The organism is Rhodococcus sp. 06-156-4, assembly GCF_002259345.1.
Lineage (GTDB): Bacteria > Actinomycetota > Actinomycetes > Mycobacteriales > Mycobacteriaceae > Rhodococcoides > Rhodococcoides fascians_E.
Genome location: NZ_NPGB01000018.1, coordinates 1 through 57,671 on the forward strand (window position 1 = coordinate 1; position 57,671 = coordinate 57,671).

Consider the following 57,671-nt stretch of genomic DNA (forward strand, 5'->3'; position numbering starts at 1 on the left):
GCTCGACAATCTGTCGGTCACGGGGAACACGTTGGTCGAGCAGCGTCCGGCGGTGGATACGTTGATCTCGTCGTTGACGGCGACGAGTGCGTCGACGGCAGATTTTCTGCAGGCCAACGCGGACAATCTGATTCGGATCTCGGCGGATTCGCGGGAGGCGCTGGAGTTGTTGGCGCAGTATTCACCGTCGTTCGGGTGCACGTTCGCCAATTTCGTGCCGGTGGTGCAACGCGCGCAGGACGTCATCGGCGTCGGCGACGAGTACCGCGGCATCAACGTGGACATGCCACTCATCAATCCACGTGGACGGTACCTGCCTAATCAGGACGAGCCGCGCTTCTTCGACGACCGTGGACCGACATGCCACGCTCCGGCGGACGCTGCTGCCGGTGAGTTCTTCCCGCAGTACCCGGGCGGATCGGTCAACGACGGTTCCTACCAGGTGCCGTCGAGGAACCCCGGACCGCAGGATGTTCCGGAACTGCCTGCGCCGCAGTACTCGCCGCTGCCGGGCATCGTCGAGCAGACGCCGGTGTCCTACGCGGGCTCGGATTTCGAACGTGACACGCTCGCCGTGATCTACGGCGGGGCAACGGGAACCGCTCCGCAGGACGTTCCTTCCTGGGTCACATCCGCGACAGCGCCCGCACTCCGAGGTGCCGAGGTCCGGATGACGGCAACCGGAAACTCACCGCGGTGACACCTCACCCCGCTCGGTGGGGTCGGGTCCGGCCGAGGACTTCCACGCGCGCGAACTGCTGGCGTCGACCATCGGCACGACCCGCGTCGTGATCGCCGAGTTGTACATGTCGGCAGCCTGACGCGGATTGGCGTGGCCGGTACCCGGCATGCGGACCACGCGAAGGTTTCCGTCGGGCCCTCCCGATCGCTCGAACAGAATGCGTTGGGAATAGTCGACGTCGACCACGGTGTCCGCAGCCCCGTCCCGCGGACGCAAGAACACGATCGCCGGAGCGGTCTTGCCGTCGACTTCGTCCGACAACGCGTCGAGGTTGTCCAGAGCACCGGAGGCGACAATTGTCTTGAACTGCGATTCGATGAAACCGTTGCTGGCCGCCGACGGATTCAACACCTTGTCGCGCATCACTTCGTCGAACGCCGAAGCAGCCTCCTCCCACTCGATATGCGGGAGCCACGACGACTGCGTGTCCACGAACCTGTCCTGTCGCGCAGCCATCTCGACGATCGTCCGTAGCGATCGGCTCTCACGCGCCCCCGGCAACCATCCGATCCACCGCAGCAAGTCCTCGCCCGCGTCTCGACTGGCCTCTCGGACAGCGTGCAGGTCGACCGGTGTGCAATCGAGCACGACACCCCCCACGGTCTTGTCGGAGTCCTCGTACAGATGCTGCGCAGCCTCGAGTGCGACGACTCCACCCATGCTGTGTCCGACGAGAACGATGTTGCTCACTCCTACAGCAGTTGCGCGTCTGTCGATGAGGTCGCTGATCACCCGCGTGTCGAGGCCACGATTGTCGTACCGAACGGACCAGACCCGGCCGAGGTCCGCCAACGCAGGCAGAGTCGCCGCCGTGGGCGCCGCATCGAGATTACCCAAGCCGACCAGGTCCACGACAGCCGTCGTGGCGTCCGCGGGATCACGTGGCCCGTAGATCTCGTCGATGCTCGGGCGGGTGTCGGCGAGGCGCCGTTGCTCCGGCGCGACATCGACACGCCAGTACACACCGAACAGGACGAGCAATGGAATCGACGCGAGCGACACGCGAAGCAGGCACCGACGCGTTCTCCCCAGTACTCGCCAATCGCGTCCCCATCGAGTCTCGATCAACCGCGCCTTCCGGCGCTCGTCGTCCCAGTCCACGGGAAGAATCTCCGGTTCGTTTCTCGACCGACGCCCCCACGTCGAGTCCTGATCAGATACATCGTCCACCGTACGCGCCGATGTCCCGACCGCACCCGGACCAAGAACGCGGTCGACTCGATATCCGGTGCGCTGCAGAGTGATTCGGCTGTCCACGCGGTGTGCTGCTACGACGGAATCCTAGCGAGGCAGGAACGGATCCCTTGCAGGGTCGACCCCGACGGGCGCTCGATGAACGAACCATTCGGTACCGAGCGCTTCCCGACGAGTCGCAACGTCCATGTTCGCGAACTGCGACGCACCACCACCGCGTTCGATCTCGGAACGGTGTTGGCTGAACGCCGACCACTTGGTGTCGAACCAGGCACTGACGTCGATCGCCAGGTCGACGTCACTGTCGGCAATGCCGGGGACTCCTGGTCCGGGGGCCGGGGCCGCCGTCCCGAACAGGGTCTGCCACTTCGACTCGATGGCGGTTCGAGGAAAAGTCGCGAAGCACAGATGGGCCGGACGCCACGGCTCGCCGGCCTCGGGAAACAGCTGCTCGTAACCGGACGCTTCGAACGCAGCCAGTGTCACCCTGTGCGCGTGAACATGATCCGGATGTCCGTAAGACCCGAATCCGTCGTAGGTGACCACGATGTCGGGCCGAAACGATCGTATGTGCGCAACGAGTTTGCCGACCGCCTCGTCGAACGGCGCAGCACAGAAGAGGACACCGCCTGACAGGGCGTTGTCGGTGTAGCCGAGCAGGCGAGGTTCACCAGCACCCAGAACCTCGAGAGAACGGCGCAGTTCCTCGACACGTTCCTCGCCGTCACGCCACGTACACGTCACCACGGCTGTGCGTGCACCCGCCGCAGCGCTTCGCGCCAGAATCCCGCCGGTGAACAGTGCCTCGTCGTCGGGATGAGCGTGAACGCACAGGACACTGGGAACGCTGGGCACACCCAAGAATATCCCCACCCGTCCGGTGCGCGTCCCCGACCGAGAATGTCGGCCGACAGATCACAACACCGCGAACCGCCGCTTGTGCACGGTCCAGTCCGCAGGGCATTCCGCATGCGTCGATGCGCACGTTCGCACACGAGAAACGCCAGCACACAGGTGGGACAGCACGCCTACGCCCGTCATATAGTGAACGAATGGCATTCCAGATACTTCTGTCGAAGGCACTGACCACCGTCGTCACGGGAGCAGTCGGCGTCGCGGCGTACAACGGCGCAAGAACCCTGATCGCGAAAGCACCCATCAGGGGAGCGGCTGTGACCGCAACCGAGTGGGGCCTTCGCGGTGTGCGCAAGGCCGAGGAGGGTGCCGAATCGGCACGTCTGCAGGTATCGGACGTCGTCGCCGAGGCCAAGGAACGACTCGGGGAAGAAGTTCCGCCGCCCGCTGTCGGCGAGACCGGTCACGGACACAGCCACTGACCGTGGCGACCGAATCCGACGTCATCGACTTCGCCCCGAACCGGGCGGGCAACGGCACATCGGCAGCAACGTCGTCGGCTGACATTCGTGTGCTGTCCGACGCGGCAGGACGAATAAGATTCGACGTTCCCTGGCTCCGTTCGAGCCCGGGCCGGGCAGTGGCAATCGAGAACGCCCTCGACAAAGTGGTCGGTGTCCGTGCAGCGCATGCGTATCCGCGTACCGGCTCCGTCGTGGTGTGGGTGTCTCGTACTCGGGTCGACCGCGATGCCGTTATCGCCGCGGTCCAGGAGGGCAAGTCGACGGCTCGGTCCGCCGTGCCGGACCGCACTCCACGGTCCGCCGACATCGCCAGCGCCGAAGTTCTCCGCATGGCCGTCGGCGGCGCCGCGCTGGTTCTGCTGGGCATCCGTCGCTACGGACTCGGACGTCCGCCGATTCTGGGTCCCACCAGTCGGCTCGTGGCCACGGGAGCCACCGTCTTCACCGGATACCCGTTCCTGAAGGGTGCCCTCCGGTCGATCACGGGGAACAAGGGCGCAGGCACCGACGCTCTGGTGTCGGCCGCGACCGTAGCCAGCTTGGTTCTGCGCGAGAACGTCGTCGCACTGACCGTCCTCTGGTTGCTCAACATCGGTGAGTATCTGCAGGAGTTGACCCTTCGGCGGACCCGACGCGCCATTGCCGACCTCCTCGGCGGGACTCAGGACACCGCATGGATACGGTTGGCCGACGGCAGTGAGATCTCCGTCGACACCGAGTCCTTGACCGTCGGCGACGAGGTCGTCGTGTACGACCACGTTGCATCCCCGGTCGACGGCATCGTCGTCGACGGTGAATCCATCGTCGATCAATCGGCCATCACCGGAGAAACGCTGCCCGTGTCCGTCGTTCCGGGCGCACGTATTCACGCCGGGTCGGTCGTGGTACGCGGACGCCTCGTCGTACGCGCCACTGCCGTCGGCAAGGACACCGCAATCGGCCGCATCATCTCGCGGGTGGAAGAAGCTCAGGAAGATCGAGCACCGATTCAAACCGTCGGCGAGAACTTCTCGCGGCGCTTCGTGCCGACGTCCTTCCTGCTCTCGGCTCTCACACTGATCGTCACACGGGATGTGCGGCGCGCCATGACAATGCTGCTCGTTGCGTGTCCCTGTGCAGTCGGTCTGTCCACACCCACCGCTATCAGTGCGGCCATCGGAAACGGTGCCCGCCGCGGCATCCTCATCAAGGGCGGGTCGCACCTCGAACTTGCCGGCCGCGTCGATGCTGTCGTGTTCGACAAGACCGGCACGCTCACAGTCGGCCGACCGGTGGTGACCAATGTAGTTGCCTTCGCCGACGATTGGCTCCCGGAACAGGTCCTGGCGTACGCCGCGAGCTCCGAGATCCACTCACGACATCCTCTGGCCGAAGCCGTCATTCGCTCCACCGAAGAGCGTCACATCGAAATTCCTCCACACGAAGAATGCGAGGTGCTCGTCGGACTGGGAATGAGGACATGGGCCGACGGACGGACCTTGCTTCTCGGAAGTCCGTCCCTGCTCAGGAGCGAGAACGTCGAGGTGTCCGAAGACGCCGCATCGTGGGTGAAGAAACTGCAGCGCCAAGCCGAAACGCCGCTTCTGCTTGCGGTCGACGGCACCCTCGTCGGGCTCATCAGTCTGCGCGACGAAGTCCGCCCCGAAGCGCTGAACGTGCTGGCTCGGCTGCGTGCAGACGGCGTCGAACGCATCATCATGCTGACCGGCGACCACCAGGACACCGCGGCTGCAGTCGCTGCGGAACTCGGTATCACCGAGTGGCGAGCAGAGGTCATGCCGGAGGACAAACTGACGGTCGTTCACGATCTTCAGCAGCAAGGTCACATCGTGGCAATGGTGGGAGACGGGACCAACGATGCGCCTGCACTGGCGGCCGCCGACATCGGCATCGCGATGGGTCTCGCCGGAACCGACGTTGCCGTGGAAACCGCCGATGTTGCACTGGCCAGCGACGATCTGAATCGCCTCCTGGACGTTCGTGACCTCGGTGGACACGCAGTCGACGTGATCCAGCAGAACTACGGCATGTCCATCGCGGTGAACGCGGTCGGATTGCTCGTCAGTGCTGCCGGCGGATTGTCGCCGGTCCTGGCTGCGATACTGCACAACGCATCGTCCGTCGCCGTCGTGGCCAACAGCTCCAGGCTGATCACCTACCGAATGGATCCACCGGGTCGACGGGCCGGGTAGCGCGCCCGGCCACCTGAACCTCACCGGCTGCCCGAACTGAGACCATCAGGGTGTCCGACCCTCGCGCAGCGTGCGTTGTGCGAGGGTGCGGAGCGCCCCGGTGATCGACGAATCACCCAGACGGCACGTCGTGTCGTCCACCGACACAGTCCATTCGAACGCGTCCCGACGCCTCGACGCGCTCCCGGATCGGTCTTCGGTGGACGTGAGCATCGGCCGTGCCTGTTCGACGAGTTCCTGCCACTCGCGCACCGATGCGTCGTCGTCCAGCACATCGGTGTCGATCTGTGCTCGGCGAGTGAGGCCGGCCACGCCACCTACACGAACGACTTCGATGAACATGCCACCGTCCTCACGTCTCAGACTCGACGCGTGGACGACTCCGCCGGTTCCTGCGCGTCCACGACCACTCCCACGGTAGCCCAACCTGCGGCAACGGCCCGGTGAACATCTGACTCGGCGCCGTAACGCGTGACTGCCGCAGACACCGTGGCTGCTGCGAAACCTTCGAAATCGACGGTCGACGGCAACGACGAATCGGTGGCGACGTCGAACCACACCTGCCCCGCCCTGTCCCACGCCGGTCCGCCGAGCGCCCTGGCTGCAGACGCGAATGCGCGGTTGGGGATGGATGAGTTGATGTGGACACCTCCGTTGTCCGCCGTGGTCTCGACGTACCCGTCCATGTCCTTCGGTTGAGGGTCTCGCCCGAGGATGTCGTCGTCGTAGGCCGTGCCAGGGTCGATCATCGACCGAAGCGCCCGTCCCTCGACCGCAGGGAGAAACAGACCCTCTCCCACGAGCCACGATGCAGTCTTCGCGTCCTGCTTCGACGAATACTGTTCCACGAGAACGCCGAACACGTCCGACAGAGACTCGTTGAGCGCGCCCGCTTGGCCGAAGTACTCGAGCGCGGAAGTGTACTGAGTGAAACCGTGCGTCAGTTCATGGGCGATGACGCTGAGCGAGGCAGTGAACCGGCCGAACACTTCACCGTCCCCGTCTCCGAACACCATTCGCTCGCCATCCCAGAACGCGTTGTCGTAGTCGCGGTCGAAATGCACGGTGGCGGAGAGGGGGAGGCCCTTTCCGTCGAGACTCTCGTAGCCGTACACCTCCCGAAAGAAGGCGAACGTGGTGCCGAGGCCGTCGTAGGCCTCGTCGACCGAGACGTCCCCGGAGGCGGGCTCACCCTCGGACCTGACGATGCGGCCGGGTAGCGCGTCACGGTTCTGCGCATCGTGGATCGACCGAACCGGACCCTCGGCAGCTGCGGCCGAGGAGGCGCGAACGGTGGACCGCAGGGGAGAACGTCCACGCGCGAGCTGACGGTCGATGGCGAGGGTGCGTGCCGCGCTCGACGACGCATGGTCTGCCACCACTCCCTGGCCGCGGCCGGACGACGCGCTCTCCGCGATCCGCTCCAGCAGGAACGGAGGTACGACCGTTCGCAGCTGCGAGGACGGGAAAGTGCCTGAGCCGGAGACGTTTCGGTTGAAGGGTGAACCGGAACCGGATTCCGAGGACGAGTTGGATTCGATTGCCACACGAGCACCTTCCAGTCGAGTTCCGTAGACACTAGACGACGGCTACGACATCGTGTGGTCGCGCGATCCGACGGTCGGGTTAGAGTCGAGGCCGACATCGAAGTGATCGCCGACACAGGTGAGCATCCAGGACTCGGGGGCAACAGTGGTGAACGGAACCGCCAAATCGACACGCACCGCCGATGCGATAGTCGTCGGGGGTGGACTGGCGGGCCTTGTTGCCGCAGCCGAATTGGTCGACAAGGGAAAACGGGTGATCCTGGTCGATCAGGAAAACGAAGCCAACCTGGGTGGGCAGGCATTCTGGTCGTTCGGCGGCCTCTTCTTCGTCGACAGCCCCGAGCAGCGGAGACTGGGAATCAAGGACTCCTACGACCTCGCTCTCCAGGACTGGATGGGTACTGCGGGTTTCGACAGAGAAGAGGATCTGTGGCCGCGACGGTGGGCGCAGGCGTACGTGGAGTTCGCCGCGGGCGAGAAGCGTAGCTGGCTACGACAGCGAGGGCTGAAGATATTCCCTCTCGTCGGCTGGGCCGAACGAGGTGGTTACGGGCCGGACGGTCACGGCAACTCCGTGCCGAGATTCCACATCACCTGGGGGACCGGTCCCGCTCTCGTCGACATGTTCGCCGCCACGGTGCGCGACGGCGCCGACCGCGGGTTGGTCGACTTCGCGTTCCGTCACCGCGTCGACGAGATTCTCGTGAGCGACGGTGTGGCGACCGGAGTCCGAGGATCGGTGTTGGAGCCGTCGGACGTCGCTCGAGGCGTTCCGTCGTCCCGCCTCGCCGTCGGCGAGTTCGAGTTCACTGCCGGGGCAGTCGTCGTGACGTCGGGCGGAATCGGCGCGAACTGGGATCTAATCAAGAAGAACTGGCCCGCACGCCTCGGCACACCCCCGCAGCACATGCTGACGGGCGTTCCCGCGCACGTGGACGGTCGGATGCTCGAGATCAGCCGTCGAGCGGGAGCCAGCCTCATCAACTCCGACCGGATGTGGCACTACACCGAAGGCATCACCAACTACGACTCGGTGTGGCCGAACCACGGAATCAGGATTCTGCCCGGGCCGTCGTCGCTGTGGCTCGACGCGACCGGCAAGCAGCTCCCCGCGCCGCTCTTTCCCGGGTTCGACACGCTCGGCACCCTCGAACACATCGTCCGTACCGGATACGACTACTCGTGGTTCGTGCTCGATCAGAAGATCATCGAGAAGGAGTTCGGGCTTTCGGGCCAGGAGCAGAATCCCGACCTGACGGGCCGCAGCGTGCGCAAGCTGCTCGAGCGCATTCGGCCCGGTGCGCCCGGTCCCGTGGAAGCGTTCAAGCGTCGAGGAGAGGACTTCGTGGTCGCGGACTCGGTGCGTGAGCTGGTCGCGGGCATGAACAAGATCGGATCGGTCGATCTGGACGCCGACGCCGTCGAGGCCACACTGATCGCCCGAGACAGAGAAATGGTCAACGGGTTCAGCAAGGACCTGTCGGTGTCGGTCATTCATGCCGCACGCAAGTACAAGGGCGACAGAGTCGCCCGCATAGCCAGCCCGCACCGACTCCTCGATCCGGCGTCGGGCCCGTTGATCGCGGTCAAGCTGCACCTGCTCACGAGGAAAACCCTCGGTGGACTCGAAACCGACCTCGATTCACGGGTGTTGCGCACCGACGGAACGCCGTTCGACGGATTGTTCGCGGCCGGCGAGGTCGCCGGCTTCGGCGGCGGCGGAGTGCACGGCTACCGGTCGCTGGAAGGCACGTTCCTCGGCGGCTGCATCTTCTCGGGCCGTGCGGCCGGACGCGCCGCTGCACGATGACGCCGACCGTCCGCCCGCCCCGCGGCAGGACTGGAAGAACGGAGTTTCCGGCATCGAGTCCGGCGGTAGGGTAGTCACACTGGACAGCGGACGCGGTGGCAGCGGATCACCGTGGACAACAGCAGCGACGTCAGGAGAATCGATGCCGGATTTCAACGATCAGGTCGTTGCGGAGTTCCGTGCCAACCACGGTAAGGTCGGCGGCCCCTTCGAGGGGGCGCCGCTGCTGTTGTTGCACACCGTCGGCGCGAAATCCGGTGCGGACAGGCTCAGCCCGCTCATGTACCTTCCCGACGGTGATCGGTACGTCATCTTCGCTTCGAAGGCAGGGGCGGACACCAACCCGGCGTGGTACCACAACCTTCTCGCCAACCCCGCCGCACGAATCGAAGTGGGAGACGACACGATCGACGTCGTCGCCCGGGAGATCGAAGGCGACGAACGAGACGCCCTCTACCGGAAGCAGGCGGAGCTGTACTCGGGATTCGCCGACTACGAGAAGAAGACCACGCGCGTCATACCGGTGGTTGCGCTTTCGGCATCGTGATCGCACGTTCACCTGCACACGCGGTCGACAGCGGGAACGGAAGTAACCGGTGAGCACCGACAACGAGGGCGGAGTCCTGAGCGACCGCGTGCTCACGCTCCCCAACGCCCTGAGCGTGATCCGGCTGTTGCTGATTCCGCTGTTCCTTTATCTTCTGTTGGGTCCGCAATCCGACGGATGGGCTCTCGCCGTGCTGTTGGCCAGCGGTGCCACCGACTGGCTCGACGGCAAACTAGCCCGTGTTCTGGACCAATCGTCACGGCTCGGCGCGATGCTCGACCCGCTCGTCGACCGTCTCTCGGTCGTCACGGCCCTGGCTGCCTTCGTCGTGCGCGGGATCATTCCGTGGTGGGTCGCGGTGATCCTCGTCGGCCGGGATCTTGTGCTCGCGGGCACCATGTTCATCTATCGCCGGCGAGGTCTGCCGCCACCCGAGGTGATCTATCTGGGCAAAGCCGCCACCTTCGTCATCATGATCACGCTTCCGGTGCTGCTCGCGTCGACGGGTGAGTCCCCAGTCGCGGATCTGCTGTGGCCCGTCGGCACGGCGTTGCTCGTCTGGGGGACCGCGCTGTACGTGTGGACCGGCGGTCTGTACCTGTACAAAGCATCCTTGGTCGCACGGCACACCGCACCGCCCTCGCGTGAGGAAACACGAAGTGCGTGAACCGGTTTCTCGAAACCCAGTTCCGTCGCTGCTTCGCTCGTTGATGTCCGAGCATCTCGACCCCGGCTACGCCGCAGCATCGGCGTCCAGGCGGGGGACGCCACGCGGCGGCAAGGACATCGCGATGCTGGTGCTCGGCGCCGTGCTGGTCGGGTGCGTGTTCGGCATCGCACTGTCCCAGGTCTTCGACACCTCGGGTGGCGAGTCCCGGCAGGACACCCTTCACCGCGTCCGAGACGCAGAATCGCGAGCCGCAGAACTCGATTCGACACGACAGGACCTCAGCGCTCAGGTCGACCGCGCGCGCGACGACGCACTCAGGAACGACGATCGCGGCACAGCACTTCTCACGGATCTGCGCGCGCTCGAAGTAGCCGCAGGCGCCGACAGTGCGACCGGACCGGGAATCGTGGTGACCGTAGCCGAGCCGCCCGCACCGTCGGACTTGTCCGACGTGTCGGTTCCTGTCCGAGGCTCATCTGATTCGGCCGTGCTGGACCGAGACCTCCAGACAGTGGTGAATTCGCTGTGGGTCAGCGGCGCCGAGGCGATCGCGGTCGACGACGTCAGGGTCGGTCCGGGAGTCACGATCCGCCAAGCCGGAGGCGCAATGCTCGTGGACAACCGGCCGGTGTTCTCTCCCTACACCGTGACCGCGATCGGATCGCCGACGCGCCTGGAAGCGCAGTTCTCGGTCAGTGACGCTTACCTGCGCATGGCAGGGCTTGCGCAGCTCTATCGAATCGGCTTCGCGACGGAGGCCTCGGACTCTCTGAGCGTGCCACCCGCGGCCGTACGCGCAGTCACCACAGCAGGACAGGACGAAGGACGTTGAGCGAACACCAGCATCACGCGGCGGCCGACCGTACGGTCGACGGGAACGATCGGAGACCGTCGGGCCGAGGATCCGGACTTCTCGTGTTGGCGGGCGTCGCGATGATCGTGGGCATCGTCATCGGATCGGTATCCGGACCGGAGGTCCCCGTCGGCGTCGCACCCTACCTTCCGATCGCGGTCGTTGCGGCACTCGATGCGGTGTTCGGCGGTGTACGTGCGTTTCTCGACGGCATCTTCGACGCCAAGGTCTTCGTCGTGTCCTTCGTGTTCAACGTCCTCGTCGCGGGACTGATCGTCTGGCTCGGTGACCAGTTGGGCGTGGGCACTCAACTGTCGACTGCCATCGTCGTCGTCCTGGGCATCAGGATCTTCGGCAACGCCGCAGCTCTCCGTCGACGACTGTTCGGTGCGTGAGCGAGCGAATGAACACACGGTCCGCACAGCCTTCCGACGGCCGGCACAGATTCCGACGGAAGGGCTCGTCCCGCGCGTTCGGCGCCCTCGCTGTTCTGTTGATGGCTGTTCTGGGATTCGGCATCGTGGTGCAGGTCAGGGAAACAGGCAGCGGTGATGCACTCGATGCTGCCCGACCGGCGGACCTCCTGGTCGTCCTCGACAACGTCGGGAGGCGAGAGGCCGCGCTGCGCAGCGAGATCGCCGAGTTGCAGACCACTCTGTCTGCGCTTCGGCAGTCAGACGGTGGATCGGGCGCTGCCCTCGCCGAGGCGCAGGACCGGCTTGCGTCGTTGTCCATTCAGGTCGGCACCGTTGCCGCCGCCGGGCCGGGCGTCACCGTCACCGTGACAGATCCGGACAAGGGGGTCGGATCCGACGTCCTGCTCGACGCGCTGCAGGAACTGCGGGCCGCGGGAGCGGAAGCCGTGCAGCTCTCCGGTGGCGGACAGCCGCCCATCCGCATCGGAGTCGACTCGTGGATCGCAGGAAAGCCGGGTGATGTGATCGTCGACGGCCGACCCACGTCCGCGCCGTTCGTGTTCTCCGCCATCGGCGACCCGGCGACACTGGCCGCAGCGCTCGACATTCCCGGTGGCGTCGTGGACACGGTGTCTCGCTTCGGCGGACAGTGCGGCATAGCTCAGTCTCAGCAGGTGACTGTCTCCGCCTTGCGGGATCTGCGGTCACCTCAATACTCTCAGCCCGGAAACCAGCCGGGAAACTAGTGTGGACGTCGGTGCACGAGCACCTGCCCTCCTCGAAAGGACAGCCGAACAGTGACCGACACCGAGCCCTCGGGCGACTTGCACTACACCCCCGAACACGAATGGGTTCAGCGGATCAGCCCCACCGCCGTACGGATCGGAATCACCGATTACGCGCAGGAACAGCTCGGTGACGTGGTGTTCGTTCAGCTGCCGTCGATCGGGGACGAGGTGACGGCCGGAACGTCGCTCGGAGAGGTCGAATCGACCAAGAGTGTGTCCGACGTGTTCTCGCCCCTCACCGCGAAAGTCATTGCCGTGAACGCAGATCTGGACACGTCCCCGGAGAAGGTGAATTCGGGTCCGTACTCGGACGGGTGGCTCGTGGAGCTCGAGACGGAGACATCGGAGGCTTTGGACGCGTCGCTGTCTCAGATGCTCGATGCCGCCGGATATGCTGGAATTACGGCTGAGTAACCGCACGCGAACGCAGCGTGAGCAACCGTATGCACCCGCACGGGCGGGCAAGGTACGGTTTGTGTAGCTGCACGCGTGGTTGCCGTGGCGAGTCCGCTGCGCCGTGGGGGCCTGTAGACCCTTCCGGGGCAACCGTGGGTTGCCAATCGGGTGAGGCGACGTAGGTCCGCAAGAAGTACAGAACGTGCAAGTTGGTTACTGCGTAACTCGGGTGCAATCGACCCGGGCGATCGGACTGAGAAGGAGAAACGGTGAGCGAGAACGACAACGACGGCATCTACGGAGAGTCGCCGGCGGAAACCACTTCGGTTTTTCGTGCAGACTTCCTCCAGGAGCTGGACAACTCGGCGACCAGCCAGAGCTCCGAGGCTCCGGTGTCGGGCGTGGAAGGCTTGCCGGTCGGTTCGGCTCTTCTCGTCGTCAAGCGTGGACCCAATGCCGGGTCGAGGTTCCTGCTCGATCAGCCGACGACGTCGGCCGGACGCCACCCCGACAGCGACATCTTCCTCGACGACGTCACCGTGTCTCGTCGCCACGCCGAGTTCCGCCAGGAAGAGGACTCCTTCCAGGTCGTCGACGTCGGCAGCCTGAACGGCACCTACGTCAACCGCGAGCCTGTCGATTCGGCAGTCCTCGCCAACGGTGACGAGGTCCAGATCGGCAAGTTCCGTCTCGTGTTCCTCACCGGCCCACGTGCGGGTGCCGATGCACCTGCAGGCGATTCGTCGGCAGGTGCAGGCAGCCAGTGACCGCCGTCGGGCAGCAGTCTCCCGGGGGGATGTCGATAGGCTCCGTCCTGGATCGACTTCGGCCCGACTTCCCCGATGTCACGATCTCCAAGATCAGGTTTCTCGAGGCCGAGGGCCTGATTTCTCCGGAGCGCACGCCATCGGGATACCGGCGCTTCTCTGTTGCGGACTGCGAGCGTCTTCGGTACGTACTCACCGCACAACGAGATCAGTACCTGCCGCTCAAGGTGATCAAGGAGCAGCTGGAGGCGATCGACAGCGGAGTGGCACGCGTCGAGAGCGCTGAGCCCGCACCGCGCAAGCCGCGAACCCTGTCGATCGCTCCGGGCGAAGTGTCTCCCGAGGAGTTCCTCGTCGACCGGGAAGTACGTGTGTCCAAGGTGGACCTGCTCGAGCGGGCGGGAATCGACGACACTTTTCTGACGGAGTTACTGCGCGCAGGGCTCGTGGTTCCCGGCCAGGCCGGGTTCTACGACGAGGGCGCCGTGATTCTGGCTCGAACAGCACACGCGATGTCGCGCTTCGGCCTGGAGGTGCGGCATCTGCGTGCGTTCAAGCTGGCAGCCGACCGCGAGGCGGGACTGGTTGCTCAGATCGCAGGTCCCGTCGCCAAGGGGCGGGATGCCGGTGCACGTGATCGCGCGGAAGAAATGATCCGCGAATTGGCTGCGCTGTCGTTGACTCTGCACACCTGCCTGGTCAAAGCAGCGGTGCGCGGCGCGCTGGACAAATGACCTGACGCAGAACCGTTGGTGGCGCCGCATGGTCATCGATTCCAATAGAATCGGCTGTAGTCGGGTCGAGACACAGCCGGGGCCGAATCTTCAAGCGCATGTGGGAGGCAATCGCCATGAGTGAAATGCGTGTAGTCGGTATTCGCGTGGAGCAGCCGCAGAACCAACCTGTGCTTCTGCTCCGTGAGTCCGACGGTGAGCGTTACCTGCCCATCTGGATCGGGCAGACCGAGGCCGCGGCGATCGCGCTGGAACAGCAGGGGGTTCAGCCTGCTCGTCCATTGACGCACGATCTGATCAAGGAGCTGATCGGTGCCCTGGGGCATCGCCTGAAGGAAGTGCGAATCGTCGATCTGCAAGAGGGGACCTTCTACGCGGATCTCGTGTTCGACAAGGACATCCGTGTGTCGGCACGTCCGTCGGATTCGGTCGCGATCGCCCTCCGAGTCGGCGTGCCGATCATCGCCGAGGAACCGGTTCTGGCGGAAGCCGGTCTGCTCATGCCGGACGAGCGCGAGGACGAGGTGGAGAAGTTCAAGGAATTCCTCGAGTCCGTCTCGCCCGACGACTTCAAAGCTACGGACGGCTGACAGCCTCGACTTGATAACGGAAGAGTCTCAACCTCAACTTTAGGTTCAGGTTCACGGCGCGTTGCGTTGACCTTGCCTCGGCGGACCCATAGCGTTCCCGTCGTGAGGTAAGCAGTCCTCGATCGTGTGTCGCTCGTCCCTACCTGGGCGTAGTCTGGCTTACGAACGCGGAGTGGAACTTCACGCGAGAACACCGCCGGGACCCGTCCCGGTCGGCCTGGGCCAACCGGGACGTACGCAGTGTCGAGACATCCGAAGAGGGAGCAGTCAGTGGGAGATCAGCCGCAGGATCGCCTCGTGCGAGATCAGCCGCAGGATCGTCAGGTGTCGGAGTCCGCTGTGTCGGAAACGGTTGCGCCGCAGGTCCCCGCCACCCCCGACGGGTCCGTGAACACCACCCCTTCCGAACCGACTCGACCGGAGCCGTCAAGCGCGCCCGCCCGCGAGTTCCAACCAGGGCTGTTTCCGGACGATTCGGTACCGGACGAGCTGGTCGGATACCGAGTGCCGAGCGCATGCCAGATAGCGGGCATCACCTACCGCCAACTGGATTACTGGGCACGCACCGGATTGGTCGTACCCTCGATCCGGAGTGCTGCGGGATCGGGCAGCCAACGCCTGTACTCCTTCAAGGACATGCTGGTCCTGAAGATCGTCAAGCGCCTGCTCGACACCGGAATTTCTCTTCAGAACATCCGAGTCGCGGTCGACCACCTGCGTCAACGCGGTGTGGGCGACCTGGCCAACATCACCCTGTTCTCCGACGGCACCACCGTCTACGAATGCACGTCCGCCGAAGAGGTCGTCGACCTCCTACAAGGCGGTCAGGGAGTATTCGGCATCGCAGTCAACGGCGCGATGCGTGAACTGACCGGCCTGATAGCCGACTTCCCTGCAGAACGAGCCGACGGCGGCGAATCCGAGCCCAGTCCCGAAGACGAATTGGCGTCACGCCGCAAGAGTCGCGCAAATCGAAAGACCGGCTAGGATCGAGACCGTCGCGCTCGCGCGGGAGAGTTCCGGGGCAGCCAGTTCCGGACGCCGAAGGAGCAATACCTCCCCGTCAATCTCTCAGGCACACGGACCGTGTGAGCTTGGACGTCTCTGGAAAGTGGTGGGATCACCCACCCGCCCAAGGGGAAAGCACCTCCGAGCATCGCGTGCGCGGAGCGCGAATCTCTCAGGCGCTCGCCCCGGGTGAGCATGCGACAGAGGGGGAGGATCGGCCGCGCAGTTCGCGTGGTCACTCCACCCGTCAGCATGCATCCACCGGAGCGTCTCATGACCGAACAGAGTTCTCGCCCGTCGTTTTCCGATCGACATATCGGACCGGACGGTGCGGCACTGTCCCGAATACTCGACGTCGTCGCCGGCGGATCGCTCGACGAACTCGCAGAACGCGCGGTGCCTGCCTCGATTCTCGATGGGTCCGTCGACGGCATTGCCGACGGCCTCGCCGGACTCCCACTTCCACTCGGCGAACACGAAGCGCTGGCCGAACTCGCGGCCCTCGCCGCACGGAACGTGGTCGCCACGTCGATGATAGGTCTCGGCTATTACGACACCCTGACACCGCCGGTCCTGACTCGGAACATCCTCGAGAACCCCGCGTGGTACACGGCGTACACCCCGTATCAACCGGAGATCAGCCAAGGCAGGCTCGAGGCGCTCCTCAACTTCCAGACGATGGTGTCCGACCTGACCGGAATGGACGTGGCCGGTGCGTCGATGCTCGACGAGGCCACGGCCGCCGCCGAGGCCATGACGCTGCTCAGGCGCGCCAATCGGGGCTCGACGTCCCCGCGGTTCGTGGTGGACGACGACGTCTTCCCGCAGACCTGGGCAGTCCTCGAGACGCGCGCGGAGCCCCTCGGTATCGAGCTCGTGCGGCACGACGTCACCGGCGGACTTCCCGACGGAGAGTTCTTCGGCGTCCTCGTTCAGCTCCCGGGCGCATCCGGGGCCGTCGTCGACCACTCCGCCATGATCGACGACGCACACACCCGTGGTGCCCTGGTGGCCGTCGGAGCCGATTTGTTGGCGCTCACCCTGCTCACGTCCCCGGGCGACATGGGAGCGGACGCATGTTTCGGCACCACCCAACGATTCGGTGTCCCGATGGGATTCGGTGGACCGCACGCCGGTTACCTCGCCGTACGGAACGGCCACGCACGTCAGCTTCCGGGACGGCTCGTCGGCGTGTCGGTGGATGCCGACGGCAACCTCGCGTACCGACTGGCGTTGCAGACCCGTGAACAGCACATTCGACGCGAGAAGGCGACCAGCAACATCTGCACCGCGCAGGTCCTGCTCGCGATCGTGGCCGCCATGTACGCCGCGTATCACGGAAGTTCGGGACTCCGCGACATCGCTCGCCGAGTCAACGCCCACGCGGTCGCGCTGGCCGACGGGCTCGCAGCGTCGAACATCTCCGTCGAATCCACCTCGTTCTTCGACACGATCACCGCGCTCGTGCCGGGTCGAGCTCGGAGCGTCGTCGAGGCAGCGCAACGCTCCGGTATCAACCTGCGCACGGTCGACGACGACCGTGTCTCGATCGCATGCGACGAAGCGACCACCACCGACATCGTCGAGCAGGTACTCGCCGCGTTCGACGCCGGGCCGAGCGCGGAGTCCGCACGGTCGTCGTTGCCCGACTCGCTGATTCGAACGTCCGAATTCCTCACCCACCCTGCGTTCACCCGGCACCGAACCGAGACGTCGATGCTTCGATACCTGCGGATGCTGGCGGACAAGGACATCGCCCTCGACCGCAGCATGATTCCACTCGGGTCGTGCACGATGAAGCTCAACGCGACAGCCGAGATGCAATCCATCACCTGGCCCGGATTCGCCCGGCTGCATCCGTTCGCACCCGACAGCGACACCGAAGGAATCCGCGCCGTCATAGCGGACGTCGAGAAGTGGCTGGTCGACATCACCGGCTACGACGCGGTGAGCCTGCAACCGAATGCGGGAAGTCAGGGCGAATACGCCGGCCTTCACGCGATTCGTGACTATCACCTCGGCCGCGGTGATAGTCACCGCGATATCTGCCTCATCCCGTCGAGTGCGCACGGCACCAACGCGGCATCGGCGGTCATGGCAGGTATGAAGGTCGTCGTCGTCACGTGCCGCGCCAACGGCGACGTGGATGTCGACGACCTGCGCGCCAAGATCGGCGAGCACGCGGATTCCCTCGCCGCGATCATGATCACCTACCCGTCGACTCACGGCGTGTACGAGCACGACATTGACGAGATATGCGCTGCTGTGCACGACGCGGGAGGTCAGGTGTACGTCGACGGCGCGAACCTGAACGCACTCGTCGGACTCGCACGTCCCGGGAGGTTCGGCGGCGACGTCAGCCACCTCAACCTGCACAAGACCTTCTGCATCCCGCACGGCGGAGGAGGACCGGGAGTCGGTCCGGTCGCCGTGCGATCGCATCTCGCACCGTATCTGCCGGGGCACCCGCTCCGACCGGAACTGGGCAGCGGAGCGACGATCTCGGCCGCGCCGTTCGGAAGCGCGTCCATTCTGTCGATCACGTGGGCGTACGTGCGGATGATGGGCGCCGAGGGTCTACGACGCGCCACCCTCACCGCGATCGCGTCGGCCAACTACATCGCCCGACGCCTCGACGAGTACTTCCCCGTTCTGTACACGGGAGAGAACGGGATGGTTGCGCACGAGTGCATTCTCGATCTCCGCGGGCTGACGAAGGCGACGGGCGTGACCGTGGACGACGTAGCGAAAAGGCTGGCCGACTACGGATTCCACGCTCCGACCATGAGCTTTCCCGTGGCGGGAACCTTGATGGTCGAGCCGACGGAAAGCGAGGATCTGGACGAGATCGACGCATTCTGCGATGCCATGATCGCAATTCGCGGCGAGATCGATCGGGTCGGTTCGGGGGAGTGGCCGTCGACGGACAACCCGTTGCGCGGCGCTCCCCACACGGCTCGGTGCCTGGTCGGGGAATGGACTCACCCGTACACACGCGAAGAAGCCGCGTATCCGTGGGAAGCCAACGCGAAGAGAGGATCGATCGCTGCGGGACGGGCCAAGGTGTGGCCTGCAGTACGCCGCATCGACGGCGCCCACGGCGATCGCAACCTGGTGTGCTCGTGCCCGCCGATCGCGGACCTCGAGTGGAGCCCCCGGAGCGACTCGGCGTCGCCTCGGGGTTAGCTGGACGTCAGGTTCAGCATCGCGATCTCGGGCGGTGCTGCAACCCTGACGGGCGGACCCCAGGCGCCGGCCCCACGCGTGGTGTAGAGCGTGGTGTCACCGACACGATCGAGGCCTTCGACGCTCGGCTGCTGCAACGGGACGAGATACCGCAGTGGCCAGATCTGTCCGGCATGCGTGTGACCGGAGACCTGGAAGTCCACCCCCATGTCCGATGCCTCGAACGCCTGCAGCGGCTGATGTGCCAACAGCAACACGAACCGAGACGCATCCCTCCCGTCCAGGGCAGCACCGAGATCGGGTTCGTACGGCGCCGGTGCGGTTGCGTCGTTGATGCCGGCGATGTCGATGGAGGCACCGGACTTGCTGATCGTCTCGTGTTCGTTCCTCAGAACGGTCACACCCAGCGTCTCCCACAGGTCCAACCATTTCCCACCGTCGTCCGCATAGAACTCGTGATTACCGCTCACGGCGAACACTCCGAGGGGAGCGTCGAGCTGCTGCAGCGGAGCGAGGTCTGTTCCGACGAGGTCGACGGTGCCGTCGATCAGATCGCCGTCCAGGATCACGAGTTCGGGCGACTGTGCATTGACGTCGTCCACCACGCGTTGAACGAAGCCGGCTCCACGGGCCGGTCCGACGTGAAGATCGGACACCAGAGCCACGCGCGTACCGTCGAATTCGGAGGGCAACCGATCGAGCGCGACGCGAGTGTCGGTCACCTTCGGGAGTGCAGCCTCGACGAGGCCGTACCCGACGGCCACCACAGCGACGGACGCCGCGATCGCGGAGCCGATTCTGTGAATGCGTAGCCGAAGCGCGCGCGACTCACGACGGCGTGCCGCCGACACGATGCGTACAAGGAGGGTGACGACGCCGACCAGCACTGTGCCCAGCACCAGGTACAGCACCACAGCGAGCCAACTGAGACCGACGAACGCCGGAACTCGCGCCCATGCCGGATCGAAGACCTCGCCCGATCCGATGCCGACCAGAGCCAGTAGCCACATGACGACCAGCACAGTGTCCGCTGCAGTGGAGTACGGACGACGAAGCTTGGTGGCCCGAATGTAGCGAAAATGGAGCACGAGACCGATGACGGCAAGGAACGTGCCGAAGGCAAGAAGGCGAATCATGTTTCAGTACAGCAACTTTCGAAGAAGGTCGGGGAGTTCCTCACCGTCCGACGACGCAACGGTGTTGAACGAGCCGCCCGTGGCATCGGACACTGACTGCAACGTCGAACTGTCCGGATTGGTTCCGATCGCGACGACATCGACTGCCACCGGACGCTCCGGATCGATCAGATCCGACACCATCTCCAGGAATCGACTCGCCGAGATGGTCGGATCGTCGTTCGGACCGTCGGTGATGAGGACGACGCTGTTCGGCTTGCCGGGGACGTACGTCGACAGAGCGTCGAGATAGGCGGCGAGCACCGACTCGTACGTCGACGTCGCAGTGGCGGGTCGAACCGCCGCGGCCTCGGCCAACAGACGTTCCCGACGAGTCTCGCTACCCAGGACTTCCTCGACCGGGCCGGTCGGCACAAGGGTTCGGAACGCGCGTGTGCCGTCCAAATCCTTGCTGTAGATCCACAACCCCAATTCGGTGGCATCCATGACCGAGTCGAACTGGCGATCCAATGCTGCAACTGTGTTCTGCAACCGAGTCTCCGAACCCTCCGCCGTGTCCATCGACCCGGATGCGTCGAGAAGTGTCGTCACTCGCCGAGGTGTAGCAGGCTCGAGAACTGCATCGACAAGCGTTCGGCCGAACTCGGTGTTCTGCGGTGGCAGCGACACCGGCGACCGAGCGGCAACATCGAACCCCGCGTCGGAGAACACCGAAGTGTTGTCCGGCCCGGACATGAAGTCGACGAACTGTGCTGCGGCGCGGCTCGCCGTGTCGTCCGTCCACGCTCCGGCCAGCACCACGGCCGGGTGGTCGAACACGGGCCCGTCACCTCGCGGAGTGAAAGCCGTGACACCACTCTGGGACGACGCGGTGAGTTGCCTCGCAGACACCGGAACAGTGTGCGCGTCGGCTGTCGGTGAAGTGTCGGCGCTCAGCCGGGCAAGTGCCGAATCGGTCGAATCGCTCGTCGTGGAGGGCGTTCCGAGATCGGTGGTCGCGAGCGCGGACATCGCGGAGACAGTGGGCGCGCTTCGGGCGACGTCCGCACTGGCAACGCCCGATTCGTCGTACACGGAGGAGTCGTAGGTGGTTGCCGCTACCGCTCGCAGCGCGGCCGTCGACGCATCGGATTCCGGCCCGAGGGGAAGGAGAAGGCGAAGCCCGCCCCACCCGGGAAGTCCGATCGCGTCGAGCCCGTCGGGTGCCGCCTGCAGGCGAGGAATATCGGCCCACCCGATGTCCGCGGCCTCCAGCGCATCGGCTACAGCGATCGGTGCAGCCAGGACAACCGGTGACGACGCGACAGAACGAGGCGTGCCGTTCACAGCGCCGGCCGGTAGATCGGCAACGGAATCCGACGACCGCGGGATCCACAACGCCGGTTGCGGACCCAACGCAGCAGCGTCCCACGCGCTTTCGCCCGCAGCCAGGGCAGGTCCCACCACAGCGGAATCGTGAGTGGACACCTCGAGCGACACGCAGTGATCGCGTACCACAGGAGAACTGTCGGTGAACGCCGCCGCCAACTGTGTCACCTGCGACGAGATGTCCGGGTCGACGACGATCGGCACCACCGCCGGACCTTCGACACAGGTATCGGCCGCTTCCGTGCCCTGATCGGCAATACGGTCGCGGAGTTGGAACCAACCGAACACAGCGAGCACCACCACGAGGATGGTGCCCGCCGCGACGACGGGTCCCTTGCTCACTCCACGGGATCCGCCGGAGGTTCGATGTTCGCCCACGACAAGAGGTTACTTGTCGCGCCCCAAGTGACCGCACAGTGTCATCCGGTCACTCCGCGGGCTCCGCTCCTGTAACTGCCCGGTCACTCCGCGGGCTCGTCAGCGTGTTGCTGCTTTGTACTCGCGGCGGCGGCGGTGCAGGATCGGTTCGGTGTAGCCGTTGGGCTGGCTGGTGCCCTGGAAGATCAGGTCACTGGCCGCTTGGAAGGCGATGTTCGACTCGAAATCCGGCGCGAGGTTCTTGTACGTCGGGTCCGATGCGTTCTGTCGGTCCACCACCGGCGCCATCCGCTCGAGCGAGGCACGCACTTGATCTTCGGTGACGATGCCGTGCCGCAACCAGTTCGCCAGGAACTGACTCGAGATACGCAGCGTCGCCCGATCTTCCATCAACGCGATGTCATTGATGTCGGGAACCTTCGAACATCCCACACCGTGATCGATCCACCGCACCACATACCCGAGGATCGACTGGGCATTGTTGTCGAGCTCGCGTTGCTTCTGCTCCTCGGACCAGTCGGTCGCAGGTGCCAACGGAATCTCGAGGATCTCCTCGACAGTGGCGCGCTTGGACTTCGCGATCTCTTCCTGACGGGCGAACACATCGACCTTGTGATAGTGCAAGGCGTGCAACGTCGCTGCCGTCGGCGAGGGCACCCACGCAGTGTTGGCACCGGACTGTGGATGCCCGATCTTCTGCTCGAGCATGTCGTGCATCAGATCCGGCATCGCCCACATGCCCTTGCCGATCTGCGCTTTACCTTCCAACCCGGCCGCCAACCCGGTGTCGACATTGAAGTCCTCGTACGCCTTGATCCAGCCCTGGGCCTTCATCTCACCCTTCGGCACGACCGGTCCGGCCTCCATCGAGGTGTGGATCTCATCGCCCGTCCGGTCGAGGAACCCGGTGTTGATGAACACCACACGTTCCTTCGCAGCCTCGATCGCGGCCTTCAAGTTGACCGTGGTGCGGCGTTCCTCGTCCATGATGCCGACCTTGAGGGTGTTGACCGGCAACCCGAGAACCTGCTCCACCCGGCCGAACAGTTCCGCAGTGAACGCGACCTCGTCGGGACCGTGCATCTTCGGCTTGACGATGTACAACGATCCGGTGCGGCTGTTCTTCAGGACATTGTCCGCACCGAGGGAATGCAGACCCGCGAGCGAGGTGAACAGTGCATCGAGGATGCCCTCGGGGACCTCGTTGCCGTCGGCGTCGAGGATCGCATCGGAGGTCATCAGATGCCCGACGTTGCGGACGAACAGCAGCGACCGACCGTGCAGGATGAGCTCACCGCCGTCACCTGCACTGCCGTCGACCGCCGTGTAGCTGCGGTCCTGGTTCAAGCTGCGGGTGAAGGTCTTGCCGCCCTTGGAGACCTCTTCGGTGAGATCGCCGCGCATCAAACCGAGCCAGTTGCGGTAGCCGAGAACCTTGTCGTCGGCATCGACCGCCGCGACCGAATCCTCGAAGTCCATGATCGTGGTCACCGCGGATTCGAGCAGAACATCCTTGACCCCTGCCGCGTCGGTCGCGCCGATCGGAGACTGCGGATCGATCTGGATCTCGAAATGCAACCCGTTGTGCACGAGAAGAATCGCCGTCGGCGCATCCGGTGCGCCCTGATATCCGAGCAGCTGCGCCGGGTCTGCCAAACCGACGGTGGATCCGTCGGCGAGGGTCACCGTCAACGATGCGGCATCGACAACATACTGGGTGGTGCCCACGTGTGAACCGGAGGACAGGGGAGCAGCCTCGTCGAGGAACTCGCGGGCGAAGGCGATGACCTTGTCGCCGCGGACCTTGTTGTAGCTGGTGCCCTTCTCCGCGCCGCCGTCCTCCGGGATGGCGTCGGTGCCGTACAAGGCGTCGTAGAGCGATCCCCAGCGTGCGTTGGAAGCGTTGATCGCGAAGCGGGCGTTAAGCACCGGGACCACGAGCTGCGGGCCCGCGGTGGAGGTGATCTCGGTGTCGACACCGGAGGTGGTGATGTGGAAGTCCGCGGGCTCATCGACCAGGTACCCGATTTCCTTCAAGAACGCCGTGTATGCGCTCCTGTCGTAATTCGGTCCGGCGTGCTCACCGTGCCACGCATCGACCTTGCCCTGGATTTCGTCACGAACACCCAGCAGGGCCTTGTTCTTCGGGGCCAGATCCGTGATCACGGCCTCCACGCCGCTCCAGAACTTCTCCGAATCCACACCGGTGCCCGGAAGCGCTTCGTTCTGCACGAAGTCGTACAAAACCTGGGCAACCTGAAGACCACCAACAGAAACACGATCGGTCATGAATCCCTCGCTCTTTCCGGTCAAAACGCGCACAAGGCGCCTCGGCGACAACTCCGCCTATGTTACTCGGCGGTAGCTCGGGCGGTGGCACCGCCGCTCACCAGTAGATTCTGGCATCGGCGGATAAGTTCCGAGCGGAGAGGGGCAGCCCTGTCCATCAGTCGAGTCTGCGCACGCACGTACTCCGCTCGTCCTGACGGGGTTTCGATCTCGATGGCGTCGACGCCGTAATCCGACAGATCGTAGGGACTTGCACGCATATCGACGGTTCGTGCGTCCAGTGCGAGCTCGAAGCAGTCCGTGACCAGGGCCGAGTCCACGAGGGGTGACAGCTTGTAGCTCCACTTGTACAGATCCATGCTGGCGTGGACGCACCCCGGCTGTTCACGGTCCACTCTGCCGCTCGGCTCGAGGCGCAACATGTTGCGAGGTACCGCGTCGTCGGTGAAGAAGCGAAAAGCGTCGTAATGCGTGCACCGAAGGTTCATTTTCTCCACGACGCTGTCGGTACCCGCGTGACCGAGGCGCAGTGGAACCGTTCCGTGCCGGAGGGCGGCTTCGCCGCCCCGGTAGACCATCGCCCACTCGTGCAGGCCGAAACACCCCAGGTTCGGTGGGCGAGTAGTCGTCGCGGACAGAAGGCCGTGCGTGAACTCGACCGCGGACAGCCTGCGCTCGAGCAGTGACTCGCGTACCCGATAGCCTCCGCTCGGCGCCGGTTCGTAGGCTGCGAACTGGGCATATTCGTCGGCTCTCGGCCCGGTCAGCGTGACGCCGTAACCGGGACTCCATCGCTTCAGGTGTCCCGGCTTGAAGCTATAGTACGTGAACAGAAAGTCGAGGACCGGGTGGTACGCACCCTCCGCGCGCTGCACCAGATAATCGCCGATCAGGTGCTCGACGCGCGCGAAATGCATCTCCCTCGACGCCGTCCACTCCGCCTCTCGCAACTCCGATGTCATGGTCGCCGAAGGACTCCACCGGGGGCAGGACCCGCGATCCGGTGTGTGCCGTCTCGAACGGTACCGACGAACTCCTCGACCAAATCCTCCAGTGCGACGATCCCGATGGTCGAGCCAGTCGAATCGTGCACGACACCCAAGTGGCTACGCGTCCGCCGCAGACGCGTCAGCGCATCGTCGAGCGTCGTGTCCGACGAGACCACAGGTAGGGGGCGCACCTCGGAACGCGGAATCACCGACTCGGGGCCTGCCGCGTCGTCGACCATGTATTCCAGAACGTCCTTCAGGTGCAGGTATCCCACCAGCGAACCGTCGGGAGCCTGCACCGGATACCGCGAGAATCCCGTAGCGGTCACTGCTTCCTCCACGGAACCGAGCGTCGGTCCGGCTGCCCTGTCCGATACCGCGAGACGCACACTACGTACCTGCGCAGACGGAATGAGAACATCCGCGACGGTCCGGCCCGACGTGTCCAGAGCCTGCGTCAGACGCCGATGCTCTTCTTCGTCGATGAGACCTTCCGATCGCGACTCGCCGATCATCTGCGACAACTCGTCCGCGGAGACCGAGGAATCGAGCTCGTCCTTGGGCTCGATCCTCAGCGCACGCAGCGTCAGGTTGGCGCACACGTTGTAGAACGAGATCAACGGCTTGGCCAACTTGATGAACATGAGATGGATCGGCACCAGAATCATCGCAGTCCGCTCCGGACCAGCAATGGCGATGTTCTTCGGAACCATCTCACCGATGAGAATGTGCAACACCACCACGAGACCGAGCGCGATGGTGAACGAGATGGGATGAAGGAAGGCGTCGGGAATGCCGACCCAGTCCATCGGTTTCTCGAACAGGTGCGCAACCGCCGGCTCACCCACCCTACCCAGCAGAATCGAGCAGATGGTGATGCCGAGCTGGGCGGCAGCCAACATCAGCGACAGGTTCTGGCCCGCCTCGATGACCGACTTCGCCCGTTTCTTGCCCTGTGCGAGAAGGGATTCCAGACGATCGCGGCGCGCCGAGATCAGCGAGAACTCGGCACCGACGAAGAACGCATTGCCGGCGAGCAGAAAGACGGCGAGCAGAACAGCCAATACGTCACCCACGGATTCTCGCCTCCTTGCCCACCGTCGCGATACGTTCGGCGTCTACCGGCTGGAGCAGAATTCGGTCGATACGCCGACCGTCCATGCGCGTGACCTTCGCGATCCAACCACCGTCCGACTCCGACGGCTCCTCGAACGGACCAGCAGGAAGGACGGTGGTGTCTCCCTCGGTGGGGATCCGCCCGAGTCGGGTCAGTACGAGTCCGCCGATGGTCTCGTACTCCCCTTCAGGGGCTCGATAACCGGTGGCCGTAGCTACCTCGTCGATGCGCAGCAGCCCGGAACAGATCCAACTGTCACCCACCCGCTGCACGTCGACTTCCGGTTCGTCGTGCTCGTCGCGGACGTCTCCGACGATTTCCTCGATGAGGTCTTCCATCGTCACCATCCCGGCGGTTCCGCCGTACTCGTCGACGACCAGGGCAACCTGCATTCCGTCCGCCCGCACCCGTTCCATCACGGTGTCCCCGTCGAGACTCGAGGGCACGACCGGCACGTCCTGAGCCAGGTCGGCGAGTCGGGTAGTGCGGCGGTGTGCGCTCCCGACAGCGAATGCATGCTTGATGTGCACCACTCCGACCGTGTCGTCCAAGTCGCCGTCGACGACGGGAAAGCGCGAAAAGCCGGTACGCGCGGCGGTTTCGATCAAGTCGAACGCAGTGTCCGACACCGACAACGACTCCACCTTCACCCGGGGAGTCATCAATTCCTCGGCTGTGCGCTCGCCGAACTGCAACGACCTGTCCACCAGGCGGGCCGTTCCCTCGTCCAGCGCTCCGAGTTGTGCCGACGTGCGCACGAGCGAGCCGAGCTCGCGCGGCGAACGCGCCGACCTCAACTCCTCGGCAGGTTCGATGCCCAGTCGCCGAACCAGCCAGTTCGCCGACCCGTTCAGACCCTTGATGGCCCATCGAAAGACCGCCGAGAACCCTGACATCGCTCCGGCGGTCGCACGGGCAGTCGCCATGGGCATTGCGATGGCGATGTTCTTCGGTACGAGCTCACCGAAGATCATCGAGAACGACGTGGCGATCAACAAGGCTGCCGCCAGAGACACCGCAGAGGCGACGGTGTCGGAGGCACCGACCGCCGTCGCCAGCGGAACGAAGAATCCCGCGAGGATCGGCTCGGCCAGATAACCGGTGATCAGCGTCGTGATCGTGATGCCCAGTTGTGCACCGGACAGCTGGAAGGACAACGTCTTGTGCGCACGCTGGACCTGCCGGGCGCGCATGTCACCGAGATCGGCGGCCGCCGAATCGACTGCACTTCGCTCCAGCGCGGTCAGTGAGAATTCCGCTGCCACGAAGAGCGCTGTGCCGGCGGTCAACGCCACGAAGCCGAGTAGGCCGAGGATGCTGATCGCAATCTCCACCGGTCATCGCCGCCGGAGTTGGGAGAGGCGCATCGCGCCGTGAGTTTCGCCGGGTCGTTCACCCGGCTCGATAGAGGAGCCCTCCGAAGTGGAGCCCTCGTCGTTGGACTCGCCCTGAGCGGTCACAACAGTGCTGATAACGGGTGCCTCGGGCACCTTGGTCCTTTCTCTCGCTTCCCCCCGCCCGCCTCGAGCGGACACTGTGCGGAGGAAGTCCGCGTATTGCCGAAGCCCTGATCTTAACGGTTTCCCGCCGAGAACACGGCTCGGGCAGCGCCCGCGGACAGCCTCGACACGTTCACCAGCCGGTCGGGATACTCACCAACCTGTCGGCAATGGCCTTCCCTCGGCGAAACCTGCAGCCGACTGCACCCCGAGCACGGCGCGGTCGTGCAACTCGGAGAGGTTACGAGCACCCGCGTACGTGCAGGTACTGCGCACACCAGCGCAGATGTGGTCGATCAGATCCTCGACCCCGGGGCGGTCCGGGTCCAAGCGCATCCTCGAACTGGAGATCCCCTCCTCGAACAAGCCCTTTCGTGCACGGTCGAACGCACTGTCGGTGGCCGTCCGTGCAGCAACCGCACGCTTGGACGCCATTCCGAAACTCTCCTTGTAGGCGCGACCCGACGAATCGGTACGCAGATCACCGGGAGACTCGTACGTTCCGGCGAACCACGACCCGATCATGACGTTCGCAGCACCCGCAGCCAGCGCAAGAGCCACGTCGCGGGGGTGCCGCACGCCGCCGTCGGCCCAGACCGATCCACCGAGATCAGCTGCCGCCGCAGAGCATTCCGCAACAGCGGAGAACTGTGGTCGACCCACACCCGTCATCATCCGGGTGGTGCACATCGCGCCAGGTCCGACGCCGACCTTCACGATGTCCGCTCCGGCTCCGATCAGATCGCGAGTGCCTTCGGCGGACACGACGTTGCCCGCAGCCAGAGGAACACCGAGGTCGAGCGCGGAGATCGCAGCCAACGCGTCCAGCATCTTCTCCTGATGACCGTGCGCAGTGTCGATGACCAGAACGTCGGCCCCGGCCTCGACGAGTGCACGCGCCTTCGCGGTGACGTCACCGTTGATGCCGACCGCTGCGGCGATACGCAACCGATTGTTCGTGTCGACGGCAGGCGCATAGATCCCCGCGCGCACCGCGCCTGTCTTCGTGAGCACACCGGCGAGAGTCCCGTCCGGATTCACCAGCACGGCAAGGTTCTCGTGGGCGGCCTCGAGGGCATCGAACACCTCACGCGGCGACGCATCTGCCGGTGCCGTCACGAAATCCGTTGCCGCAACGGACTGCACGCGAGCGAAGCGGTCCACATCGGTGCAGGACGCCTCGGTGACGACACCGACAGGACGTCCCTCCTCCGTGATGACGACGGCGCCGTGAGCGCGCTTGTGTACGAGAGCGAGTGCGTCGGACACCGAGGCGTCGGGCGCCAGCACTACCGGGGTGTCCGCGACGAGATCGCGGCTCTTGACGAAGGCAACTGTGTCCGCGACTGCCTCGATGGGCAGATCCTGAGGTAGGACAGTGATCCCACCGCGTCGCGCAACGGTCTCGGCCATCCGCCGACCGGACACCGCGGTCATGTTCGACACGACGATCGGAATGGTGGTACCCGTGCCGTCGGAGGTCGAGAGATCGACATCGAAACGGGAGGTGACATCCGTTCGGTTCGGGACGAAGAACACGTCGTCGTACGTCAGGTCGTATGGGGGCCGGTGGCCATCGAGAAACTGCACGTTGCGCCAGCTTACCTGTCAGGCGCCGGTTACGCTCTCGGCCAGTTGGGCCTGCGACCGAGACAGCGCGATCGTCGCGACGATCATGACCAGGACCGAGCAGCCGATGATCACCAAAGCGCCGGGGTCGTCGCGAACGCGCTCGTCGAGCACGGTGATTCCCAGGAACGCCGCCCCGAACGGTTCTCCGATGGTCACAGCGGGGAGGGACGCGGAGAGCGGACCAGCTTGGAACGCAACCTGCTGAAGGTAGAAACCCAGAACGCCGCACCCGACGAGTGCGTACGTCTGCCACGCGGTGATGGCAGAAACGAGGTCTTTCTCCACGAGGTCGGTCACGAACTTGGTGAACGCCACCGCCACTCCGAACAGAAGCCCACCGGCGGCGCCGAGCAACAGCGCTCGGTATCCGGGGTTGTGCAGGACGAATCCGGCCACCGCGAACACCGATATCACGACCGTCGTCACCAGCAGCGGAACCAGCCAGTCGGCGAACGGTGCATTGGAGTGGCCTTCGGTCGGATCACCGACGACGATGAAGACCGCAAGTGCGAGCGCCAGAGAAATCGCCAGCAGCCACGTCGATCGGGTCATCTTGAAGCCGGAGAACTTCGCGGACAAGGGGAGTGCGAAGAGCAGCATGGACACGACCAACGGCTGGACGATAAGCACACTTCCCACCCACAACGCGGCGACCTGAACCGCATAGCCACCGACGTCGCCGACAACCCCTGCCCACCACCGCGGGCTTCGGAGGAGCGTCGACATCAAGGATCGGCCTTCCGGGACCGCGGCCGCGGCGCTCTGTTGCGCCACCGAAGCGCACGCGAACAGCATCGCCGCGACGAGCGCGAGTGCCACGGTCAATACCGGAAACCCGTTCATCGGCGTCCGCTACGACGCCCGGCCACGCCTCGGCGTGACGCACGCGAAGATCCGGGCGTTCGGCCGGGGCGCGACCTGCCGGGCGCAGCGGTGCTCGTTCCGGTCGCAGTCGCCGGAAACGGGTCGGTGACCGGTCGCCCGGGGGGTCGCCGCGCGCCGACGACGGACACGAGAACCGGATCGTGTTCGGTCACAGCCACGAAGTGCGCGTCGATGCCTGCCGCGGTAGCCGCGGCCACGGCAGCAGGCACCTGGGACTCGGTCGCCAACGTCACCACGACCCCCGAGGCGCCGGCTCGTGCTGTTCTGCCGGCGCGATGGGTGTACTCCTTCGCATCGGCGGGTGGATCGACGTGGACGACGACCGAGACGGAATCGACATGGATTCCCCGTGCCATCACATCCGTTGCAACCAGGACCGGGACATGTCCAGCCTCGAACGACGCCAGCGTTCGGATGCGATTGGCCTGCGTTTTGTCGCCGTGTAGGCCGGCTGCGTTCACCCCCACCGAACGCAGTGACTCGGTCAGGCGATCGACCGCGAACTTCGTTCGGACGAACAGCATGGTCTGTCCGTCTCGCGAAGCGATGGACGCCACCACGGACTCCTTCTCCGATCCGACGACACGGAAGAAATGGTGTCGCGCTGTGCGCTCCGCGATCGGGAGCACGTCGACGGTGTGCGTGACCGGAGAACGGAGATATCGACGGATCAGGTCGTCGACGTCGCCGTCGAGGGTGGCCGAGAACAACATTCGCTGACCCGTCGAGTCGGTACGATCCAGCACAGAGACGACTTGGGGCAGGAATCCCAGATCCGCCATCCTGTCGGCCTCGTCGACCACGGAAATCGTCACCGAACTCAGATCGACGAAGCCTCGGGCAGCCAGATCGTCCAGACGCCCGGGTGTCGCCACCACGACATCCACACCTCGAGCGAGGCGCTCCGCCTGACGCCGGACGGGAACGCCACCGACGACAGCCGCGACTCGCACCCCCAAGGCCAGAGCAGCCTCGTCGAGAGCCTTCTCGATCTGGAGCGCCAGTTCTCGCGTCGGAGCCAGTATCACCGACCGCGGACGGGAGGGTCGGCTACTGCCTCCGCTCAGCCGTTGAAGCAGCGGCAACCCGAACGCCAAGGTCTTACCCGAACCGGTCGGGGCACGCCCGAGAATGTCCGAGCCGGCCAACGCATCTTGTACCACCGCGGCCTGAATCGGAAACGGTGACTCGACACCGCTCCTTCGGAGAGCGTGTACCACGACAGGTTTCAGCCCCAGGTCTGCAAATGTCGAGTGGTGGTCGGGCATAGCGGAACAGTACCGCTCCTCATCCACCCGGCCGAGGGACATTCCCATCCGTTCCTCGCGCCGACCGAACCTCGTCGGTGTCGGCGTTTCTGTCGGACCTCTGCGTCATCATCTACCCACTCGAACATGAGTTCGAACACGACGGGGCTACACGACTTCAGGGGGCAGCATGTGCGGGATGTGCAACGGGCAGTCGATCGACGACTACGTCGACTCGGTGGAGACCTTGATCGGGCGATACGGGTGGGCGCTGCAATACGTGTCGTCCAGCGCCGCCACCGCCCTGGACGGTGAATTCGGGAACAGCGGCCACACCGACGACGACTACGCGGGTGACGGGATGGTCGATCCTGCGTTCTGCTACACGGTGGGACTTGCCGGCATGGGCCACCCCGAGATCGTGATGACGGGTCGGTCACCGGGTGAGTCGGCAGCAGTGCTCAACGTACTCGCTCGTCGAATTCAATTCGGAGGGCAGCACTTCGAGGCAGGCCAGTACTGCACCGCCGGCGGGTTCGAGGTGTCGTTCGTCGACGTCGCCTATCCGGAGGAGTGGCTTCTGATGTGCCGACGTCTCTATCCCGACGGCGCGCTACGCGCCGTACAGGCTGTCTGGCGGGATCACTACGGCAATCTGCCATGGGAAGGGGAGTACCCCTCGACGATCGTGCAACCGATACTCGGTCCGCCGCCGGGGTGGTAGTGGCGATGGAGGCGAACAGCGCCGCTCACGACGGCGACGATCGTGGTACACCGGACCGCGCACGGTTCGGTGCACCACGATCGGAACGCCTACGCGTCAGGCTTGGACTTCGCTGCGGTCACCGCTCCAGAGAGTGTGGAACTTGCCTTCTGCATCGACGCGCTCGTAGGTGTGGGCGCCGAAGAAGTCACGCTGTCCCTGCGTCAGAGCAGCGGGTAGACGCTCTGCACGAAGCGCGTCGTAGTACGCGAGCGAGGAAGCGAACGCCGGGACCGGAATCCCGAGCGAGGCTGCCGTGACGACAACGCGTCGCCAACTGTCGATCGCGTTCTCGATGGCTTCACGGAAGTACGGCGCGAGGATAAGACTCGGCAGCTCGGCATTGTCGTCGTACGCATCCTTGATCCGATCGAGGAATCGAGCGCGAATGATGCAACCGCCGCGCCAGATGGTGGCGAGGTCGCCCGGGTGAAGGTTCCAGTCGTACTCGGTACTGCCGGCTGCGATCTGGTCGAAGCCCTGCGCGTACGCGACGATCTTGGATGCGTACAGAGCACGAGAGATGTCGTGGGTGAACTGCTCCGCGTCGGTGGGCTTGGCTGCGAGTTCACCGGACGCGAGACCGACAGCTGCTTTGCGCTGCCCACGCGATCCCGAGAGTGCGCGGGCGAACACAGCCTCGGCAATGCCGGTCACGGGAACGCCCAGATCCAGGGCGGCCTTGACCGTCCAGCGACCGGTGCCCTTCTGCTCGGCTGCATCGACGATGACGTCGACGAGCGGCTTGCCCGTCTTGGCGTCGACCTGGTTCAGCACCTCGGCCGTGATCTCGACGAGGTAGCTCTCGAGGTCGCCCTTGTTCCATTCCGTGAAAACATCCGCGATCTGCTCAGGCGTGTAGTCCAGAGCATCGCGGAACAAGTTGTAGGCCTCACCGATCAACTGCATGTCGGCGTACTCGATACCGTTGTGCACCATCTTGACGAAGTGACCCGAACCGTCGGGGCCGATGTGCGTGCAGCACGGCGTTCCGTCGACCTGAGCAGCAATCGACTCCAGCAACGGGCCGAGTGCCTTGTACGAGTCCACGGGTCCACCGGGCATGATCGACGGGCCGTTGAGTGCACCTTCTTCACCACCGGAGATTCCCGCTCCGACGAACAGCAGGCCGCGCTTCTTCAGCGCAGCTTCACGGCGAATCGTGTCCGTGTACAGAGCGTTTCCACCATCGATGATGATGTCGCCCTCTTCCATCGCTCCGGCGAGCTCCTCGATCACCGCGTCGGTTGCGTCACCGGCTTTGACCATGATGAGAACCCGACGCGGCTTCTGCAGTGCCGCGACGAACTCTTCGATGGTCTCGGTGCGAACGAAGTTGCCGTCGCTGCCGTGCTCGGCAAGAAGAGCATCCGTCTTGGCGATGCTGCGGTTGTGAAGGGCAACGGTATGACCGTTGCGCGCGAAGTTGCGGGCGATGTTCGAACCCATCACGGCAAGTCCGGTGACACCGATCTGGGCGAGGTCTGACGATTCCACTCCTGAAGTCATGGGTACAGCTTTCCCTGCGACGCCCGGCAATGGAAGTTGGGGGCGATATCCGTGGTGCGAGTGTCGTCACCCCGGACACCGTTCGAACCGAAACGCCGGAGGGCGCCGCCACGAGAATCGTGACAGCGCCCTCCGGCGTCGGAATGCGTTACTCGTCAGTAACTTTGGGGCCGATCAGCGATTGCGAGCGGGCCCGTCGAAACCTTCGTACTCGCGGCGGTCGGTGCGACTCCGAAAACCACCGGACCGCGGAGCGTCGTGCACTGCGTTGGTACGGGGGCGGTCGCCCTGGTAGCCGCCGGTGCGGGGGCGGTCGCCTTGGTAGCCGCCGGTGCGGGGGCGGTCGCCTTGGTAGCCGCCGGTGCGGGGGCGGTCGCCTTGGTAGCCGCCGGTGCGGGGGCGGTCGCCTTGGTAGCCGCCGGTGCGGGGACGGCTGTCGCGGCGGTCACGGGGAGCGGAGCTCACCGCGCGCAGCGGCTCGCCGGACGGCTTCTGCGCTCCCGTGATGCGAGCGAGTTCGTCGGATCCGGGTGACACGTTCACCGAAGTCGACTTCACGCCTGCCATGCCGGTCAGACGCTGAATCTGACGACGCTGGTTGGGCAGGACGATTGCGACGACTGTGCCCTTCTCTCCCGCGCGGGCGGTACGCCCGGCGCGGTGAAGGTAGTCCTTGTGGTCTGCGGGCGGGTCCACATGTACGACGAGGTCGATTCCGTCCACATGGATTCCGCGTGCAGCGACATCGGTAGCGACGAGCACAGGTGTGCGCCCGCTCTTGAAGCGTTCGAGGACCCGCGTGCGCTGGTTCTGAGCCTTGCCGCCGTGCAGGGACTCGGCTGCGATGCCGAGTGCACGAAGGCGGTCGGTGATTCCGTCGCAACCGAGCTTGGTACGAGCGAACATGATGGTGCGACCTTCGCGGGCGCCGATCTCCGACAGGACGATGTCCTTCTGGCCGCGATCGACCATGAGCATGTAGTGCTCCATGGTGCGGACGCTTGCCTTGCCGTCCTGAGTGGAGTGCTCGACGTGGTCGGGCAGGAACTGACGGACGAGTGACTGCACTTCGCGATCGAGCGTGGCGGAGAACAGCAGGCGCTGGCCGTCCGACGGAGTGTCGGCGAGGACTGCGCGCACCTCGGGCAGGAAGCCCATGTCGGCCATCTGGTCTGCTTCGTCGAGAGCGGTGATCTCGATGGAATCGAGGATGCATGTGCTCTGACGGAGGTGATCTGCGAGGCGTCCCGGGGTCGCGACGAGTACGTCGACGCCACGGCGAAGTTGTTCTACCTGCTTGTTGAACGGCATGCCGCCGACGGCTGCACGGACCGTGAGGCCCAGCGCGCCTGCGTAGGGAGTCATGGACTCGACAACCTGGAAAGCGAGTTCGCGCGTCGGTACGAGAACGAGCGAACGGGGACGCTTGGCTGCGGGCCTGTCGGTGTGGCGAGCGAGCCTGGCCAGGATGGGAAGGCCGAAGGCGAGCGTTTTGCCCGAGCCGGTCTGAGCCCGGCCGAGGACGTTCTTGCCGGCGATTGCGTCCGGGAGTGCCATTGCCTGGATGGGCGAGGGCACGGTGATGGAGTTGCGCGCCAAGGCGGCTACCACAGGTTCGGGTAGGCCGAGTTCGGCGAAGGTGACCACGGCGGGATCGCTCGTGGCGTCCGACGCGTCGGGGGTGGATGTACTAGTCGAAACAGCGTGAGTCACGCAGTTGAACCTCTCCGGTTTACGGGCGCGCCAAGAAGCACAAGCTGGGAGAACGCCCACGGAAAGAGGGCACAAACAACAGCTGGAACAAATATCTGACGAGCCAGGGCACTGTCACCTGGCCATCCGTGCGCTGAATCGAATGCGCAGAGTGGGGCTGTTTGTGCCTTTTCGAGTTGCTCGGCCGCAATGGCGACCGATGATCGAGTCTACAAGACAAGCGTTCGATTCGCCGATTCGAACGACTGTGAGCTGGCCGACCCCTCAGGAATGACGCATGAGACGGCTGAGTTCTTCCAGCCAGGGCATGGCGACGAAGATCGTGGGTACGACCAGAATGACCGCAGCTGCGGCATACGCGGCCACCGACGTTCTGACGTCCGTCCTGGGTCCGTTGAGGCGCTTCACTCGAATGAGAGTGCTCGGCCCGCCGGCCGCCATCGCGCCGCGCGGCGCTGTGGAACCGGCACACGTGACGAGCGCTCGGGCGAGGGGAGTGGGTCCGGTGACTTTCACGGCCGAATCGTCCGCGAGAAGTTCGACGAGAAGCTGCACGCTGCCGAGTGCGGACTTGCTACGCACGATCCGCGGGAACGCCTCGTTGACTGCGGTGAACGCCTCGAGTACCAGGTCGTGCCGTGATCGGAGGTGCGACCGTTCGTGGCTGAGGATCGCTTTCACTTCGGCACGGCTGAGATTGGTCAGTACCCCTTCGCTGAGGACGACTCTCTGCCTGAGACCGGGAAGGCAGTAGGCAATGGGCTCGACGGCGTCGAGAACACGAACATCGGCATCTCGGATTCCGGGAAACGGCCGCTCGTCGTCGCTTCCGCGGTCCAGCAAGTCGACGAGCATGCGGTGACGGGCACGCCGCCGCCTGGTCTTCACCGCAACCTGGACGATGGAAAACATCAGTTTCGCGCCGATTCCGAGAGTGATCGCCAGCACCACCACGTACAGAATCCACAGCGGGAGGCCCAGCGCTTCTATTTCGTCGGTGGGCGCCGTCGTCGGCCGACCGTCCGGGCCTGGAACCAGCAACAGTCCACCGATGGCGAGGCCGGAGCTGAAGGCGGAGAACACGGCGGCGACGGCGATTGCCTGCCACAGCACAAGGGCCGCCCGCGGGGCCCGATAGGGCCACGTAGCTTTGCTCAGGAATGCGGGAATCGGACCCGTCAGCAACAGGGCGAGAACCGCGAAGACCAGTGCTGTGGTGGAGTTCATTTCCTCACTAACCGAGGGCAGGAATCAATTCGTGTTGCGATCTTCGATCGTGGGCGATTCCGATTGTGCCACTTCCAGTGCGGCGAGTGCTTCGCGGAGGGCCGCGGCCTCGTCTGCGCCTACCTGCCCGACGAAGTGAACGAGGGCGGCCGCGCGCCCACCGGACTCGGGGGCCTGCGCCAAGGCGTCGACCATGAGGCTTGCAACCAGTTCGTCCCGCCCGTGCAGGGGTATGTAACGGTGCGCGCGGTCGTCTCGCTGCTGGACGACAAGTTGCTTCTTCGCCAGACGTTGAAGAACCGTCATGACGGTGGTGTAGGCGAGTTCACGATGAGTCGCGAGCGCCTCGTGGACCTGCCGCACGGTTTGCGGTTCCGATGAATCCCACAGATGATCCATCACTGCACGCTCGAGTTCGCCTAGACCTGCCATTCGTCCGAGTCTACGGCTAGTCCGACACAAATGCGTACTACTGCCGGTAGTAAGGTCGCCCTGGGCGTGTGGGATGCGTCATATCCGACGTTCCGCCCACCCGGAGGATGACTTTCCGGTGGACTTCGATCGCGTTCACCGAACCGCATCCACTCTGTGTTTATTCTGCAGTCATGAACTGGTTCGTGTCAGCTTCGCTCGTCGACGACACGACGTCTTGGATCACCCTCGCTCTGGGTGCACTCGGCGCCCTGTGGCTGATCGTCAGCCGAACGAAGTGGTACGTCCGCCGAGCACTTCCGATCTGTCTACTCGTTGCGGCCCTCGTCGCAGTGGCGCTCTATTACGTCGTCGAGAAGGTGTGGCGACCGTTCCCCGATCCGATCGAGATCCCGATCTACGTGTGGATCGGGGTGGGACTCGCGGCTCTGTTCGCGGTCGTCCCGCGCGCCGTCGCATCCAGTGGGCTGATCGGCAGGATCGTGACGGTGGTTGCTGCCGTTCTGGTGGTGGCGGCCGCCGCCGCGCAGGTGAACCTCGTGTTCGCCGCCTACCCGACGGTGGGAACGTTGCTCGGTCTGGAGCAATCGGATCGTGTCGATCTGAGCAACGTGCCAGGAACGCAATCGAATCCGGTCACCGGCGATCCACTGGACGCTTCGTGGACGGCGCCCGCATCCATGCCGTCGCAAGGGCGGTTGACGTCGGCGACCATCCCCGGGACGGTGTCCGGATTCTCGGCGAGACCCGCACAGATCTACCTGCCCCCGGCCTACTTCGCCGATCCACGCCCCCTTCTGCCCACCATGGTGCTGATGGCAGGCCAGCCGGGGGAGCCGGAGGATTGGTTGAACGGCGGACAGCTCGCGAGCACGATGGACGCATTCGCCGCCGATCATTCCGGTCTGGCGCCGGTGGTCGTCGTCGCCGACGCCACGGGCTCGACACTGGCCAACCCGTTGTGCGTCGACTCGCCTCTCGGAAACGTCGACACGTATCTCGCAACGGACGTTCCGAACTGGATCGGATCGACGCTCCAGGTGAATCCGGATCCGCGCAGTCGCGTCATCGGAGGACTGTCCTACGGCGGGACATGTTCCATTCAGGTGGCGACCAACCACCCCGACGTCTACCCGACCTTCCTCGACCTGTCCGGGCAGGCCGAGCCCACTCTCGGTGACCGCGGCCGCACCGTCGCCGAGGCGTTCGGCGGGAACGAGGCCGCGTTCGTCGCCGTGAACCCGATGGATCTCCTGAAGACCCGACAGTTCCCGCAGTCGGGGGGAGCATTCGTCGTCGGTGCCGACGACAACGACTACAAACCCGGCCAGAAGGCTATGTACGAGGCCGCGAAAGCCGCAGGCATGGACGTGGTGTATCTCGAAGTGCCGGGGGGACACAGCTTCGCCGTGTGGTCCGAAGGACTGAAGCAAGAACTGCCCTGGCTGATGCAGAGAGTAGGACTCATCTCGTGAACGACATCATCGACGACGCTCAGGCGACCGAACCGTCGGGACCGTCCGGACCGTCGTGGACGGCGAAGCGGAAAGAGCGACTGTCCGCGGCGTCGCGCGGATTCAGCAGGCAGGCCGTTCGGCTGGCCTCGCTGATCGGCTTCGGAATCAAGGGAGCACCGGTCAGTCTGGGTTTGCTCGTCGTGGTGCTCGCGCTCGGTGTGATCGCAGCCGTTGTCGGCGGAAACACGGTGCACCACGCCGTGGCTCTCGGGATCATGCCGGTCGAGGAATGGAAACTGTGGACGGTCCTCACCGCCGGTCTGTTCGCCCCGGGAATCTTCGGTTACGTGGTGTTCGTGGTTGCGGTGTTCGTCGCGGCCGCGCCGATCGAGCGCCGGATCGGGTCGGCGAAGTTCGCCCTCGCGGCCGTCTGCACCCAGGTGCTCGGTGCCGTGTTCGGCCTCGGGATCGCGGCACTGGCGAAGACGTTCGACGCGGACTGGGGTTTCCGGTTGCACGTCGGGACGGCAGTGGGCCCGACGACGTGGATCGTCGGAGTTCTGATGGTGGCGAGCGCTCGCATGGACACGTTGTGGCGGCGACGGATACGCGTCGGGCTTCTGGCTCTGTTGATCACGTCGGCACTGTTCAGCGGGCACCTTCAAGATGTGGTGCGACTTGCCGCGGCGGTCGTCGGACTCGTGCTCGGACCGGCGATCGTCGGGCGGTCGGCTCGCGGGCCGCGTCTGGCGGGCACACAGCGTGAAGGCCGCGTCCTGGTGGCGTTGGTCGTCGCCGCCAGCGCGCTCGGTCCCGTACTGGCTGCGCTGAGCCCGGACGCGGTCGGGCCGTTCGCAGTGCTGCGGGACGTCGTCAGCGGAGTGCCGTACACGCCGGCAGAGGTCCGGGAAATCTGCGCCGATTCGGCAACCGACCCCGAGTGCCGCACCGGCCTCCTCGAGCTGAGACTCGGTGGTGTCGGTCCGACGATCCTGTCGTTGATGCCCTCGATCTTTCTGCTGTTCCTCGCCGATGGACTCCGACGAGGCCGTAAGTTCGCGTGGGGTGCCGCGGTGGTGGCGCAAGTGGTGTTGCTGATCGTGTCCGTCGCGAACTACGCCATCCGGTTCATCGACGCAGGTGACGACGAGTCGGTGTTCTACGGGCTGGAGTCGCCGACCGCGTATCGCACCATCGTGCCGTTTCTGCTTCCGCTGGCAATTCTCGTCGTTCTGGCGCTCACGCGGAAGTACTTCGATGTCCGCGCACCGCGCGGGACCTATCGAAAGTTCACGATCTCGGTGCTGGGTACTGCGGTGATTCTGTGGGTTCTGTACGTGCTGTTGGGGTTCGTCGGACGCGGTGGTTTCGATCAGAAGGCATCCTTCCTCGGCTTGATCGCGGACTTCCCGCAGCGTCTGGTGCCGCCGGTGTATCTGCAGTGGCTCGAACCGAGATTGCTTCCGGACAGCATTTTCACCACGTTGCTGTTCGAATGGACCGGGGTCATCTTCTGGGTGTCGTTGTGCGTGTTCGTGCTCTCGACGTTCCTTACCCCTGTCTCACGCGCGGACAGCGCCGCTGCCGAACGTGCACGCGCCCTGCTGACGACCAGTTCCGGGAGCGCGCTGTCGTGGATGACGCTGTGGAAGGGAAATTCCTACTGGTTCTCCGCCGACGGATCCAGTTTCGTTGCCTACCGGGTTATCTCGGGTGTGGCGCTGACGACAGGTGATCCGGTGGGACCGCGCGGGGAACTCCGATCGGCGGTGGTCGACTTCGCGGAGTTCGCATCGAAGAACGGGTGGATCCCGTGCTTCTACTCGGTGACACCGGACGTTCGTGCCATCACGGACAGCATCGGCTGGGGCGGCATCCAGGTGGGGGAGGAGACTGTCCTCGATCTCGCGGATCTGGCCTTCACCGGCAAGAGATTTCAGGACGTCCGTACCGCGCTGAACCGGGCGAAGAAGGTGGGAATCGAGGCCGAGTGGATCAGCTTCCCCGACGCACCGCTTGCCATCAAGGATCAGATCACAGCGATCTCCGAGGAGTGGGTGGCGGACAAGGGGATGCCCGAGATGGGGTTCACGCTCGGTGGTCTCGAGGAGGTGGACGATCGAGAGGTGCGCTGCCTCGTCGCTGTCGACGAACACCGGACCGTACACGGAATCACGTCGTGGATGCCCGTGTACGAGGACGGCGTCGTCGTCGGTTGGACTCTCGATTTCATGCGGAGGCGGTCGGAAGGTTTCAGACCGACGATGGAGTTCTTGATCGCATCCGCTGCAATTATGTTGAAGGAGGAGGGCGTTCGATTCCTCAGCTTGTCCGGTGCGCCGCTCGCGAAGGTGAGCGACGGCAGTGCGTCGGATGCACCGTCGGATGAGGAAGTCACCTTCTACACGCTGCTCGATCGACTTCTCGACGTGCTGGGCAAGACGCTCGAACCCGTCTACGGGTTCAGGTCGCTGCTGGCCTTCAAGTCGAAGTTCCAGCCGCGGTACGAGCCGATGCACATGACGTTCGCCGACCCGGCCGCGTTGCCGAGTATCGGCAATGCGATCGGACGGGCCTATCTCCCGGATGTGTCCCTCGGCCAGGGTTACCGGTTGGTGCGCACGATGATCGAACGTTAGGCGTCCGGCTCGGCGGATGCAGCCGCGGTCTTGGTCGGACCTCCGACCGCTCCGTACACGTGGCGCGTTCCTATGGGGACGATCAGGGGGCGATCGGAGACCGGGTCCTCGATGACGCTCGCCTCGAGACCGAACACGTCCATCAGAAGTTTCTCGGAGATGATGTCCTGAGGCTTCCCGGACTCGACGATTTTGCCCTGCGACATGACGATCAGCTGGTCGCTGTAGCGTACGGCGAGGTTGAGGTCGTGCAGCACCATGATGACGGTGCGGCCCATCTCCTCGTGCAGACGATCCACCAGGTCGAGAACCTCGACGGAATGCGCGAGGTCGAGGTAGGTCGTGGGCTCGTCGAGCAGCAGGATATCGGTGCCTTGCGCGAGCGCCATCGAAATCCATGCTCGCTGGCGTTGACCGCCGGACAACTCGTCGACCGGCCGGTCCGCCAGGTCTCCGACGCCGGTCAGTTCGAGCGCGTTGGCGACCTCGGACTCGTCGTCGGACGACCACTGCCGCACCCAGGACTGGTGCGGGTGCCGGCCGCGGGACACCAGATCGCCGACGGTCAGTCCTTCAGGCGCAGTCGGTGCTTGCGGCAACATGCCGAGGACACGGGCGACGTCCTTCGTGCGCATCGACGAGATCGCTTTGCCGTCGAGTACGACTTTGCCCGCTTTCGGCTTCAGCAGTCGTCCGAGGGAGCGGAGGAGGGTGCTCTTGCCGCAGCCGTTGGGTCCGATGACCGTGGTGATCACGCCGGTGTGCACGTCGAGATCGAGGTTCTCGACGATGATCCGGTCTCCGTAGCCGAGCGTGAGATTTTCGGCGACGAGGCGGGAGGGTTCGGTTGTGGTCATGCGGAGACCTTTCGGTTACTGCGGACGAGCAGGTAGAGGAGGAACGGCCCGCCGAGCGCGGAGGTCACGATTCCGACAGGCAACTCGACCGGAAGGATCGTGCGGGCGATCAGATCGCTGCCGACGACAAGCAAGCCGCCCATCAACCCGGACGCGATGATCGGCGGGCCGGGCGTGCGCAGAATGCGCAGTGCAATCTGAGGTGCCGCCAACGCCACGAATCCGATGGGACCGGCAGCGGCGGTAGCGATGGCCGCGAGCGCCACCGACGCCAGGAGCAGCGTGGCCTGACCCGACTGGAGGCGCACACCGAGCGAACGGGCGTTGTCGTCGCCGAGTCGGAGGGCGCCGAGAGTGAACGTGGAGATGATGGTGATGCCGCCGATCAGCACCAGTGCACACAGAACCGGCCAGACCTTGCTCCAGTCGGCACCGTTCAAGGACCCGTTGAGCCACAACTGGGCGCGGGAGACGTCGTTGATGTCCGCACTGATCAGCAGCCAGCCGATGGCCGCGGTGAGCATCGCGTTGATGGCGATACCGACGAGGATGAGCCGGAATCCTTCGACGCCACGCTTCCATGCCAGCGTGTAGATGAGCACGGCAGTCAGGACACCACCGACGAGCGCTGCCAGCGGAAGGCCGACGGTAGCCAGGATGCCGACGAACGTGCCGCCGCCACCGAGAACGATGAGCGCTACTGCGGCCGCGCTCGCACCAGCGGTGATGCCCAGAATGTCCGGGCTGGCGAGTGAGTTGCGCGAGATCGACTGGGTCACGGCGCCGGAGATGCCCAGAGCCATTCCCACCAGAAGTCCGGTGAGTGAACGAGGCAGCCGAAGGTCCATCACGATGAACCTGTCGATGCGAGAACCGCCCCCGAACAGCACTTCTGTCACCTGAGGTATGGACAGCGGAAAGTCGCCGCGGCCGATGTTGATGCAGACGACCAGGAACAGCGCCGCGAGCATCACGAGGTTGACGAGAACCATGAGGGGACGCCGAACCAGAGACAGCGGCCCGAGCCGGAACGGCGGACGTGACGGGACCGTACGGACCGCGTCGGGTCCGGCAGCGCCGTTCGCCGACGCGTTCTTGGTCAAGGACGAGGTCACAGGCTTGCCAACTTCCGACGACGAACGAGAGCGATGAAGAACGGAGCGCCGAAGAGGGCGAGTACGATCCCGACCTGCAGTTCTCCGGGGCGAACCACGACGCGGCCGATGACGTCGGCGATCATCAGCATGACGCCTCCCATGAGTCCGGCGTACGGAACCAGCCATCGATAGTCCGGGCCGGTGACCACCCGCGCGACGTGCGGCACGACCAGGCCGATGAAGGCGATCGGACCGCACGCGGCGGTGGCGGCACCGGTGAGCAGGGTGATGGCGATGATCCCGACTGTGCGGGTGAGCGCGATGTTGGTGCCCAGGGAGCGAGCGACGTCCTCACCGAGACTCATCACGTTGAGGCCGGGCGTGCTGGCGAGCGCGATGAGAACTCCGACGACGAGGAACGGCAGTACCTGCCAGAGGACGTCGAGCCCTCGACCGGCGACCGAGCCCACCGACCAGAAGCGGTAGCCGTCGAGACTTGTCTGATCCAACAGGACGATGGCATTGGTCATCGCGGACAGGAAGAACGCCACGCCCGCGCCGGCGAGCGCGAGATTGAGTGGACTGGCTTTGCCGTTTCCGGCGGAGGACAGACCGAACACCACCACACTGGCGATGGCCGAGCCGGCGAAAGCGAACCACAGGTACTGGCTGGGCGAGTTGAAGCGGAAAAGGTAGATCGACAGGACGACGAGGAACGCTGCACCGGCATTGAGTCCGAGCAGACCCGCGTCGGCGAGTGGGTTTCGGGTGTGGCCCTGGATGAGTGCGCCTGCGATGCCGAGCGCGATTCCCACCACGAGCGCGAGGAGTGTGCGCGGTATCCGCAGACTGCGCACGATGATGTCGGTGTCGGTTCCCGTCGAACTCCACAAGGCGTGGCCGATTTCAGCGAACGTCAGCGGGCGCGCTCCGATCGCGATGCTCGCGAGGATCGCGGCGGCGAGAGCAACCGCCAGAATCACGAGGCCGAGGATGCGTCGTTTGCGGATGCCCGCAACGGAATTGTCGCGTGCTATCGGCTCGAACAGTTCGTCGGCGGCTGTCTTCTCGCGAACTACCTCGGTACCGCTTCGCCCGATGCCGAATTGCCGCAGCATGGCCCGGCGCACGCCGAGCGCGTTGCCATCGGCACCATCCCGAACGATCAGGTTCGTCCAGCGCTTGCCGGTGCTCTGGCCGTCCTTGCCTTCCCGATATCCCTGATTCCACAGGAGGAGGCCGACTGCAACCGCGACTGCAATTGCACCGAAGACGAACCGGTCCGCTTGACCACCACCGTTGTCGTCACGGAGCGAGTCGACGATCGACCATCCGATACCCAACGGAAGAAGCACAATCGCAATATCGACGATCGTCGCGGCGATGCGCGGAGCCCATGGCGCCGGCCCGCGGGGAATCTCTTCCTTGGCGAAATCGTCGTCCGGGGCGGGGTGAGTGTTTCCCGAACCCAGCAATGGTGCCGTCGTCACTGTGTTCGTGACTCCTCACTGTGGTTGATGGATCAAGCGTTAGGTTACGGAACCCTTGTTCATTCTGCGCGTCCAGGTAAGGCAAGCCAAGCCGAATGGGGTGACATGTCGTACATTGCGCAGCCTTCTCGTCGAATCTGCACTTGGTTAGGCTAACCTACCTAAAGCAACGCAACGAAGATCGACCGTCACGAGAGGAGTGTTCCGGTGTCACTTGCAACTGCTGCGTCCGATGCCTGGGCCGATGTGCACCGTTCGTACGAACACAACGGAGGGGGCAGCCCCCTGGCGCGGTCATGCACGCGCCTTCGGGCGCTCAATCCCGACTACCCGCGCATGTACGCAGTCGCCGCGATGGCCACCGAAGGCAAGCGGCGGTGGTGGCACCTCGCGACCGGACTCGAGGACGGCCGGGTCGACTCGATGCTCGGCAGATCGCTGGAGGATCTCGGCTCGATGGAGGCTGCGGCCCATCAGGTCGCGACGGCGCTGGTGCACGCGGTCGTCGGGCGCGTCGCCGCGCTGGTGGTACTCGAGGGGCGAGCGTGGGACCCCGGAATCGACAACCTCTGGATTCACATGGACAGCGACGGCGGTATCGACTGGGCGGGCGTGGGGTCACCGAATTTGCGCGTGCTGCCGGACGACCCGCTCGAGTCGACGCCCGGCACGGTTACTCTCCCGTGCGAGGAAGCGCTGCTCGTGTGGACCGCGCACCGTTGCATCACCTCGCTGACTGCAGTTCTGAGGTCCATCTCCGCCAGGGCGCCGTTCGACGCGTCCACGTTCTGGAGCCTCGTCGGCGATTCGATCCTCGGTGCCTCGACGTACATTCCGGTGCTTGCGAACACCTTTGCTTCCGACAGTGCGCGGCGTGGGCAGGCATTGCTCGACGCGTTCGTCGCCGCGGGCGCACCGGTCCGCGCCCGGCCCTGCCCACGTACGCGACTACGTGCCTCCTAGCCCTTGCTAATTCAGGTAAGGCTAGCCTACAGTTCTGGGTGAACCACCGGACCGCGCCGGAGTCCTGAGGGCTGCAGAGACTCCCGGTCCTTGCCACGGCGGGCCTCACATTCCTTCGAATGTGAGGCCCGCCGATTTTTGTCCCGACCTTCTGGTGTAGTCCTGATCTGCGCGTCGAACGCGACGACGCCAGGCGAATCAGGAGAGTCGATGAGCGAGACGCAAAGCCCCATCACCCCGAACGTCGATCCCGCGGAGATGACGGAACTCTGCGCGCAGGGTTTCGACGGCGCAGTCGGACTCGTGTACACCGAAGTGTCCGCAGACCGCGTACGCGCAACGTGGGACGTGACGCCGAGGCTGCACCAGCCGGCCGGGATCATGCACGGCGGCGTCCTGTGCTCCGTCGTGGAGTCGATGGCCAGTATCGGGGCGAGCGTCTGGCTCGGTTCGCGCGGACACGTCGTCGGCGTGAACAACAACACCGACTTCCTGCGGGCATCGAGAGAGGGAACCCTCGTCGCCGAAGCGCGTCCGATCCATCGCGGTCGCACCCAGCAGTTGTGGCAGGTGGACATCACCAACGAGGCCGGAAAAGCCGTCGCGCAGGGCAAGGTTCGATTGGCCAACATCACCGACACCGCAGCACTCGGCCACGGCACCACCGAGTGAAGACCGGACGAGCCGCACCATCGGTAGGCGTTCTGGGACACTGACACGGTGAGCAACGCACCCATCTCCGGATCACCCGACGACCAGAACGAGTCCGCGCGGCAGCGAGCACGCTTGTCCGACGCTGCGCTCGACCGCATCGAGTCGATTCTCGGTCCCGTCGACGACGCTCTCGCCGCAGATTTCCCCGGTGACCGGATCGGTGGGCAGCCCATCCACACGATCTACGTAGCCGCATCTGCGGCCGGGGTGGACATTCCGGCAAGGTGGGGACAGCAGGCGCTTAGCCTGATCGACGAGAACCAGGAGGTGTTCGATTCGATCGACTCGGTCGGTGTGCTGCCGCGCGTTCGAGAAGCGTTGGCGACGCGCCCGATTCAAGATCTGCGCATCGACTTCGAGGACGGCTACGGCTGGCGTGCGGACGAGACCGAGGACGCACACGCCCGCGAGGCGGGACGAATTCTCGCATCCCTGGCTGCCGACCCCTTGGGCCCGCAGTGGTGCGGAATCCGCCCCAAGGGACTGGCACCGCACGAACGCCGCCGGGGTATCAGGACTCTGGAGCTGGTTCTCGACGGAGCCGGGGGAGTGCCGTCGGGATTCGTGTTCACGGTGCCCAAACTACGAGCTGCCGAGCAGGTCGACGCAGTGGTCGCTCTGTGCGAGGAGATCGAGCGAGCGCATGGACTTCCGGACCGAGCGCTTCGATTCGAGCTTCAGATCGAGAGTCCTCAGGCCGTCGTCGGCAGCGACGGGACCGCAACACTCGCGCGTGCCCTGGGACGCGCGGACGGTCGGTGCACCTCACTGCACTACGGGACGTACGACTACAGCGCGGCATGCGGAATCACGTCCGCTCAGCAATCCCTCGAACATCCGGTGGCGGATCACGCGAAGGCGGTGATGCTGGCAGCCACGGCACAAACGGGGATCTGGGTGAGCGACGGCTCGACGCAGGTGGTTCCGAGTGGGACACCGGCCGAGGTCGACAGCGCCATCCGGCGCCACGCCGGCCTGGTCACCCGATCCCTCGAGCGCGGCTTCTATCAAGGGTGGGACATGCACCCGACCCACCTCGCGACGCGATGGACTGCGACGTTGTCGTTCTTCCGGTCGGCGATGCCGACGGCCGCGTCGCGGGTTGCGGCGTACCTCGACACAACGTCGGGCGGCATGATGGACGAGCCTGCCACCGCTCAGGCACTGGCCGCGGTCCTCGTTCGCGGTCTGGATTGCGGGGCGGTCGACGCCGCCGAGCTCGAGTCGCTGTCACCTCTCGTCACTCGGGACGTTCTGCACGGACTGCTGGCTCGTACCGTCGGCGGGCCTTCGGCCCAGTCGTAGCGGTCGGCCGGCCGTACCCTGCCGCAAACGAGCACACGTGCCAGAATGTCCGGTACTGCCTGCGTCGGGCAGGACGGGTTACGGATGGAGATCGAATGCGGCTGACTCCGCACGAGCAGGACCGGCTGCTCCTCAGTTACGCAGCCGAATTGGCACGTAGGCGTCGTAGTCGAGGTCGGCTGCTCAATCACCCGGAAGCAGTCGCGCTCATCACCGATCACCTTCTCGAGGGCGCACGCGACGGAAAATCCGTTGCCGAGCTCATGGCATCGGGGCGCGAGGTCCTGTCGGCCGACGACGTCATCAGCGGAGTTCCCGAACTACTTCCCGAGGTTCAGGTCGAAGCGACGTTCCCCGACGGCACCAAATTGATCACCGTCCATGAACCCATTTCTCCGAAACGGGGTGACGGGCATCTGATTCCAGGTGAAGTCCTCACCGAGGACGGCGTCATCGAACTGAACGAGGGTGCTGACCTCGTGACGCTCGAGGTGGTCAACACCGGTGATCGTCCGGTGCAGGTGGGAAGCCACGTCCATTTTCCCCAGGCGAACGAGGCGCTGTCGTACGATCGCGCGCAGGCGCACGGACGACGGCTGGACATTCCCGCCGGCACTGCGGTGCGGTTCGAGCCCGGCATCACCATGACAGTCTCACTCGTTCCTCTCGGCGGAAGCCGAGAAGTGTACGGACTGAGTTCGAATCCTCCCGGAAAGCTCGATGCCTGATGGCCCAGCTCAGTCGTTCTCGATACGCGCAGTTGTTCGGCCCCACTACAGGTGATCGAATCCGGTTGGCGGACACTGACCTTCTGATCGAAGTGACCGAGGACCGAAGTGGTGGTCCAGGACTGGCCGGGGAAGAAGCAGTCTTCGGCGGCGGGAAGGTGATCCGCGAGTCGATGGGGCAGTCGCGCGCAACGCGGGCCGACGGAGCCCCCGATACCGTCATCACGGGAGTCGTCGTCGTCGACTACTGGGGAATAATCAAGGCGGACATCGGTATTCGCGATGGGCGGATCGTCGCGCTCGGCAAGGCCGGCAACCCCGACACGATGACCGGTGTCCATCCGGACCTCGTCATCGGTCCGTCGACCGAGATCATCGCAGGCAACGGCAAGATCGTCACGGCCGGTGGAATCGACTGCCACGTGCATTTCATCTGCCCGCAGATCATGGACGAAGCGTTGGCGGGCGGAATCACCACCGTGATCGGCGGAGGAACCGGACCTGCCGAGGGCAGCAAAGCTACAACCGTCACCCCGGGTGCCTGGCACTTGTCGAGAATGTTGGAAGCACTCGACGGCTGGCCGATGAACATCGTCCTGCTCGGCAAGGGCAACACCGTCAGCACCGAAGCGATGTGGGAGCAGCTGCGCGCCGGCGCATCGGGTTTCAAACTTCACGAGGACTGGGGCTCCACTCCCGCTGCCATCGACGCGTGCCTTCGTGTGTGCGAGGACGCAGGCGTGCAGGCCGCTCTGCACTCGGACACACTCAACGAAGCCGGGTTCGTCGAGACCACCCTGGATGCGATCGCGGGTCGCGGCATTCACGCGTACCACACCGAAGGTGCGGGAGGTGGGCACGCACCCGACATCATCACCGTCGCGTCGTACGGGCACGTGCTGCCGAGTTCGACCAATCCCACTCGGCCGCACACGGTCAACACGCTCGACGAACATCTCGACATGCTGATGGTGTGTCACCACCTCAGTCCGTCCATCCCGGAGGATCTCGCCTTCGCCGAGAGCCGAATTCGGCCGTCCACCATCGCCGCCGAGGACTTGCTGCACGACATCGGAGCAATCTCCATGATCGGCAGCGACGCACAGGCCATGGGCAGGATCGGGGAGGTCGTGTTGCGCACCTGGCAGACGGCCCACGTGATGAAGAAACGACGGGGGTTCCTCCCCGGGGACACCCGCGCGGACAACAATCGTGTGCAGCGCTACATCGCGAAATACACGATCTGCCCTGCCGTCGCGCACGGTCTCGACGCCGAGGTCGGTTCCATCGAACCAGGCAAGCTGGCCGACCTCGTGCTGTGGGATCCGGCGTTCTTCGGTGTCCGGCCGCACGCGGTGATCAAGGGCGGGATGATCGCATGGGCGCAGATGGGGGACGCGAATGCGTCGATCCCTACCCCTCAGCCGGAGCTGCCCAGACCGATGTTCGGCGCATCACCCAAGGCCGCAGCAGCCACATCGGTGCACTTCGTCGCCCCTCAGGCGATCGAGGACGGTTTGGCGAATCGACTCGACTGCGACAGACGGCTGGTTGCGGTCGGGAACGTTCGGGCGGTGGGCAAGGCCGACATGCCGCTCAACGACGCGCAGCCCCGCATCGAGGTCGATCCCGATTCGTTCACCGTGAAGATCGACGGCGACGTCTGGACCGAGCAGCCTGCTACCGAACTTCCGATGGCGCAGAGGTACTTTCTCTTTTGAGCGCGGTCGTGCACGAAATCTCCATGATCATGTCGCTGGCGGATTCACGGTTGCCTACCGGTGGTCACGTCCACTCGGGCGGCATCGAAGAAGCCATCGAACAAGGGCTCGTGCGGGACATCGACACCGTGGAAGCTTTTCTGATCCGTCGACTCAGGACCAGCGGTGCGGTGACGGCGTCCCTCGCGGCCGCGGTATGTGAGTCGGTTCTCGACGTGGACGTCGCCGAGGACGAATGCGACGCACGTATTCCGTCGCCGGCTGCGCGGGCCGCGTCGCGGGCACAGGGGAGAGGATTGCTCAGGCTCGCCCGTGCGAGTTGGCCGCATCAGCAGTGGGAGTCGGTACCGCGTCGACCCCACCTGGCCGTCGTCGCCGGTCTCGTCGGTCGCGCTGCGACACTGCCGGGCCAGGCCATCGCGTCGGTGCAGGTGTACACCACGATGACCGGGTCCGCGATCGCAGCACAGCGACTGCTCGCCCTCGATCCGTCGGACGTCGCGGCATGCACGTTGCGGCTCGCTCGCACCTGCGACGAGGTGGCGGACGAGGTGTGCGCCTTGCTGCCCACCTTGGTGGATCTGTCCGACCCGCTGCTCGACGTGCTGGCGGAGAACCACGCGGCGCGCGAGCGGCCGCTGTTCGTATCCTGAAGACCGACCCGTTCATTCGAACGACATCATCTGCATCACCGAGTCACGAAAGGCCGAAACACAATGCCTCCGCATCTCATCGACGGCGAGCCGCACGACCACAGCCTCGACCGACCGAAGCGCACTCGAGTCCCCGGCGAAGCACTCCGCATCGGTATCGGCGGTCCGGTGGGATCCGGTAAGACCGCTCTGGTCGCTGCGCTGTGCCGCGAACTGCGCGACGAACTGTCGCTCGGAGTGCTGACGAACGACATCTACACGACCGAGGATGCCGACTTCCTCCGTCGGCACGCCGTCCTACCCGACGAGAGAATCACTGCGGTTCAGACCGGCGGATGCCCGCACACCGCGATTCGCGACGACATCACGGCGAACCTCGATGCCATCGACGACCTCGTCGACGAGAACCCGCCACTCGATCTGATTCTGGTCGAGTCCGGCGGTGACAACCTGACGGCAACCTTCTCGTCCGGTCTCATCGACGTCCAGATCTTCGTCGTCGACGTTGCCGGCGGCGACAAGGTACCGCGTAAAGGTGGTCCCGGCGTTACCTTCTCGGATCTCCTGGTGATCAACAAGACCGACCTGGCGCCGTACGTGGGTGCCGATCTGGAGGTCATGCGAGGTGATGCGGAAAAGGTACGCGAGGGCCGACCGACCGCGATGATCTCCCTGACGGACGACCCGTCGGCATCGACAGTGCTCGAATGGGTCCGGGCGCGGCTGAAGGAGACGGCCGCGGCCGATGCGCACTGAGCTCGTCATCGTCGCCAGTGCCGAGCGCAGTCCGCGGATCATCTCGTCCGGCGGACTGTCCGGGCGCTTGACCGGTCCGGACACCGTACACATGATCGGCACGGCCGCAACACCTCTGGGCGGCGACGAGATGCGAATCCGCGTCGAGGTGGGAAAAGGTGCCAGCCTGGCAGTCCACAGTGTCGCGGCGACCCTGGCATTGCCGAGCGCCGCGACTACCGAGTCGCATTCGTGGTGGTCGTTCCACGTCGAGGACGGTGGCAGGCTGTTGTTCGACCCGGAACCCATGATCGTCGCGGCCGACGCGCGGCACCACTCGCGCACCGACGTTCGCTTCTCGGACTCGGGGGCGATCCACATCCGTGAGCGCATACAGATCGGCCGGGCCGGGGAGCGTGCAGGTTCCTGGTACGGCACAGTCTTCTCGGATGTCGACTGCGGCGGGGGCCGAGTCCGCCCGCACTTGCGGCACCGTGTGGAACTCGGCGTCGGCACATCGGGACACGACGTCATCTCCGCACCGATGGCGATGTCGAGCACCATCCGTTTCCCAGACGATCGCACTGCGGAAGCCGGACGATCGTGGGTTCGGATGCCACTGGCGGCCGGCGGCAGCCTCTCCACCGCAACCGGCAGCAGAATAGACACGCTAGCGTTGCCCACATGACGGACGGAGATGTGCGCAACGCGCAGTCGCCCGGCACTGCCCCGTTCGAACCCGAGCACGTGGAGCAAGCGCGCGCCGCGGTGGACGCGGTACACAATCTGGACGATTGGGTGCAGCGGTTCGATCTATTGGGTGATCCGACGCGGTTGCGCATTCTGCTCTGTATGCACCGCGCGCCGGGAATTTGCGTCACCGACCTGGCGCTTGCCCTGTCGATGACGTCGACCTCGGTCTCGCACGCGCTGCGCCTGCTCAGGAACGAGGGGTGGGTTGCAGTGCAGCGGGACGGCAAGAGGATGACGTACCGGCTCGACGACGACACCGTTCATCGCATGCTTCACGAACTCGGCGCCACCCATGCACATCATGTGCACGAGTGACGCGGAGGAGGAGTGACTGCAGACGGGGTCAGCCGGCTGCTTTCTGTTCTTGTTCCGCCCTGGCCTTGCGACCCGACTCGCTGTCGCCGGGACTTTCCGACGCTTCGATCGAATTGAGTTGTTCGATGGCCAACCTCGCGAAGACCTGCTGTTCGGTCGACGCCATCTGTGCGCGTCCGCGTCCGAGGAAGGTCACGAACCAGGAGATGACGGTGGTGATGCGACTGCGGTACCCGACGAGGTAGTACAGGTGCAGCGCGAGCCACATGACCCACGCGATGAAACCGCCGAACTCGAGCTTGCCGACCTTGGCGACCGCGTTGAAGCGCGAGACGGTGGCCATCGAACCCTTGTCGAAGTACTTGAAGGGCTGACGCTGACTCGGATCCTCGCCTTTGAGCGACGCCTTGATCTGCTTGGCCGCGTAGTTCGCACCCTGGATCGCGCCCTGCGCCATTCCGGGAACATCCTTGACCGACATCAAGTCACCGACGACGAACACGTTCGGGTGGCCCTTGACCGTGAGGTCCGGCTCCACGATGACGCGGCCTGCACGGTCGGTCTCGGACTCCGACTGGTCGGCGAGCTGCTTGCCGAGCGCGCTTCCCTGGACGCCGGCGGACCACACCTTGCACTGTGCTTCGATGCGGCGCGTCGTGCCGTCCTTCTCCTTGACGGTGAGTCCGTCGTTGTCGACGTCGGTGACCATCGCGTTGAGCTGAATCTCCACGCCGAGCTTCTCGAGCCGGTCCGCGGCCTTCTTGCCCAGTTTCTCGCCCATCGGTGGGAGCACAGCGGGGGCCGCGTCGAGAAGGATCACGCGAGCGTCGCGGGGGTCGATGTTGCGGAACGCCCCGTCCAGCGTGCGATCTGCGAGCTCGGCGATCTGGCCTGCCAGTTCGACTCCGGTCGGTCCGGCGCCGACGACGACGAACGTCATCAGTCGGTCGCGTTCTTCTTGGTCGTTGGACAGTTCGGCCTGCTCGAATGCGCCCAGGATGCGGCCGCGGAGCTCGAGAGCGTCGTCGATGGTCTTCATGCCCGGCGCGAACTCGGCGAAGTGATCGTTGCCGAAGTAGGACTGCTGCGCGCCCGCTGCGACGATCAGGCTGTCGAAGTGCGTCACCGTCACGCGCTCGAGGAGCTTGGACGTCACTGTCTTCGCCGACAGATCGATGTCGAGGACTTCACCCATGAGTACTTCGGCGTTCTTCTGCTTGCGCAGGATGACTCGGGTCGTGGGAGCGATCTCACCGACCGAGAGAATGCCCGTCGCGACCTGATAGAGCAGTGGCTGGAAGAGGTGGTGCGTGGTCTTGGCCACGAGGGTGATGTCGACGTCGGCCTTCTTGAGTGCCTTGACGCCGAAGAGACCGCCGAACCCGGAACCGATGACAACGACGTGATGGCGCTTCGATTCGACCGGTTGGATGCTCATTACCTGCTCCCTTGAAAATTAGATGTAGCTGCAACGGTAGTCGCCGCCGATCAGGGCGTCTCGGCAAGGTTCCCATGCGGCGGCTCGTCACGCCCGGCAGTTCGGCTCGTACACGCGGTGACCTGGGATGCGTCGACCCTCGATGGTTGCGGAAGCGGCAGGGTGTGTGGTGAGTGCGCTCTTGATCGCTTCAGAAGCGGATCCGATTCTGTGGCGGAACACAAGGAGTCGACGCGATTGGCCCAAAGCCTGGTTTTTCGGTTCCCTGGGGTTCATACTCTGACCATGTTCGAGATAAGTGTTACCGAGAGTAACCTCAACACGTCGGTCGTCACCGTCGCTCAGGGGAGCGGCGGTCAGGGCGGGGGAGCCGCACTCGACCAGGTCTTCGGTATGAGCGCCGCGGCGGGAGTGATTTCACTCGGCCTGCTCTACCTTGCCTTTCTGCACCGTACTCGCCGCATCACCTGGCTGGGCCGACTTGCGGACTACGCCGGCGCGAAGACCAACCTCCCCGGGTGGGCAGCTCTGCCGTTGGTGATGTTCATATCGACGATTCTGACCGCGTTCCTTGGCTTCATCTGGGACGTCAGCCTGCACATCGGACGCGGACGCGACGAGGGGCCGCTCGCCAACCCGGCGCACTACTTCATCCTGGTCGGGTTGTTCTTCCTGTTCATCGCTGGTGCGCTCGCGATGATCCTGCCTCTCGACGAGAAGCCCGGCCGCGCCGCGATCAAGTTGACCCGCACGTGGTACGTCCCGACCGGTGGAGTGCTCATCATGGGGGCCGGCCTGTACGCCCTCATCGGATTTCCTCTCGACGACATCTGGCACCGCATCTTCGGTCAGGACGTGACGCTCTGGGGACCGACTCACCTGATGTTGATCGGCGGCGCCGGACTGTCCCTCGTCGGTGTGATTCTGCTCGAGCACGAAGGTCGAATCTCCATGGGCTCGGACGCCGATGGTCCCGATCCGCGCTGGCATCGGAGTCCGGTCCTGACGTGGTTGTTGCGCAGCTCCGCGTTCGGCGGATTGCTGATCGGTCTGTCGGTGTTCCAGATCGAATACGACTTCGGCGTCGAGCAGTTCCAGCTGATCTTCCAGCCGATGCTCATCGCGGGTGCGGGTGCCTTCGCGTTGATCGCCGCACGCTTGATGGTCGGGCCCGGTGCCGCGGTGTTCGCTGTGGCGTTCGCCGCCGTCGTTCGGGAAATCACCGCTCTGCTCGTCGGACCGGTGTTCGGGGAGCCTCACAATGTGTTCGCTCTGTACCTGGGTGCAGCGATCGTCGTCGAGGTTATCGCGCTCACCCCGCTGGTGAAACGCCGTCTGCTGTTCGGTGCAGTCGCCGGCCTGGGAGTCGGAACCGTCGGAATCTGGGGCGAATCGCTCTGGGTCGACGCCGTTCATCTGTTTCCGTGGACATCGAGCATGTGGCTCGACACCCTGCTGATGACCGTCCCGGTCGGTGTCACCACCGGCCTCGCCGCGGGTCTGTTCGCGCAAGCGCTGAGCGGCGACGGGCTGCCCGGACCGGCCGTTCGCCGAACTGTCGTGTTCGCGATGATTCTCGCCCTCGGTGGCACCGTGGCCAACGGCCTTGCCTTCGAGGTGCCTACGGACGCCACTGCGACAGTGCGGTTGACGGACGCGGAACCTGTGGACGGTTTCCGCATGGTGACCGCCGAGGTGGAGATCGATCCGATAGATCTCGTCAGCGACGACCCCGAATGGGTCTCGATTCTCGCGTGGCAGGGCGGGGGAGACACGCTACGCGGCTTGGTGGTCGACCGACTGGAGGCCACCGGACCCGGCACCTTCCGGTCCACGAAGCCGGTCCCGGTCGACGGCACATGGAAGACCGTCCTCCGCATTCACGACGGTCGCACCCTGACGGCGGCACCGGTGTTCATGGCGGCCGACGAGGGCATCGGAGCAGAGGAGGTGTCCGCCGACGCGTCGTTCACTCGTGACCTGGTCTCGGAGATCACGCTGTTGCAGCGAGAACGGAACTTCGACCATCCGACGTGGTTGTTCGCCGCGGCGTCGCTCGTCGTTCTCGTGTGCACACTGCTGTTGGTCTGGGCTCTTTCCTGGGGAACGGTGCGTATCAGCTCGGTGACTCCCCGGAACTCGCTGCGCACCTCGAGTGAGCACAGAACACCCAGTCGCACATGACAGTTCATCGTTCGAGCTCGCAAGACGTCGTCTACCTCGCGGATCACTCGGTCGTGCTGGCGCTGCCGGCTCTGATACCGGCGTTCATCATCGTCGCAGTCGTTCTGTACATCGTCGCGAAGGACCGACGTGCGGAGAGAAACGAGAACGCCGAGAACGAATCCGCCGACTTGCCCGGCCGGAGCTCGGACGGCCTGCCCAAAGGCCACGACGATGGGAAGAAGAAATGAAGTACGTCCGCTGCGCCGCTGTGACGGGCGCTGCGATGTTGTTCCTCGCTGTCGGATGCTCGTCCGCTTCGGACACCGGCAGCAGCACCGCGGCGACGTCCTCGGCCGCCGAGGAGTCCTCGGTGGCCGATCCGCAACCTGCCGGCACGGTCATCGATGTCACCATCATGGGCGGTGACATCTCACCCACCAACGAGCGTCTGGACGCAGTCGTAGGTGAGCCCATCACGCTGCGGGTGAACAGCGACACGACGGACGAGCTGCACATACATTCGGTGCCGGACCACACGTTCGAGGTGGAGGCGAAAGCCGATCAGACCTTCGAGTTCACCGTGGACGTGCCCGGTTCGGTGGCGATCGAGCTTCATCACGCCGATCGCACCGTCGCGACGCTCGCTGTCAGGCCGTGATCCTCGCCCACGGGTTGGGCGGTTCCACCGATCTGCCCCTGCCGGTCACGTTCGTCCTGATCGGCGGAGCTTGGGCGTTGTCGATTTCGTTCGCCGTTCTGATCTTCGCTTGGCGCACACCACGACTGGATCCGCGCAGGCGGTGGGCAACCGTTCCTCCTGCGGCGCAGCGTTTCGTCGATGTACCCGCCACTCGGTGGACGCTGCGTCTCGTGGCGCTCGCTTTCTCGGTCTACGTAGGGTGGGCTGCGTACGCAGGGCCGGAAGATGCGACGAACGCGCTCCCCGGGGTGTTCTACGTTCTCCTGTGGGTCGGCCTGCCGATCGCGTCGGCGTTCCTGGGCCCGGTGTGGCGCATTGTGTCGCCGGTCCGGACGATTCACGCGGTCGTGTGCAGAGCGCTACGCCGCCCCACTGATACCGGACTGATCGAGTATCCCGCTCGGTTGGGTGCATGGCCTGCCGTCGTAGGGCTGTTCGCATTCGTCTGGCTCGAGCTCGCGTACTCCGATCCAGGTTCCGTGGACGCCATTCGGACGTGGTGTTCGGCGTACGCAATTCTGATGCTCGCCGGGGCTATGACGTTCGGAGACACGTGGTTCGACAACGGCGATCCGTTCGAGAAGTACAGCGACACGATTGCACGCCTGGCCCCGCTCGCCAGATCACCCGAAGGCCAGCTCGTGCTGCGAAATCCGCTCGACGGTCTACCGACGTTCCCGGTGCTTCCGGGTTCGGTGGGGGTCGTGGCCGTTCTCCTCGGATCGACTGCATTCGACAGTGCGTCGCAGCTACCGGCCTGGCGCAATGTCGTCGACGACGTATCGGGATCCAGCGGCGGGGCGGTCGCGTTCCGCACTGTCGGTCTGCTCGCCCTGGTGTCGATCGTGGGGGTCGCGTTCTGGCTCTGCTGCCAGGCCACCGGCGGAGTGTCCCGAACCGAACGTCGAGCGCTCCCGGGGGCGTTGGCGCATTCGCT

General features: G+C 64.9%; 52 protein-coding genes and 1 riboswitch (1 of these 53 running past the window's edge). Of the genes, 31 read left to right on the forward strand and 21 right to left on the reverse strand.

Translation table 11 applies throughout. The annotated features are described in order from the left end of the window. Positions 1-700, forward strand: a 700-nt coding sequence (locus CH290_RS10890) for an MCE family protein (protein ID WP_170947651.1), incomplete at its 5' end; no start/stop codon positions are given. Here the strand turns inward: CH290_RS10890 and CH290_RS10895 are convergent. Next, on the reverse strand, positions 689-1,843 hold the full coding sequence (locus tag CH290_RS10895; RefSeq protein WP_019667973.1) for a lipase family alpha/beta hydrolase: 1,155 nt from the start codon (positions 1,841-1,843) through the stop codon (positions 689-691). The genes CH290_RS10890 and CH290_RS10895 overlap by 12 nt on opposite strands. A gap of 180 nt (positions 1,844-2,023) precedes the next feature. Beyond that, positions 2,024-2,791, reverse strand: coding sequence for a PIG-L family deacetylase (locus tag CH290_RS10900; protein WP_033190244.1), 768 nt, complete (start codon positions 2,789-2,791; stop codon positions 2,024-2,026). A gap of 197 nt (positions 2,792-2,988) precedes the next feature. On the opposite strand from CH290_RS10900, the gene CH290_RS10905 reads away from it, so the two are divergent. Both CH290_RS10905 and CH290_RS10910 read left to right on the forward strand, forming a co-directional pair. Next, complete coding sequence (locus CH290_RS10905) at positions 2,989-3,273, forward strand: DUF1490 family protein (protein ID WP_019667971.1); 285 nt, start codon at positions 2,989-2,991, stop codon at positions 3,271-3,273. Between the two features lie 2 nt (positions 3,274-3,275). After that, entirely contained in the window at positions 3,276-5,507 is a 2,232-nt protein-coding gene (locus tag CH290_RS10910; RefSeq protein WP_033190245.1) for a heavy metal translocating P-type ATPase, read from the forward strand. 45 nt (positions 5,508-5,552) lie between these two features. Here CH290_RS10910 and CH290_RS10915 read toward each other — a convergent pair whose 3' ends face one another. Together CH290_RS10915 and CH290_RS10920 are read right to left on the reverse strand one after the other, a co-directional pair. Beyond that, positions 5,553-5,849 carry a protealysin inhibitor emfourin gene (locus CH290_RS10915; protein WP_019667969.1) on the reverse strand — a complete coding sequence of 99 codons (297 nt, stop codon included), beginning with the start codon at positions 5,847-5,849 and terminating at the stop codon, positions 5,553-5,555. A gap of 17 nt (positions 5,850-5,866) precedes the next feature. Continuing rightward, positions 5,867-7,054 carry a M4 family metallopeptidase gene (locus CH290_RS10920; RefSeq protein ID WP_033190246.1) on the reverse strand — a complete coding sequence of 396 codons (1,188 nt, stop codon included), beginning with the start codon at positions 7,052-7,054 and terminating at the stop codon, positions 5,867-5,869. 148 nt (positions 7,055-7,202) lie between these two features. On the opposite strand from CH290_RS10920, the gene CH290_RS10925 reads away from it, so the two are divergent. The 12 genes from CH290_RS10925 to gcvP all read left to right on the forward strand — a co-directional run bounded on the left by CH290_RS10925 (position 7,203) and on the right by gcvP (position 18,819). Beyond that, complete coding sequence (locus CH290_RS10925; RefSeq protein ID WP_033190251.1) at positions 7,203-8,864, forward strand: FAD-binding dehydrogenase; 1,662 nt, start codon at positions 7,203-7,205, stop codon at positions 8,862-8,864. 142 nt (positions 8,865-9,006) lie between these two features. Beyond that, the gene (locus CH290_RS10930; RefSeq protein ID WP_019667966.1) at positions 9,007-9,411 is read left to right on the forward strand and encodes a nitroreductase family deazaflavin-dependent oxidoreductase; all 405 of its coding nucleotides are present in this window, start codon (positions 9,007-9,009) and stop codon (positions 9,409-9,411) included. A gap of 49 nt (positions 9,412-9,460) precedes the next feature. Next, a complete protein-coding gene (locus CH290_RS10935; protein WP_019667965.1) occupies positions 9,461-10,078 on the forward strand; it encodes a CDP-alcohol phosphatidyltransferase family protein in 618 nt (205 codons plus the stop codon). Positions 10,079-10,121: 43 nt separating this feature from the next. Further along, positions 10,122-10,913 (forward strand): DUF881 domain-containing protein, encoded by a 792-nt coding sequence (locus CH290_RS10940; protein WP_019667964.1) that lies wholly within the window; start codon positions 10,122-10,124, stop codon positions 10,911-10,913. 101 nt (positions 10,914-11,014) lie between these two features. Further along, positions 11,015-11,329, forward strand: coding sequence for a small basic family protein (locus tag CH290_RS10945; RefSeq protein ID WP_094653437.1), 315 nt, complete (start codon positions 11,015-11,017; stop codon positions 11,327-11,329). A gap of 8 nt (positions 11,330-11,337) precedes the next feature. Next, entirely contained in the window at positions 11,338-12,096 is a 759-nt protein-coding gene (locus CH290_RS10950) for a DUF881 domain-containing protein (RefSeq protein ID WP_371828309.1), read from the forward strand. Between the two features lie 51 nt (positions 12,097-12,147). Continuing rightward, positions 12,148-12,552 (forward strand): glycine cleavage system protein GcvH, encoded by a 405-nt coding sequence (gene gcvH, locus CH290_RS10955; protein ID WP_019667961.1) that lies wholly within the window; start codon positions 12,148-12,150, stop codon positions 12,550-12,552. A 251-nt stretch (positions 12,553-12,803) separates the two neighbouring features. Further along, positions 12,804-13,301 (forward strand): glycogen accumulation regulator GarA, encoded by a 498-nt coding sequence (gene garA, locus CH290_RS10960; RefSeq protein ID WP_019667960.1) that lies wholly within the window; start codon positions 12,804-12,806, stop codon positions 13,299-13,301. Continuing rightward, a complete protein-coding gene (ftsR, locus tag CH290_RS10965; protein ID WP_019667959.1) occupies positions 13,298-14,035 on the forward strand; it encodes a transcriptional regulator FtsR in 738 nt (245 codons plus the stop codon). Before garA ends, ftsR begins: the two co-directional genes overlap by 4 nt. A 116-nt stretch (positions 14,036-14,151) precedes the next feature. Then, on the forward strand, positions 14,152-14,625 hold the full coding sequence (locus CH290_RS10970; protein ID WP_026348282.1) for a bifunctional nuclease family protein: 474 nt from the start codon (positions 14,152-14,154) through the stop codon (positions 14,623-14,625). A 297-nt stretch (positions 14,626-14,922) separates the two neighbouring features. After that, a complete protein-coding gene (locus tag CH290_RS10975) occupies positions 14,923-15,612 on the forward strand; it encodes a MerR family transcriptional regulator (RefSeq protein WP_371828596.1) in 690 nt (229 codons plus the stop codon). Between the two features lie 12 nt (positions 15,613-15,624). Next, positions 15,625-15,722, forward strand: a riboswitch (glycine riboswitch). A 184-nt stretch (positions 15,723-15,906) separates the two neighbouring features. Then, positions 15,907-18,819 carry an aminomethyl-transferring glycine dehydrogenase gene (gcvP, locus tag CH290_RS10980; RefSeq protein WP_033190252.1) on the forward strand — a complete coding sequence of 971 codons (2,913 nt, stop codon included), beginning with the start codon at positions 15,907-15,909 and terminating at the stop codon, positions 18,817-18,819. Here the strand turns inward: gcvP and CH290_RS10985 are convergent. From CH290_RS10985 to CH290_RS11025, 9 genes are all read right to left on the reverse strand, one after another. Beyond that, a complete protein-coding gene (locus CH290_RS10985) occupies positions 18,816-19,955 on the reverse strand; it encodes a metallophosphoesterase (RefSeq protein WP_033190248.1) in 1,140 nt (379 codons plus the stop codon). The genes gcvP and CH290_RS10985 overlap by 4 nt on opposite strands. A 3-nt stretch (positions 19,956-19,958) precedes the next feature. Beyond that, positions 19,959-21,701 (reverse strand): substrate-binding domain-containing protein, encoded by a 1,743-nt coding sequence (locus CH290_RS10990; protein WP_230621077.1) that lies wholly within the window; start codon positions 21,699-21,701, stop codon positions 19,959-19,961. Between the two features lie 99 nt (positions 21,702-21,800). Continuing rightward, a complete protein-coding gene (locus CH290_RS10995) occupies positions 21,801-23,990 on the reverse strand; it encodes a malate synthase G (RefSeq protein ID WP_094620654.1) in 2,190 nt (729 codons plus the stop codon). Between the two features lie 62 nt (positions 23,991-24,052). Further along, positions 24,053-24,952, reverse strand: a complete 900-nt coding sequence (locus tag CH290_RS11000) for a hypothetical protein (RefSeq protein ID WP_033188811.1) — start codon at positions 24,950-24,952, stop codon at positions 24,053-24,055. After that, a complete protein-coding gene (locus tag CH290_RS11005) occupies positions 24,949-26,055 on the reverse strand; it encodes a hemolysin family protein (RefSeq protein ID WP_033188812.1) in 1,107 nt (368 codons plus the stop codon). Before CH290_RS11005 ends, CH290_RS11000 begins: the two co-directional genes overlap by 4 nt. Beyond that, positions 26,048-27,430 (reverse strand): hemolysin family protein, encoded by a 1,383-nt coding sequence (locus CH290_RS11010; RefSeq protein ID WP_019667603.1) that lies wholly within the window; start codon positions 27,428-27,430, stop codon positions 26,048-26,050. The genes CH290_RS11005 and CH290_RS11010 overlap by 8 nt, the downstream gene beginning before the upstream one ends. Positions 27,431-27,748: 318 nt before the next feature. Then, entirely contained in the window at positions 27,749-29,185 is a 1,437-nt protein-coding gene (locus CH290_RS11015) for a GuaB1 family IMP dehydrogenase-related protein (RefSeq protein WP_020113184.1), read from the reverse strand. Between the two features lie 18 nt (positions 29,186-29,203). Next, complete coding sequence (locus CH290_RS11020) at positions 29,204-30,070, reverse strand: DMT family transporter (protein ID WP_033188813.1); 867 nt, start codon at positions 30,068-30,070, stop codon at positions 29,204-29,206. Further along, positions 30,067-31,380 (reverse strand): DEAD/DEAH box helicase, encoded by a 1,314-nt coding sequence (locus CH290_RS11025; protein ID WP_033188814.1) that lies wholly within the window; start codon positions 31,378-31,380, stop codon positions 30,067-30,069. The genes CH290_RS11020 and CH290_RS11025 overlap by 4 nt, the downstream gene beginning before the upstream one ends. A gap of 178 nt (positions 31,381-31,558) precedes the next feature. On the opposite strand from CH290_RS11025, the gene CH290_RS11030 reads away from it, so the two are divergent. After that, positions 31,559-32,083, forward strand: a complete 525-nt coding sequence (locus CH290_RS11030; RefSeq protein WP_230594195.1) for a DUF4262 domain-containing protein — start codon at positions 31,559-31,561, stop codon at positions 32,081-32,083. Positions 32,084-32,179: 96 nt separating this feature from the next. Here the strand turns inward: CH290_RS11030 and gnd are convergent, their stop codons facing one another. The 4 genes from gnd to CH290_RS11050 all read right to left on the reverse strand — a co-directional run bounded on the left by gnd (position 32,180) and on the right by CH290_RS11050 (position 37,003). Further along, positions 32,180-33,631: an NADP-dependent phosphogluconate dehydrogenase gene (gene gnd / locus CH290_RS11035; RefSeq protein ID WP_026348219.1), complete on the reverse strand. Its 1,452-nt coding sequence runs from the start codon at positions 33,629-33,631 to the stop codon at positions 32,180-32,182. Positions 33,632-33,805: 174 nt separating this feature from the next. Further along, on the reverse strand, positions 33,806-35,344 hold the full coding sequence (locus CH290_RS11040; RefSeq protein ID WP_441347083.1) for a DEAD/DEAH box helicase: 1,539 nt from the start codon (positions 35,342-35,344) through the stop codon (positions 33,806-33,808). Positions 35,345-35,608: 264 nt separating this feature from the next. Continuing rightward, positions 35,609-36,571, reverse strand: a complete 963-nt coding sequence (locus tag CH290_RS11045) for a M56 family metallopeptidase (RefSeq protein ID WP_033188817.1) — start codon at positions 36,569-36,571, stop codon at positions 35,609-35,611. 24 nt (positions 36,572-36,595) lie between these two features. Then, complete coding sequence (locus CH290_RS11050; protein ID WP_019667611.1) at positions 36,596-37,003, reverse strand: BlaI/MecI/CopY family transcriptional regulator; 408 nt, start codon at positions 37,001-37,003, stop codon at positions 36,596-36,598. 173 nt (positions 37,004-37,176) lie between these two features. On the opposite strand from CH290_RS11050, the gene CH290_RS11055 reads away from it, so the two are divergent. Beyond that, positions 37,177-38,478, forward strand: a complete 1,302-nt coding sequence (locus tag CH290_RS11055; protein ID WP_033188818.1) for an alpha/beta hydrolase — start codon at positions 37,177-37,179, stop codon at positions 38,476-38,478. Next, the gene (locus tag CH290_RS11060) at positions 38,475-41,099 is read left to right on the forward strand and encodes a bifunctional lysylphosphatidylglycerol flippase/synthetase MprF (protein WP_033188819.1); all 2,625 of its coding nucleotides are present in this window, start codon (positions 38,475-38,477) and stop codon (positions 41,097-41,099) included. Before CH290_RS11055 ends, CH290_RS11060 begins: the two co-directional genes overlap by 4 nt. Here the strand turns inward: CH290_RS11060 and CH290_RS11065 are convergent. The 3 genes from CH290_RS11065 to CH290_RS11075 form a co-directional block, all read right to left on the reverse strand. Further along, complete coding sequence (locus CH290_RS11065; RefSeq protein WP_033188820.1) at positions 41,096-41,956, reverse strand: ABC transporter ATP-binding protein; 861 nt, start codon at positions 41,954-41,956, stop codon at positions 41,096-41,098. The two genes, CH290_RS11060 and CH290_RS11065, sit on opposite strands and share 4 nt — an antisense overlap. Next, complete coding sequence (locus CH290_RS11070) at positions 41,953-42,948, reverse strand: FecCD family ABC transporter permease (RefSeq protein ID WP_230594197.1); 996 nt, start codon at positions 42,946-42,948, stop codon at positions 41,953-41,955. The genes CH290_RS11065 and CH290_RS11070 overlap by 4 nt, the downstream gene beginning before the upstream one ends. Positions 42,949-43,067: 119 nt before the next feature. Further along, complete coding sequence (locus CH290_RS11075; RefSeq protein WP_080748682.1) at positions 43,068-44,543, reverse strand: iron chelate uptake ABC transporter family permease subunit; 1,476 nt, start codon at positions 44,541-44,543, stop codon at positions 43,068-43,070. 246 nt (positions 44,544-44,789) lie between these two features. Here CH290_RS11075 and CH290_RS11080 point away from each other — a divergent pair, with 246 nt between their 5' ends. From CH290_RS11080 to CH290_RS11120, 9 genes are all read left to right on the forward strand, one after another. Next, positions 44,790-45,506, forward strand: coding sequence for a hypothetical protein (locus CH290_RS11080; protein WP_230620926.1), 717 nt, complete (start codon positions 44,790-44,792; stop codon positions 45,504-45,506). 210 nt (positions 45,507-45,716) lie between these two features. Further along, positions 45,717-46,178 (forward strand): PaaI family thioesterase, encoded by a 462-nt coding sequence (locus CH290_RS11085; RefSeq protein ID WP_019667618.1) that lies wholly within the window; start codon positions 45,717-45,719, stop codon positions 46,176-46,178. Positions 46,179-46,226: 48 nt separating this feature from the next. After that, on the forward strand, positions 46,227-47,525 hold the full coding sequence (locus CH290_RS11090) for a DUF6986 family protein (protein ID WP_033188822.1): 1,299 nt from the start codon (positions 46,227-46,229) through the stop codon (positions 47,523-47,525). Between the two features lie 95 nt (positions 47,526-47,620). Continuing rightward, a complete protein-coding gene (locus tag CH290_RS11095) occupies positions 47,621-48,253 on the forward strand; it encodes an urease subunit gamma (RefSeq protein WP_052059969.1) in 633 nt (210 codons plus the stop codon). Next, a complete protein-coding gene (locus CH290_RS11100) occupies positions 48,253-49,974 on the forward strand; it encodes an urease subunit alpha (protein ID WP_020113199.1) in 1,722 nt (573 codons plus the stop codon). Before CH290_RS11095 ends, CH290_RS11100 begins: the two co-directional genes overlap by 1 nt. A 23-nt stretch (positions 49,975-49,997) precedes the next feature. Beyond that, on the forward strand, positions 49,998-50,627 hold the full coding sequence (locus tag CH290_RS11105; RefSeq protein ID WP_033188863.1) for an urease accessory protein UreF: 630 nt from the start codon (positions 49,998-50,000) through the stop codon (positions 50,625-50,627). 63 nt (positions 50,628-50,690) lie between these two features. Then, positions 50,691-51,383 carry an urease accessory protein UreG gene (gene ureG, locus CH290_RS11110; RefSeq protein WP_020113201.1) on the forward strand — a complete coding sequence of 231 codons (693 nt, stop codon included), beginning with the start codon at positions 50,691-50,693 and terminating at the stop codon, positions 51,381-51,383. Beyond that, on the forward strand, positions 51,373-52,050 hold the full coding sequence (locus tag CH290_RS11115) for an urease accessory protein UreD (protein WP_033188823.1): 678 nt from the start codon (positions 51,373-51,375) through the stop codon (positions 52,048-52,050). The genes ureG and CH290_RS11115 overlap by 11 nt, the downstream gene beginning before the upstream one ends. Next, positions 52,047-52,430: an ArsR/SmtB family transcription factor gene (locus tag CH290_RS11120; RefSeq protein WP_033188824.1), complete on the forward strand. Its 384-nt coding sequence runs from the start codon at positions 52,047-52,049 to the stop codon at positions 52,428-52,430. The genes CH290_RS11115 and CH290_RS11120 overlap by 4 nt, the downstream gene beginning before the upstream one ends. 28 nt (positions 52,431-52,458) lie before the next feature. Here CH290_RS11120 and CH290_RS11125 read toward each other — a convergent pair whose 3' ends face one another. After that, positions 52,459-53,868: an NAD(P)/FAD-dependent oxidoreductase gene (locus CH290_RS11125; RefSeq protein WP_020113204.1), complete on the reverse strand. Its 1,410-nt coding sequence runs from the start codon at positions 53,866-53,868 to the stop codon at positions 52,459-52,461. A 285-nt stretch (positions 53,869-54,153) separates the two neighbouring features. Here CH290_RS11125 and CH290_RS11130 point away from each other — a divergent pair, with 285 nt between their 5' ends. The 4 genes in view from CH290_RS11130 to CH290_RS11145 are tightly spaced (each overlapping or abutting the next) and all read left to right on the forward strand, a layout consistent with a single transcriptional unit that may run on beyond the window. Next, a complete protein-coding gene (locus tag CH290_RS11130) occupies positions 54,154-56,052 on the forward strand; it encodes a hypothetical protein (RefSeq protein ID WP_019667627.1) in 1,899 nt (632 codons plus the stop codon). Then, positions 56,049-56,282 (forward strand): hypothetical protein, encoded by a 234-nt coding sequence (locus CH290_RS11135; RefSeq protein WP_033188825.1) that lies wholly within the window; start codon positions 56,049-56,051, stop codon positions 56,280-56,282. Before CH290_RS11130 ends, CH290_RS11135 begins: the two co-directional genes overlap by 4 nt. Continuing rightward, positions 56,279-56,692 (forward strand): hypothetical protein, encoded by a 414-nt coding sequence (locus tag CH290_RS11140; RefSeq protein ID WP_033188826.1) that lies wholly within the window; start codon positions 56,279-56,281, stop codon positions 56,690-56,692. Before CH290_RS11135 ends, CH290_RS11140 begins: the two co-directional genes overlap by 4 nt. After that, positions 56,689-57,671, forward strand: the 5' portion of a protein-coding gene (locus tag CH290_RS11145) for a hypothetical protein (protein ID WP_033188827.1). The gene runs 343 nt beyond the window's last position; 983 of the gene's 1,326 nt are visible here — the first part of the coding sequence; its start codon is at positions 56,689-56,691; its stop codon lies off the right edge, out of view. The genes CH290_RS11140 and CH290_RS11145 overlap by 4 nt, the downstream gene beginning before the upstream one ends.

Excerpts from the sequence above, each read along its gene's own strand:
- CH290_RS10905 (WP_019667971.1), top strand. The coding sequence starts at position 2,989 with ATGGCATTCCAGATACTTCTGTCGAAGGCACTGACCACCGTCGTCACG.
- CH290_RS10915 (WP_019667969.1), bottom strand. The coding sequence starts at position 5,849 with ATGTTCATCGAAGTCGTTCGTGTAGGTGGCGTGGCCGGCCTCACTCGC.
- CH290_RS10930 (WP_019667966.1), top strand. The coding sequence starts at position 9,007 with ATGCCGGATTTCAACGATCAGGTCGTTGCGGAGTTCCGTGCCAACCAC.
- CH290_RS10940 (WP_019667964.1), top strand. The coding sequence starts at position 10,122 with ATGTCCGAGCATCTCGACCCCGGCTACGCCGCAGCATCGGCGTCCAGG.
- CH290_RS10945 (WP_094653437.1), top strand. The coding sequence starts at position 11,015 with ATGATCGTGGGCATCGTCATCGGATCGGTATCCGGACCGGAGGTCCCC.
- CH290_RS10950 (WP_371828309.1), top strand. The coding sequence starts at position 11,338 with ATGAACACACGGTCCGCACAGCCTTCCGACGGCCGGCACAGATTCCGA.
- CH290_RS10970 (WP_026348282.1), top strand. The coding sequence starts at position 14,152 with ATGAGTGAAATGCGTGTAGTCGGTATTCGCGTGGAGCAGCCGCAGAAC.
- gcvP (WP_033190252.1), top strand. The coding sequence starts at position 15,907 with ATGACCGAACAGAGTTCTCGCCCGTCGTTTTCCGATCGACATATCGGA.
- CH290_RS10985 (WP_033190248.1), bottom strand. The coding sequence starts at position 19,955 with ATGATTCGCCTTCTTGCCTTCGGCACGTTCCTTGCCGTCATCGGTCTC.
- CH290_RS10995 (WP_094620654.1), bottom strand. The coding sequence starts at position 23,990 with ATGACCGATCGTGTTTCTGTTGGTGGTCTTCAGGTTGCCCAGGTTTTG.
- CH290_RS11000 (WP_033188811.1), bottom strand. The coding sequence starts at position 24,952 with ATGACATCGGAGTTGCGAGAGGCGGAGTGGACGGCGTCGAGGGAGATG.
- CH290_RS11020 (WP_033188813.1), bottom strand. The coding sequence starts at position 30,070 with ATGAACGGGTTTCCGGTATTGACCGTGGCACTCGCGCTCGTCGCGGCG.
- CH290_RS11025 (WP_033188814.1), bottom strand. The coding sequence starts at position 31,380 with ATGCCCGACCACCACTCGACATTTGCAGACCTGGGGCTGAAACCTGTC.
- CH290_RS11030 (WP_230594195.1), top strand. The coding sequence starts at position 31,559 with ATGTGCAACGGGCAGTCGATCGACGACTACGTCGACTCGGTGGAGACC.
- gnd (WP_026348219.1), bottom strand. The coding sequence starts at position 33,631 with ATGACTTCAGGAGTGGAATCGTCAGACCTCGCCCAGATCGGTGTCACC.
- CH290_RS11045 (WP_033188817.1), bottom strand. The coding sequence starts at position 36,571 with ATGAACTCCACCACAGCACTGGTCTTCGCGGTTCTCGCCCTGTTGCTG.
- CH290_RS11050 (WP_019667611.1), bottom strand. The coding sequence starts at position 37,003 with ATGGCAGGTCTAGGCGAACTCGAGCGTGCAGTGATGGATCATCTGTGG.
- CH290_RS11055 (WP_033188818.1), top strand. The coding sequence starts at position 37,177 with ATGAACTGGTTCGTGTCAGCTTCGCTCGTCGACGACACGACGTCTTGG.
- CH290_RS11065 (WP_033188820.1), bottom strand. The coding sequence starts at position 41,956 with ATGACCACAACCGAACCCTCCCGCCTCGTCGCCGAAAATCTCACGCTC.
- CH290_RS11070 (WP_230594197.1), bottom strand. The coding sequence starts at position 42,948 with ATGGTTCTCGTCAACCTCGTGATGCTCGCGGCGCTGTTCCTGGTCGTC.
- CH290_RS11085 (WP_019667618.1), top strand. The coding sequence starts at position 45,717 with ATGAGCGAGACGCAAAGCCCCATCACCCCGAACGTCGATCCCGCGGAG.
- CH290_RS11095 (WP_052059969.1), top strand. The coding sequence starts at position 47,621 with ATGCGGCTGACTCCGCACGAGCAGGACCGGCTGCTCCTCAGTTACGCA.
- CH290_RS11100 (WP_020113199.1), top strand. The coding sequence starts at position 48,253 with ATGGCCCAGCTCAGTCGTTCTCGATACGCGCAGTTGTTCGGCCCCACT.
- CH290_RS11105 (WP_033188863.1), top strand. The coding sequence starts at position 49,998 with ATGATCATGTCGCTGGCGGATTCACGGTTGCCTACCGGTGGTCACGTC.
- ureG (WP_020113201.1), top strand. The coding sequence starts at position 50,691 with ATGCCTCCGCATCTCATCGACGGCGAGCCGCACGACCACAGCCTCGAC.
- CH290_RS11115 (WP_033188823.1), top strand. The coding sequence starts at position 51,373 with ATGCGCACTGAGCTCGTCATCGTCGCCAGTGCCGAGCGCAGTCCGCGG.
- CH290_RS11120 (WP_033188824.1), top strand. The coding sequence starts at position 52,047 with ATGACGGACGGAGATGTGCGCAACGCGCAGTCGCCCGGCACTGCCCCG.
- CH290_RS11125 (WP_020113204.1), bottom strand. The coding sequence starts at position 53,868 with ATGAGCATCCAACCGGTCGAATCGAAGCGCCATCACGTCGTTGTCATC.
- CH290_RS11130 (WP_019667627.1), top strand. The coding sequence starts at position 54,154 with ATGTTCGAGATAAGTGTTACCGAGAGTAACCTCAACACGTCGGTCGTC.
- CH290_RS11135 (WP_033188825.1), top strand. The coding sequence starts at position 56,049 with ATGACAGTTCATCGTTCGAGCTCGCAAGACGTCGTCTACCTCGCGGAT.
- CH290_RS11140 (WP_033188826.1), top strand. The coding sequence starts at position 56,279 with ATGAAGTACGTCCGCTGCGCCGCTGTGACGGGCGCTGCGATGTTGTTC.